The following is a 43036-nucleotide window of genomic DNA, read 5'->3' as shown; positions in this document are numbered from 1 at the left end:
AGCACGCAGACGGTCCCGGCCAGTGCCAGCGCTGCCCGCCGGCGGCGGGTGGTGACGATGCCGGCGACCAAGATCGTGATGAGGCCGTAGACACCCAAGATGTCTTGGGCGAAGAACAATGCGTGCACGGCTCCGAAGACCACCAACCCCAGACCCCGGCCGCGCAGGAGCGCCGTGGCCCGCTCCTCGGCCTGTCCGCGGTCGAGCCCGGTGGTCGACCCCGTCCGAATGGATTCGTGCGCGAGCGTGGCCAGGCCGAAGCCGAACAGGAGCGCGAAGAGGGGGTAGATCCTCGCGTCGACCAGCAAATGCAGCAGGTTCGATACGAGGTCCTCGGTCACGGCGGGGGCTTCGGGGGTTTGGCGGAACCAATAGTGGGTGTTGGCGGCGGCGATGAGCAGGAGCATCGCTCCTCGCGCCAGGTCCGGGACGAGCAGGCGTCGATCGGAGTCGGATCCCGGCTCTCGTGCCGGTGTTCGCGTCCCTCCGTTCATGTGCATGTCAGGAAATTACTAGGCACGCATGCGTCGACTGATGGCCGGGTGGCGTGACCAAGTCCGAGCGCGGCCCTGGAGTGCTGTTTCTTGGAAGGACTTGACGGAGGTGAGAGCAAGGCATGGCCATCCTCTGGTTCGCACCAGGACCGGCGGATGTCGGAGTGGCTCGCGGTCCGCCGTGGCGAGTGTCCGTTTTGTGATCCGTTGATCCAAGGAGCGCAAAGGACCAGGCGGTAGAGGATGAGGAGGCCGAGGAAACCGTGTCCACGTCGGTGTTCGGGTTCGCCGATGCTGATGATTTCACAGCAGGTCAAGGGCGAAGAGATGCGTAATTCAAAGTGCGATGGAGGGCCATGGAGGATGTCTTCGCTCCGCTCGCTCCCGCGTAGGCAGGACGGGAGCCTGAGTAGATGCCGCCCTCTGGACATTGAGGACTCATGCGAGATTCGGTTAATATGTGCTTTGGAAAAATGCTGATAGCTGAAGAAAATTCTGCATCCATATGCGGAAGCGGCCGAGAGAATAGGGGCATTTCTCAAGGCCGGTTCCGGAAGTGAATGCTTTCACCTGCGACGACACAGGGTTCGCGTAGGCGATGGAGGCCGTGACCGGCGGCCGGAAGGGCCGTCCCGCAGATGGGGATCCAAGCGCGCGCCTCGGCCCGGCTCCGGATCGAGGCGGATCAAAGGGATGAGGAAGGAACGGGTCGTGGCGAGGGCGAAGAAAAGGAACCTGGGTGCCGCCAAGCATCCGGACCCCAGTACACCGGGGTCGGATGACAGGGTCGTGAGCGCCGAGATCATCGAAACCTTGGGGGAGAAGGTACGCGATGCCGGTGCCCGTGCGGGGCAACGGATACGGCGAGCACACCGGCAGCGCGGTGAGCGCAAGAGCGCTGATCCGCGTGAACAGAGCAAACGGTATGAGCGCGAACTGAGCCGCGAGCAACGACGAATCAGGCGTGAAGCGGCGAACGGAGACCCTCTGGCCCAACTCGAACTCGATACTCAGCGCGCGCAGGAGCAGTTCATTCGCTACCTACGTGAATCGGATGTCACCGCACCAGGACAGGGGCATCAGGCTCGACGCAGGAAACTCAGCGCTCGGCACCAGGAGTACGTGTCGAGGATGGTGGCCCACTGCCTCAAGCCGCTCCGACGCGGGGTCAACTTCAAAAACGTGCTCTCCACCGTGGGCATGAGTACGGCGATGTGGTTGCTTTCACCCAACTTCCGTGCCTACGTGGGCGACCAGGTCGCACAGGTGGCCACCGGCATGGGGTGGGAGATCGACAGACGGTCCCGGCGCGAAGCCAAAATCCTCGCCCAGGGTGAGAAGTCCCGCGCGAAGGAGGCCGCACACCACGCCAGGACCGGCCAAGGACGCGAGGGCATGAGCCGCCGGCACCGCAAGCGCCTGGAACGCATCGAAAGGATGGAACGAGGCGACCGCGACCTGTTCACCGAACGCAGTGCCGCACTGGCGCACGTGGGTATCGCCCAGAACGCCTACGACCAGATGCGCGAACCCGGCGCCGACCGGGAACTGATCAAGCAGAACTACGAGAGTGCCCTGAGCGCACTCTACGGTTACGTGGACGAGGATGGGTTGGACCGTGAGGCGGTGCAGCGCGACATGCGCGTCATCGTCGGTCGACTCATCGAACGCGACCCCGCACAAGCGGCGGTCTTCTCCGAGCTGGGACACGGCAGGTTCATCAAGAGCGAACCGCAGAACGTCATCTTGCCCGGTACCGACCGCTCGGCGAAGCTCTGGTCCGGGGACTACGTCGACGCCTACGCCGGGGACGTGATCACCGGCGGAGCCTTCACGCTGCGAGAGCCGATGAGCGCGGAGGAGCATCGCACCGCAGTGGCTCGGACCGTGTACGGAGAACTCGCCGGCGCGCGTGGCCCGGCGGAGTTCGGCGAGGTCCTGGAGCAGTACGCCATCGGCTCGGCCACCCGTGAATACCCCGAATCGGTCGAGTTGACCGAGGACCCCACGGCACGTGCTCGACTCGAGCGCTCTCGTGCGATGTTCACGTCCATGCGTGAGGACGGACTCAGTGCCCAAGAACAGAAACTGGTTCACATGGGCGGGGTCCTGGAGGCCTGGCGGGAGCTGGAGCGTACGCATCCACAGATGGCGACGCAGTGGAGCCGGGCCCTGGGACCCGACTGGGAACGAGGAGTGCGTGATCTCATCGAAGAATACGGAGACTTCGATGAGGGGGCGCCCTGGGATCGGGAGCGGCCACAGGACGCGCGGGTCCGGGCCGAGCCGAAGCGGGACCATTGGCGAAGGGTCGAGCCCGGGACCTTCGCCGAGACCGGGGTAGGGGCCGTGCACGAGGAGCCGGCTCCAGGGCAGCAGAGGCCGGAGACGTCGCGAGCGTTCGCGTCGGGCAGGCCTCCGGGGCGGCACAGAGCTCCTGGTGGGACGGCCTTGAGAACGTTGGCCGCACAGGGAACACGGCCTGACGAGACGCCCCCGAAGGCGAGTGCTCCAAGAGCAAAGCCATCCGGGGATCACGAATTCGGTGACTGAGTAACAGTCCCCACAAGATGAACATCGAGCATTATCAGAAGAGGGAAAGGCGGCAGGATGGAACCCTTTGAAGAAGTTCTCAAGAGAGTTCTCGGCTTCGTGCCGGGTGAAGATGATGAGCTATGGGAGAAGATGGAAAGGGACGCAGCGGAGCGCATCGCGCGGGAGGGTGGCATCGGCTGGGACATGCAACGGGCTGCCGAGACGGACTGGCCCGCGGAACAGAAGATGCTCGATCAGGGCCAGAACGGGCGTACGCCCAGGCTCGAGATCGAGAGCGGTGAGTCTTAGTAGAGTGGTTGCTCCGCACCGGGTCCCAAGAGCCTCGAGTGAAACGTTCGACCTGTCATCCTATCTTCTCTGACCGTGGGTTCAGAACCTGCCGACGCCGAAAGAAGGCCGGGAAGGGACATCAGGAGGAGAGAACCCCCTGATGTCCCTTTCTACGGCACTAGTTCTGGTCGAAGATGAAGAGCAGCACAAGAAGGTGAGGGATGGCGATCACGGCAATGGCCAGTAGTCGTCCGCCCCAGTCGATCCCCAGTGGCTCATTGACCATCGCGATCAAATAATCGAAGCCGGGACGGGCCAATTCCAACAACGGATCTGTCAACCCGGACAGGAATAACAGCCAGAACAAACCCCACAGCATCGCTAAGGCGATACACGCGCCAAGAAAACGACGTAGGTTGAGAGTTCTGACTCGGTTGGGGGGCATGTTTTTCTCCTCATATGCAGGCTGATTCGGAAACCATCCTAAGGTTTGCTGTCAATGGAGAAGCCTGGCTGTTCGGCCGGGATCAGGATCTTTCCATCCTCGGTGAGCGATGCCGGCCAAGCCGTTCAGGAGTGTGGGGAGGCCCCGGTAGCGTGCTTGAAAGGATCCAAGGGGCGAGGTCTTCGCTCGTCCGGATTCGCCGGCGGAAGTCATCGACTCTTCGCGCCGAACCAGGAGTCGTCTGACCGGTCGCGGTTCGATGGCGACTTTTCAGCCATCCCCACGTCGACGTACGGGCACCGTGTCGGAACACATGCTGACGCCGACCGTCTCCGAGTCTGGAACAGCCCTGCTCTGGACTCGTCCGCCAAGGCTTGCGGGCGGGTGAGGGGAGCTCGATCGACCGCGCTCCCCTCACCGGCTCTTGCCGTGGCTACCCTTGCTCTCTCATGACATCGGCCATGGCCTGGTCGAACTCACCGCGGGCCAAGTCCTGCCAACCGTTCTTCTCGGCGAGGAATTCGTAGAACGCTCCGTGAACACGGAAGCCGTGCAGGTCGGCCAACTGCTCGGGATCCTCGAAGAACACCCGTTCCCCATCGCGTTCGTTGGCCTGCTGGAGTCGTCGCATCGCCTCGGACTCGTCCTGGGGGGAGATGTAGACCGTCGAGCCGTCGGCACTGCGCAGGGAGCCGTCGACGCCCGTGGAGAAGTGGTCGCCGTCCTGTTCCAGTGCCGACCGCGCCCTCTTGTACGCCTCGATGATCTGTCCGTCCAACGGACCATCCAGTGCGCCTGCGTGAGGCCGTTCAGGATCGGAGGAGAAGTGGACCAACATGTCACGACTGATCAGTCTGTCGGCGTAGCGCTTCATCCGGAACTCGTCCATCCGTGTTTGCTGGATGTCGACGAACTGTTGCAGGGCCTGGTCGTACTCCCAGTCCATGTCGTCCATGTCGATGACGCCCTGCAGGTCCTCGGGGTCGACTTCGGCGGAACCACTCAGGCCCTGCTCTTGGGCGTACTCCTCACCGCGTGCCGCGTCCACGAGTTCCATGACCTCGTTGGCGTAGGTGTCGGGGTCCAATCGTGCGATGTCGGCCTCGGAAAGGCCATGTGCCGCCTTGTGCTTTTCACGGCACTCCACGGCCAGTTCGGCCTGCTGCATGCGCTTGGCCAGCATCGCCTCGAAATCGGGCTGGTTCATGCGTACGTCGAAGTCCACCGCGCTGGACAGTGTGGGAATGGTCTGGAGCGTGTAGTCATGGCCAGGGTGCGTGATCGTGTCTTTGAACAATCGCCAACTCATCGGCAGGATCATCTCGTTGCGATTCCACACGGGCGGGTCTCCCGCTCGGAACACGATCGAGTTGCGTTCGGAGATGAATGCCAAGTCGTTGTAGCTGATGACCGGCTCTTCCCTGGTCGACATGGTGTAGGAGACCTTGCTCTCCACGTTCGTACCCTTGATCAGCCGACCCTTGTCCTGGGTCACGGTCTTGGAATCCATGTAGGTGGTGTGGCGTTTCCCCGACATCTTTTCCAACGTCTCGAGCATCGAGTCGTCAGTGCTCTTGAGAAAGACGATGTTGGAGGTGTTGCCCTGCACGATCTTGTCCACGCTCTCACCGTAGACGTCACGCAGCTGCTGCAGGGTCTGGAGGATGAGCGTGAACTGCTGGTCTTGGCCCAGGCCGATGGAGAGCATCGTCTCGAACCCGGAGATTCCATGGCCCTCGGATTGGAGGTTGCCGAGCTCATCGAGCATGAATCGGGTTTTGTAGAGCGGTTTTTGGTTCTCCTTGGTCATGTACGACTTGTCGAAGTTCAAATCGACGAGCTGCTTGATCAGGATCAGGATGAGTTTGGCGTACTTCATCAGGTGCGGCGGCGTCACCAAGAAAACCGCCTTGGGTTGCTCCGAATAGCGCACCATGGTCTGCACGATGGCGTTGGCCTGGCTCATTTCCTTTTGAGGAAGGTCCCCGGTGATGTTGGTCAGTCGCACCTGGGGGTAGGTGGTGTGGCCCGGTTCGAAGGAACCGTCATCGGTTTTCTTCAGCTCCAGCAGAATGCCGTTACGTACGATCTTTTGGTCGGTGACCGGGTCGGTGATGAAGAATCGGCCGTTGAGTGAGGTCTGGTAGTCCTTGGTGAACTTGAAGTAGAAGGTTCGGATCAGCATGCCGCTCTGCGGGTTCAACAGACGCAGCCGGATGTAGGCGACATCGCTGCTGAACTTGCCCTTGAAGTAGAAGCGGGCCCAACCTTCGCGGGAGACGATGTCCTCGTGTTCGAAGTCCGCGCCCAACGCCTCCGTGAACATGGGGTCGGAGTAGGCGTCCCACTTGGCCTGGGAGCCGATCAGGTGGTCGCGCTTGAGGTAGTTCATGGTGAACCGCACCCCCATGCGCCGAGGGAAACTCAGGCCGCCCAGGTCGGTGTTCTGACTGGGAGTGCCCGAGGTGAGCGTGGAGATGGTCGGGTCGGTGAAGAAACTCATCGCGGTGATCGCGATCCCGTACACGGACGCGAGCATCTTCTCGGCCGCCCCCATGGCTCGCAGGGCGTTGTCGGCGTTGCCGACCAAGGTGCGCATCGAGTTGTTCGGGAGCGCGTTGGTAGCATTGAAGAACAAGGTGAGCATGTCCAGCTCTTCCTTGCCCTCCCACAAGAAAACCTTGCGTTCGGCTTCCTCGAGATCGGCTTCTGCTTCGGCGTCACGGAACGTGCCATCGTCGGGGTTTCCGTAGTCGCCTCTTTGGGCCTTCTCTTCGACCAGTTGGACCGGGTTCTTCACCTTCTTGGCCGAGAGCTGCACGAACAGCTGGTAGCAGTTGTACAGCGTGACCTTGCCCCATTTCTCATCGAGTTTGGTCTCCAAGACCTTGGGGTCCATGCCCACCCGGGCGGCGTAGGCGCGTAGTTCACGCTCTTCTTCCAAGTAGTAGTCGATGAGACCGTAGGCGGCGCGCTTGAAGGCGTTGTTGGCGGCGTTGGGCCATACCGGGTCCTCGCCGCTGTCGAGGGGGAAGAAGACATCGGCGATGTTTTCGATGTACATCGCACACTTGGTGGAGTCTCCTTCGCGTGCCGCTTCCGCCGCCATCCCGAGCGGGTTGTAGATGTCGGTCTTCATGGCGTTGATGAGGTTGAACTGCACCACCTGGAAGCCGCGCATGGCGGCCCGCACATAGTGCTTGACCAGTAGCTCACCCTTGGGGTCGTTGATGACCATGTTGTTGGGCTGCTTCTCGCGCAACCACATGTCGATCATCGGCTCGATGTAGGTCTGGCCCTTGCCGGCGCGGGTGATGGCCAAGACCATCGTGTTGACCGGGGCGGTGTCGACGATGTAGGCACCGGCGGGACGCTGGACCTCATATTCGGGGAAGGTCCAGTCATCGTTGATCATTTCCGCGACGGTCTTGTACTTTCCGAGTTTTTCGCGGTCCTTGCCATCTGGGTTGTAGGGGATCTTCGTGGTGTCGAAACGTTTACGGAGGGACTTGTCCTTAGGTAGGCCCGAGGCCTCGAACAGGGCGTCGCCGAACTTCTCGTCGATGAACGGCATTTTCCTGGTGATCGCCTGATCCTCGTCATCGCGCAAGATCTCGCCCTGGAGGTATTCGATGTCGCCCTCGGAGTCGTGGACGTCTTCCTTCGCGCGTTGAGCGACCGGGATCGGTGCCAGACCCTTGTTCGTGATCATGACGTGGCTGATCATCGAGTTGGGCTGTACACCCGAGTGGGCACCGGCATCGGGGAACCAGTCGAACTTGCGCACGATCTCCTGTGGCAGGGCGATGTGCTGGTCGCCGTGGTTCTGGTTGATGTCGCTGGTGTCGTGCAGCAGGTTCTGCGAGTCCAGATTGCGCATGAGGCGTGGGTAGAGCACACCGAACAGGGCCAGGCCGGTGCCGAGACTGACGACCGGCTTGCTCCAGTCCAGATGAAGGATCCAGCCCAAGAGCGTGTCGGGTCGGCCCTCACGTTCGGCGTCGAGTTCTCTCTGCTGGGCCGTCAGGTCGTCGAGTACCCACTGAGGTGGGTCTTCCAGAGCCTCATCCTCGGTCTCGTGGCACGGCCGTTCGGTCATCACCTGCCCGGTCTCGTCCAGGACGTGGTAGCAGTACCGGGTGGGGGAGAGCCTCTCGCGTTCGATGAAGTCGGGGACCACGGGCCCACCGAAGGAGGCGGTCACGATGCTCACCGTGGCCTGACCCGCCGACCACAGGGCCCACACCAACATGGCGACGAGAATGCTCGCCGTGACGGCGAGCACGCTGCGTGAGGTACGACTTCGCTTACGTTCGATGCGGGAACGATCGAGCTGCTGAGATTCGTAGACGTCGCGGTTGGCGTTCGTCTCCTTGGTTTTGCGTGAGGAGAGCTTGTCCCAGGCGCCCGATCTAGGGCTAGAACTTCTCCTGGCCATGGTGCGCCTTTCATTGGTGCATGCGCTTGAAATCGATCAATCTGCTGACCCAACGGAAATCAAATAATTTTTCCGAGTGTGTCAAAAGGCGTTTCCTCTAGTTATGGAGTTAGGGCCTTGGATGTAACCGTTGATCTGCTTCATGGTTTTGATGGGTCTAGTTGAACCACACTGGGAGAATCATTGCGTTAGGGCTGAAGGTGTCGTACCCGAGCCACCACCCGATGATGATTCCTACACCAATGGCCACCATAGAGATCACGGCCATGAGAACGAAGAGGATCTTGTTGGTGCGACTCTGGGCCTTGTTTATGCGATTCAGTTCCTCGGCGCTGGAGCGGTTGGCGCGGTCCAGCGCAGCAAGTTGGCTTGAGTACTCCTGGTGCATGGTGTTGGTCATGCTGCGCGTCTTCTCAACCAGATCGGTGTACATTTGGTTGTTGGCTTGGGATTTGTGCTGCCAGGATTCCTCGCGTTCACGAATCCGAGCAGCGGCCTGTTCACGGTTGCGTTCCAGTTCGGATGTCAGCCTGCTCAGTTCGCCTTGTAGTCTGCGTATCTGAGCCTCGTGTTCGCTCTTGAGTTCTTCTGCTCGCTGAGCGTGCTCGGCTTTCATCTTCTCGATACTGGTGTCCAATTTCAGTTGTTCGGCCAGTGCCTCGGCGCGGGCGATATCCTGTTTTCGATTATCGTCGATGTAACGCGTGATCTTCACGTTCCAGCGATCGAACAACTCCATCTCGGCTTCGCGATGGACTGCTTCACGCTCCGACAGCAATTGGAAGGCGCGTGTGGCGCCCATCTGCATTCGCGTGTGCGCGTCCTTGCGGCGCATTTCCAACATCAGTTGGCGCTGGTGGGTGTAGCGCTCTTCGTTTCGACGCTCGATCTCCAGGGCCACATCGGCGATTCTGCGCTCGAACTCCGGACGATTCCTGTCCCAGAAGGCCTGTCGGGCTTGGGCCGCCGCGATCTCGGCTCGATCATCGGCATCCTTTTCATAATGCCGGGTGATCTCGGTGCGCCGGTTGCTGATGTCCTCGGGCGCCTTGGCCTTGAGCTCGCCGTGCTCCTTCTCGGCAGCGGCCAAGAGCATGTGGTAGATCGAACCTTCACGCTGTTCGTCCACCGCCCGCATGACCGACTCGGCGTGCAGGCTCATCGTCTCGACGAAGAGGTTGCGTAGTTCTTCGCGATGGTCGTGGTGGAGTCTTTCCAACTCGGAGTTGGCCTGGTCGGCCAGCAAGGAGACCTGTTCGCCGAGCCAGTCGGTGGCCTTGCCACCCGGTTCCAGTCGTATCGCCGGGGCCTGGGTGTTGAACGTGGCCTCGAATTCGTCGAGGGCGACCTCGAGGTCCAAGTCCTCGGATAGGAAACGCCGTGCGATGGTGGCACGAACCTGCTCTTCGGTGAACTCTCGGTCCCGATTGTGTTCCACGTACCGCGTCCGGGGGCCGGGCTCTTCCTCCCCGTGGTCGTCCTCATCGTATTCGACCGCTTCAACACCACCGAGGTCGTCGGAGACCCACTGGTCCACGCCCTCATCGGCCTCCCCGCTGAGCGGCTCCTCGGGTTCCTCGTAACCCAGCCAGTCCTCGCCGAGCGAGGGGGCCTCGTTCGGTTCGTCGTCGAGACCCTCCTCGACCTCCGGGCGCGCCGCGTCCGTCAAGGGAGAACCGTCGTCGATGGGGGTGGCCACGCGGTCGCCACCGTCTTCACCAGGGCCCGTGGCGTCGATGTGGGGAAGCGGGCCCGCCTCGGTGACGCCCGTGGCGTTCGAGGGGGTGGCGGGGTCGTCGATGGCCTGGGTCCAGGCCCACACGTGCGGCAAGTAGTCGGTCAAGTCGCGGCTGCCGTTGGCGACGGCCACCGCGTCGGCGTAACCGACCTCCTTGTCGTTGATGGGGCTGACCACCAGCTCTTGGCCATCCGAGCTCGGACTCAGCACCATCCAGTGGTACCTGGCGTTGGTGAGCAGCGAATACTCTTCCATACGTTCCAGGGTCCGGGGAGTGGGGATGATTCCCAGGATCTCCCGGTCGAGGAGGTAGCGAGTGGTGATGGCCTGGATGAGGTCGTTGTTGATCAGCTCGATGAGCGAGCCCTTGGCTTCGTCCTTCTGCTGCTTTTTGTTCAACCCGCCGATGTGCTCCACCGGCAAGGCCAAGGCGACCCAGGAGTTGCCGCCGGGGAGAACGAAGGGATCGTTCTGTCCGAGCAGGTCGATGACGGCGTTGACGGTGCTCTCTCGCACCACACTGGCCAGCATCTCCTCGGGCTTTCGTCGTTTGGCGCGTCTCTTGCCGTCGCCGCTCTGCGAGGCGCTCGATTTCGGACCGGTGGAGGACGTGTCATCGACCGCCCCCTTCTTTCGCATGCCATCGAGGAATCCCATCGGCACACCCTCTCTCATCCGTACCAGACGTATCGAACCAGCTTTTTCATCAGCCTTTGTAGAGGCACTTTCGGCCTGATGAGACCTTGCCTCCTCCGGCGATCTCCTTACCGGGCCGCGGTCACCTCGACATAGGAGTCACTCTTGCGCAGCCCCTTGTCCTCGCTACGCATCGTCCCGCGTACGTCCACCCGTAGGACTCGTTCATAAGGGTGGGCGTTGATGAAGGCGGCGAGGGAAGTGGTGACCTCTTCGGTCATCTTCGAGATCGCCGCACGAGCGCCTCCGGCGTTGGAGTCGGTGTCCCCGTGGTCGTCGATAAGGTATTGGAGTACCCGTTCAGCGATCTCGACCCGAACCCCATGTTTGACCATGATTTCGCGGCGCATCTCACGAAGCTTGTTTTTGACGATCTTTCGTTGTGTCTCGCGTGAGAGCGGCTGGAAAGGGACGATAGCGTCGATTCGTCCCAGCAGTTCGGGCGGAAACTTGTTATCACCCTGAGTGGTGGAGATCGACCTGCGGATCTCCTTCATTTTTTCTAACAATTCCTTGCCCGACCCGCTATCGTCCACGTTGTACTGGGCGATCGTTTCGTAAATCTCTGATCCCGCGTTGGTAGTGAGAACGATGTAGGTGTTGAGGAACGATACCTGGCGGCCGTTGTCATCAGAAAGCCTGCCGTCATCGAGTACTTGGAGAAGAACTCTTGTAATAGCTGAGGCAGCCTTTTCGATCTCATCGAAGAGTAGAACAGCATGTCCCATGTCCCATACGCGCTTGGTCAGTTCCGAGCGGAACAGATCCAGAGACTCTTCGCGCGCGAACTCGGACATGTCAAACCGGATAAGGTGGCGTTGGTCGTCACCGAACAGCAATTTAGCGAGCTGTTTGGTGAGCTCGGTTTTTCCTGTGCCAGTTGAGCCGGTGAGCAAAAAGGAAGACATCGGCTTCGTCTTATCGTTAAGGTCTGCAACGCATAGTTGCAACCTTTTGGCGACCACACTGGTAGCGAAATCCTGGGAGAACACCGCACTGTCGAGTTGTTGTTTGATTTTCACCGCGTCAACACTGAAGGCTACGTTGACGTTGGTTGATTCCATGAGGACGTCGGCCAGTAGGGCGCGGTCCATCGGGCGTCCGCTGTAGCGATGCCAACCCACCATCGAGTCCAGTACCAGGATCGACTTGCGGGGCTGGGTCGAAGCTGGAATGTACCGGTTGGTGTAATCGTAGATCAGTTCGAAAAGGTGGTCGTCGTAGAACTGATCTTCCACCTCGTAACGCCGGGCCATTCCCTTGAGGATTTCAATCGTGGTCCTTTGGTCAGGTGGACTCACGTTGATGCGTTGGAGACGTTCCATGAGCGGTTGGTTCGGTGCTACGTACTTATGGAACTCGTCGAACGTGGTAGCCGCGATGACCCGGATACCACGTGAACCAGAGGCCGCCAGCACCGGTTTGAGCGCCTCGACGGAGGCGGAGCTGAGTTGGACTACTTGGTGGAACTCGTCGATGAACAGCACTAGTTCCACTTGTTCTTCGACGCTGAACCGTTCAGCTTCGTCGAACAGGCCCTTGAGCAGTGCCGCCATCTCGTCGGGGGTACTCAGACCGGAGATCATTCGAGCCAGGTCCACTTCCAGATAGACCCGCTTGGAGTCCACCACCATGGCTGCCTGAACCAATGCGGTCTTGCCCGATCCGGGAGGGGCCAGCAAAAGAGCGTTGCACAGTTCAGGCCGAGACATAGCAGCCATGAGCTGGGAAATCTCATATTCGCGACCGACGATCTCACGCTCGGGGGATTTGAGAGGGTCGCTGTACTTGGCCAACTTCGGATAGAGAGCGCTGCGCTCGTCGTCGAAGGAGCCGTCAGGCCTGGTGAACAACTAACACCGCCTTCTGTGGACAAGAAGGTTACGACTGCGTTTCAATTCCACTCATATTTTGCTCATAAATCATCAAGATTTTAGCACGTCACCATGTTGTGGTGGCAGGGTAGAAGCCTTTTTGGGATGGCCATAAATGGCCATTGAGAGTGGGCCTGCCAAGCAGCTGGAATGCGACTATCCATCAAGCCTCAAAGGTAAAGAAGAAACCACTTCTTCGCGGATCGGGAAACCAAGAAAAGCTCCGGGGTCTCGCGATGGCCGCGCGAATGAGGTGTGCTTCGCCCACACCTTCCCGATGGGCTCACAAAGCCACACCTTCCCACTGTCCACAGCACGGTCACCGGCTATCCGAGCGCGGACCCGTCCGCCCCGCTTCCTTCCGTGAGACGCGTGGGCCCAGGGCCTTGGTGGGCCCATCAGGTCGGTACGTCCTGTGCGAGTCCGGATCAAACGCCAGGCCGATGGTCGCCCTCCCGTTTTTGCCGCTCGCCCCCTGCGTGCCGGGCCGCGGAACGCCCGTGCGGGTTCCTCTGAGCCAGACCCACGGTGGGCACACCCGTCTCATCGGACTCCATCCTCGTCCTCGACGTCCAAGTCGAGGAAGCCATCGAAGTCGGGATCGACCTCGACGACGTGTTCGGTGCGACGTTCCAGCCTGTCGACCAAGGCCTGCTCCACAGCGGGGGTGATCCTTTCCCGCAGGAGCCCTTCGGGGCTATCGGGGACGTAGTCCACTCCGGGTTTCTTGGCGGCCTCCTCAACGCGACGCCGAGCCTCCACCTCTTCCAGCAAGCGATCGAACGCGCCCTTGGGGAGCGGCTCCATCGCGCTCTGTCCCGATGGCACGTCACGACGCGAGAACCCCGCTCGGCCGTGAGGGGTTTCGTCGAGCTCCTCGTCGGCGAACAGATCCTGAATCTGCTCCGAGTGTGTGGGCACCGCGGTCTGGGCTTCGGCCACCATCTGCTCTGAATTCTCGATCGAATAGTCGGGGAAGTACTCGGCGAGGGCGTATCCACTGTTCTCCTCGGTGAGCACGGCACTGTTCTGCTCGCGGACGTCCACGAACACCAGCGGGGGCTGGTCGACGTCCTCCGGTGCGATCACGAGGAGGTCGGCTTCGGCGGGCAGTTCCCACATGATCCCGATCATGGAGTCGGGCACCCGGAAACGGGGACCGAAGTAGCCCTTGCGGACCAGTTCGCTCAGTTGATCGGTGTCGAACTCGTAGAAAGCGTCGATGGTCGGTTCCGACCCGGAACGAAACCGCAGTTCGGTGATGCCGTGGGGCAGGACGACGTCGGGTCGGATCCGGGTGAGCTGTCCACGTAGATGCAGGTAGGGACGGTAGTTCTGGTCGGCGTCATGGTGGAGGATCGACACCGTCTCCATACGCACGGCGATGTCACAGGACACGCCGTTCAAGGTCTGCGCGTCGGCCTCGTCGTTTCGGGCCAAGCGGTGGAACCACGGGTCGGTCATCCGCAGGGGTGCGATTATCACGCGGATCGCCTTTCTTCGATCTCGGGGGTCAGCGATCGACTTCCTCGCCCAACAGGGCACGCCGGACCTTCTCACTCAGTCGGCGCTGGGCACGCCACAACCAGCGCACCACGACCAGCACCAGGACGAAGATCAAACCTATGAGGAAAAGGCTGGGCGCCAGCCAGTGCGCCAGTTGTGTCTCCAAGGGGGAAGCCGGGCCGATGCCGGTACCGGTGGCCACCATGAGGAAGACGTTGGGGACCACGGTCACCGCGGCGAACATCGCCACGACATAGCCGGCCAAGCCGGAGACGACCATCGAACCGATGCGCGTGGCCAGCATCAACGAACGTGCTCCACCCGGCCCCAGACGCGCGCGGATACGCGCTCCCAAGGCAGGTCCCGCGACGTTCTGGTCGACCTGTTCGGCCGCGATGGCTCGCGGTGCGGCGCTCTCCTTGGCCCGTCGCTTCCTTTCGGGTTTGGTCGATGTGGTCGTGGAGGGTTTCGTCTTCTTTTTGGGGGCCGACGGAGCGGGACTCATGGATTGTTCTCCTGGCAGGGGCGTGGGTGTGTTAGGAGTGTTCGGGGATTCCGTCGGTCCAATGGGCGTCGATCCGGGTGATCGCACCTTCGTTCGCGGTCGTCCAGGACACCGACAGTGCCGCGACCGCAGGTTCTCGGTCGTCTTCTTCGTCCTCCTCCTCCGTGACGTCGTCGGTGTCGAAAACGTCGACGTAGGCGAAGTAGGAGTAGGAACCGACCTCGATGTCGACGAGTACCGGATCGAAGGTTCCCAACCTGGCCCGTGAACCCGTATCCAGCCCGGGGACGCCCTCGGAGACCAGAGCGTGGAGCGGATCGAGGATCTCGTCGTCGGTGGTGGGCGGCGGATCCCAGACGTCATCCTCTGCCGCTACGACCTCGCGCAACAGCGCGTGCATCGTCTCGCCGTCGGTCGCTACGCGTTCGACCCGTGTCGGCGAGGAGTCCTCCACCGACTTGATCCAGGCGGTGTGGAAGTCGGCTTCGGCTTCCTCCGCCTCGCTTTCGAGGTCTTCCACCAGGGTCGCCACCTCGGCCTGGTCGGCTTCATGCCCCGAGGACGCCGACCACACGGACAGCCCGCCCACGGCCAGCATCAGTACGGCCGTCCCCAGAGGAGCCCAGGAGACGATGCGCCGGATCCTCTCGCGACGACGCCGGCGCTCACGCTCGTAGGCTTCGATCTCGGCCAGGCTCATCCCTGGTCACCTTCGCCCTCGTTCTCTCGTTCCTCTTCGCCGTCGTCATCGCTGTCGATGGCGCCGAGGTTTTCTTCGGTGTCGCCGACGGCGATCGCACCGAACACCATCCGGTCGAACTTCTTGACCAGCGGATCGTAGGTCCCGTGCACCCAGGCGACCATCTGCCCGGTCTCGTCGGTCAGGGTCCAGACCAGGGGGATCGACAGATCCTGCGTGAAAAGGAGGGCTTCGTGAGCGGTCCAGGTATGGTCGGCCAAAGAGGTGTCCGATTCCAAGGTCGGTATCCGGGAGTGCCACTGGCTCACCGCGTCGAAGCCGTCCGTATCGAGCACTCGCGTGGTGAAATGCGGGATCAGCCGCCGCTCCAGACCATCGGTCGCTTCCTCACGTAGTCCCTTGGCGCAGGTGGTGAGCTCCTTGTCGGTGTACTCGCGTGTGTCGGTCGGTACCTCATCGAGGTAGGAAGAGCACTCATCGCGCTCACCCAGCCCGGGTGTTCGGGTGGGCAGATCGTCGAGGAGAAGTGGCCCGCTGTTCTCCAGGTAGGTGTTCTGTGCTTCGGCGATGTTCTCGCCCACGGTGGTGGCCTGATGTAGCCAGCGCTTGGCCTCGTTCTGAGCGGGTAGGTCCTCCAAGTCCTGCTGCGCGGCGGTGATGTCCTGCTGTGCGTCGAACCCGGCCTGTGCCTGTTCTTCCAACCGCGCTTGGTGCTGGGTACTGATCGCACCCGCTATGACCATCAGCACCAGCGCACCCAAGAGCCCCAGGCCGGTTCCCGACCAGTACGCGATCCGCAGTAGAAGGGTTCCGCATCCGCCCTGGGAACGCCGAGCCGAGGAGGGCTCGTCCTGTGGTGTGGAAAGGGCTGCGCCCGGACGTCCGGTCAGGTCGTCGGAAGACGATGGCGGGGTCGAGGGTTCGTTCGTACCATCGGCCACGTTGACCTCCTCCCTTATGCGACCATGAGGCATTTCTGACATATATAAAAATAGTTCTGTAGAACCACAATAGTGACTAATCATGTACACCTGGGACGTGAAGAAGCCCTAGTGCGAAGTCGCTTACATTCAGCGGACACCGGGGACGGGTCAGTCGGGACCGGAGGAACGCACCCGGGAGGTGGCGGCGTATCCTTCGACCTCGGATACTCCACCGGCACCATCGGTGGTCAACATGACCGTCGCCGTGTTCCGGGCACTGGCCTGACCGTCGTCGGAGGTGGTCCATACATCGACCAACACCAAATAGGCGTACTCGGTGCCCTGGACCGATATCACCTCGGTGTGGAAATCATTCACCCGTGAGTCGAGGCCCAGCAGGTCGATGAGCGGATACTCGGTGCCCTCACCGTCCACGTTCAACGGTGCCTCGGGTAGGAACGCCGTCATGAAGGTGGAGTCCTCGGGAAGGCCGTAGACGTTCGTCATGGTGGTACGCGCACTCTCGTACTCGGCATGGCTCTCCCAGGTCAACGCGGTGTTCAGCAGCTGGTGGATGAGGTTTTCGTCGGCCTCCAAACGTGCGGAGTCGGTCCCCGACACCTGGTCGTTGATCGAACGCTCTCGCTCGTCGTGTTCGGCCTCCAGTTCGGCCTTGCGTTCCTCCAGCTCGGATATGTGCTGCTCCTGCTCTTGCAGGGAGGCCTCTTGGGAACTTCGTGTGCTGAGGAAGGAGCCACCCGCCACGACGAGGATCACGGCCGCGACCAAGGGGAAGGCGTTGCGCTGGAAGAAACCCATCGAACCTACTCCTGATCCGGAACGTCCACGGGGCGGTCCCCGATCGTGGTCTGTCCGACGTAGAGGCTGTGGAACACCTCGGTGTGGATGTCGTAGGTGGCCCTTGCCCAGGCCAACAGGTCACCGGTGGAGGCTTCCTGGTTGAGCCAGGACACGTGGATGGAGTCGGGCGAATCGCTCAGGGACACCGCCACCAGTTCCCAGGAGTTCAGCGAGGCCTTGGCGTAGGTACCGCGGTTCTCATCGCTGTAGCGGATGTACCAGGGTGAGAGCACGTCGATCTCACCGGGCCCGTAGAACCTGTCCGCGCCGGGGTGGTAGGACTCCTCGTCCTTGATGATCCGAGCCGAATCATCGAAGAGGTCGACGAGTTCTTCGCGATGTTCGCCCACGGCCGCGAACGCTTCGCTCGCCTCTCCGCCCTCGGGTGGTTCCGTGCCGTTGGTGTCGACGAGGAGTTCCTGGTAGGTGTTCTGTGCCCGGGCGATGTGCTCGCCCTTCTCACGGGCCTGCTCCAAGGCCTGCTCCAGCCGCTCTTCGAGGCCCGAGGCCTCCGCCTCGTCCCACGTGTTCTCCTCCAAAGCGCGGATCTCTCCCGTGAGCAGGAGTATGGTCCGCTCGTTGTCCTCGAACCGCTCCTGAGCGGTGTCGGTGCTCGAGACCGCCAATGACCCGATGCCGACCACTCCGGCCAACAGCGCCCAGCCCAGGCTCGACCGCATCGTTCGGCCCACATCGCGGCGGGCCTTGGGCCCGTTGGCACGTTGTGCCTTGCGTTCCCTCTTGAGTCTTCGGCGCTCGGCCCGGCGCTCGCGCAACATCTCTTGCACGTCGTCGCCGGTCAACCTTCTACGGTCGGCCCTCCGCTTGGCCTGGTAGTCGTCGAGGCGTCCCATCACCTCCTCGCGACTCATCCGGTGCCAGGGTTTTTTCTCGGTCACCCTTCGTTCTCCCCGCGGTATCGCTATCCGAAGTTCTTTTCTCTTTGAGGCCCCTCTTCGTTGATCACATGAAGGGATCGGGACCCACACTCACGTGGATGTGGTCGATGTGGTTCTGTGTGTTGCTCCCACGACCGCCCGCGTCCCGGGTTATCTCATCGCCCCACTCCCCGACCGGGTCGTTACCGGCCGCCCACTTACGTTCGTCCCACAGGATTCCGCTGATATTGAGTTCTTCGGAGTTGGCGATGAGGTGGTTGATGACGATGATCGCCGAGTCGTACATCTCCTGGCTGGGAACTTCACCCAAGTCGGCCATCATGTAGTCGATGGCCTGGCCGTTGTGGTGGTTACTGCCCGGCTCGTTGCGCTGGCCCCCGGCCGAGAGGAAGAATCCACCGAACTCCTCTTGGAGGTGTTCATGCATGGCACAGGCGTGCGGGTGCATCGCCCCTAGGGAGTCACAGGGGATCTGCTCACCGGCCTGGACCACGCTTCCACTACCGATGTTGGCGGTGCGGCAATCCTGAATCACCGCGGAACGGCGGTTCTGGTTGGCTTGACCCAGAGTGGCCTCGGCTTGCTCCAGGATGGAGTCGGCCAGTTCCTCGTCCGCCTCCCAGGCGTCCATCTTCGCGAACCACCTGTTGGCGAGCTCTTGGCGTTCGGCCAGTCGTGGTGGGTTGGCGGGAACACTCAGCGACAAGCCTTCCCATTCGACCATCCAGTCTTCGGTGGACTCCGAAATCGACCCGGAGGGCTCCTCGATGAGGTCCTTCACGAAGCGAACCCGGGTAGGATCATCGTCAGAGATCATGAAACTGAGCTGGGTTTCGAGATCGGACCATTTTCCACCGGTCTTTTCGGCGTAGTCGGTGAGCATCTTGTTGCGGCCGTTGGTCCACTGCCCCAGCCCGATTCCCGCCAACTCGATGGCGGGCCATTCCTCAGCGTATGTGGCGTCGATGAGTTCGATCTTGAAGCCGTTCTCCTCCGCCGCCTTCGTTCGCGGGCCGATCTCATAAGCCTCGTCGTAGATCGTCTCAACGGTTGTCGGATCGATGTTCGATTCGGCTTCGAAGTTTCCTAGAACACCGGCGATATTCTCGTCTTGCATTCCCCATGCAGAAAGGATTGAATACAGCTTTTCGGCCATCTCGTCCATGGCCTTACTGTTGTTCGCGGACCGGGTGTTGTCGTCGATCTCGCGCACGGTCGCCTCGGTCATGGGCCGACAGTCCGGGGGAAGGGCGTCATGCTGGGCGGCACTGTTGCCCTGGGTGACGGCGTTCGCCACGACGACGGCGACGGAGACCAAGGCCATGAGTACGGCGGTGCCCGAGACCACGGCCCCGACCGCCACACTGACGGCTCCGCCCGCGAGCGCGGCGATCGCTCCACCCACGGCCAGCGCGATACCGACCAAGGGCTTCACAAAGGCGATGAGGAGATTCCACAGGGCGTTCAACCAGTTCAACAGCATGGCCGCTATTTGGGCCATCAGGCTCTTGAGCCACTTGAGGAACATCATGAAGATCATGAGCTGGCCGGCGACCCCGACGGCGGGGACGGCCACGGCCGCTCCAGCCCCCTTGGCGACGCTGCCCATGTTCCCCTCGGGGCCGTCCTTGGCGGCCTCGGAAGTGCCGCCCGCACCTAACGAGGGGGTGCCCTCATCGCTCGCGCCTTCCGAAGCACCGGCCGGGCCCTTCGCCGGATCGGGGGGCGTGGCCCGTCCTGCGCCCCCTCCTGCCTCCGACCCCTCCTCGGCACCTGTGCCCGGGCCGATCTTGGAGCCGTCACCGGTGTCGGGTCTCCCCTTCGCGACGTCCTGTCCGGCCGCCCCGGATCCACCCAAGGGATTATTTCCCGAGCCGGGGCCCAAGGGTTTGTCTCCCGCCCCAGGGCCTAAGGGGTTACCACTCGACCCTGGGATCGAGGGCCGCGTCCCCCCGGCCCCACCAGCGATTTCCGACATGGTGCCCTCTCTTCTTCCCTTTGCTTCGCTGAATTCCCCTGGATAATCCGCACCATCGATCGGGGTCAGTAGGTGATCAAGACCTCTTCATCCGTGTTGACCGACCCGGATGATTCAACGCCGCGCAACATTACTTCCAGTTCCAACAGAGCGCTGTAGGAGTCGACTTGATAGCCGGTTTTGAGGCGAGAGTAATCCTGATAGGCCGTCGTCATGTTGTTCATGATGTCTCGTAGGGGTTTTATCGACTGATCGGAATGACCGTATTCCTTGAGGTTGTTTCCATCGGTCAGAAGCCATTCGATATCGTTGGCGGAGATGAGGGAGCTTTCTTCATCCGAGGCGCGGGCTTTTTCATTCAGGAAGGTGACGTAAGAGGTTTCTTCCGCAGGCATGATGTCGTCTAGGTAACCTTCATCGACCGAGCCTTTACGCCAGTCGAAGTCGTAACCGCGCGGGTGTACCCAGTCGGTCTCCAATGCCAGTGTGGACTCGTTTTCTTCTTCGGCCTCTTGCCCTGTGATGCTGTCACCGGATATTTGTCGCGGAACTTCAGGTGGTTCGATGAACACTCCGTCCACGTTGACGCGGCTCATCTCTCCGTCATATTCGGCGATACGGTTGAGTGCCGCACGCATCTGAAGAAGTTGCTCTTCCATTTCAGCGCGTATTTCCTCCTCCTGTTCGGCTACCACCAGTTCGTAGTAGAGGGAGTTCGGATCGACACGGCCTCCTTCAAGGGAATTCGCTTCTATGGTGCCGGAGGCGCCGGGATTGAGGAATACGCGCCATTGGTCGAACTCGAGGAAGGAGCCGTCGTCCTGAAGGTCTTCACGTAGTTTTCGATTCGAATCCTCCGAGTAGACCAATTCACTGTTGGCCCGCAAGGTCAGGCTCATGATCTGTTGGGCGAATGGCGCGTCGGACTCGAGGACCACCCCCAGGTAGCCGGTGGAACCGAAGACGACGATGGATCCGGTGATGTCCGTGCTGAGCGCCTGGGTGTCGAGTCGCTCGTTGGAGCCGGTGAGAAAGGCCTGGTAGTTGGCGGCGTCCGCCGAGAACGACCCGGCACTGGAGTCCCGGAACCGCATGAGGACCAGTGCTCGGTCGTTGTCGCTGTTGGTGTAGACCCCCTCGACGTTGCCGGACAGTTCGGTCCTGGACGTGGTGAACGAGGTGGTGTAAAGCGCGGTCTCGCTCAACCGAGCCCGATTGTTGGCGGTGGCCGAAACAATGGTGCCGGTCAAGAGGACGGCGAATGTTACGGTGAAACAGGCGGTTACGACCCCGAATCGCTCGATGGCGTGGTGGGGTCCCAGTTTCATCTTCGCCGCATACGTCGTTAAGGTTTCTCTTAAACTCACGTGACGTTCTCCTGCCGCCTCACTCAAGCATGGGTCGACCCGTGGGAAGCGTAAAGGGCCGACGATTGCTTACGCCGTCGACCCTCATTGGTGCCTACTTTTGCGCTGCCACGTTTCAGGACGATGGTGCGATGGTGCCTTGCCTTAGTCGGTGAGCCCTAGGAGGATCATGCCTCCGCCCAGGTCCTCAATGGTGGTACGTCCACCTGCGGCAATGGTGGAAATAAGACTGAAACCACCGACCATGAGGGCACCGCCGATAAGGATCAGACCGATGATCTTGGCCCAACTGGTCTGATCCTGCTGGGAGGCCATGAGTTTCTTGATGAGGAGAACGCCACCCCAGACGACACCGGCGGTGCCCATCAGGGCGAGGAGGGATCCGCCTGCCACACGCACGTAGTTGGTGGCGCTCTCAAGAAATGAGAGGAGGTCCCATGACGCGGAGGGAAGGTTGCTCATGTTCATTTTCTATGGTCCTTGTTCTCTGGTCCCGGTTTGGTCCGATGAATGTACGCGTGACGTTGGAGATCTCAAGGGGATTGGTTTGAGGAGAGCAACGTCGAGGGTGTGCGCGTTCTAATTAGGACTTTCCGGGCTTATTGTAACTGTCAGGCTTTGTTGGGAGCAACTTTTTTGTCACGCTTCCAATCCGGATGAGGGTGGGTGAGACTGGCGGAATGGAGTCCTCTTCGGGTCCTCAGGGTGAAGCCGAATGGTTCCCTTGAGGTTCCCCATATCGGTGCTCACGGGTTTTGTGGTCGGTGGTTGAAATCACTTTCGCTTGGGGGGCTTGGGCTGACTGGGTGGTTTGGGTCCCTGCCTTTGGGAGCGGGCCCGCCTGGCCGCGTTGGCCGCGGACTCCGAACCCTTGCTTCCACTGGGAGATTTCTTCGGTATCGGCTGGGCCTGTGGGCCCTTCGGGGCGCTGCCACCGCCACCGGTGCCACCGGCTACGCCGGCGACCTTGGAGACGGTACTTCCCACCTCTTGGACCTGTTGGCCCTTCTGGATCTGCCGTTGATGCCGGGCGCTGGGGGCCGGATTGTCGAGTGCGGACTTTCCGGCCCGTTCCGACGCCTGGTTGGCTCGTGCGTTCCCCGCCATGGCCGACCCGCCCTTTTCAGCGGCCTTGCCCGCCGACTCGGCCGCCCCGACCCCGTCTCCGGCCACGCCGCGACCAACGGCGATCGCGGCGTGGCCGGTGGCCTTGACACCGTCCGTCGCCGCACCGAGTCTGTGCTTGTCGGACTCGGCGTAGTCCGCTGCGGACTGCCGGACGGAACCGGCCATGGTCTCCAATGGATCATCGGACAGGCCATCACTCTCGACCCGTCGCCCGAGTGCGGTCTCTCCCGCGGCGTCCCGTTCCTGGGTACTGGGTTCCAGGCCAGAGCCCGATCGATCCTCGCCGAACATCTGGCCGGGGCCCTCCAACTTGCCGTCGGTGTCCACGTCCCCGCTCACCCTGGTCTCATCGCTCTCAGCGGATGAGGAGGACGTCCCATCGAGGCCGCCACCTGCGACGGTGCCACCCGCGCTCGTGCCACGGGGGTTCTTGAGACCGGTGGCGCCGCCCATCGTTCGGTTACCCGAAGCCGACTCGACACCCTTGCCACCCCCGCCGGGCTTGCCCGGCTTCACGTTGTTACCGCCAGCGGGCGGGACCTTGGAGTCGGTGAACTTCTCGACCAGTTTGGTGGTGGTGTCCTCCACGGCCTTGACCAGGGTCTTGCGCAGCCGCATCGCCATGACCGTGAAGACGATGACCACGGTGATCGACAACAGGGTGATCACCATGTGGAGGAAACCGGACGCGGCCAGGAACGACAGGAGGGTCGACCGGCCATCGTTGTCGCCGATGGCCTCGGCGAACGGGGCGGTGATGAACCCGGGGATGCCCAGCAAGAAGCTCTGTACCAACTTGTACATGAACATCGTGATGAGGATTTCCATGAGCATCGCGACCGTGTAGACGATGACCTTGGCGATACCCGAGACCACGCCGAGCACCGCGAAGGGGACCGCGGTGATCAACTGGAAGGTGCGTCGCAGGTTGGCGATCACCAACGCGACGGCGTAACCGACGCCGATGAAGACGAAAGCGCCCAAGAGCACGACGGCGTTGAGCCAGTACACGAAGCTCATCACGCCGGTGCCCACCAGGTTCACCGAGTTGTGGATGGACCGGGTCGCTTCACTGCTGGTCTTTCCCGAGGAATAGGCGGTGTAGGAGGTCGATCCGAAGTCCGTGTTGAGGTAGTTGTACATAGCCAAAGGCGCGAGGTTGCACGCTTTGGGGCTGGCATCATCGTCGTCTTCGGAAAGTTCGAGACCGCAATCCTGGGTACCCCCCGAGGTGCTGAAGCGGATTTTGTCTTCCCCATTCGGGGTGGAAGTCAGACCTGTTCCGTTCTGCACCGCGAGCAGTGGGTTCTTTTGAGGCTCCTCTTTTTTTTGAATACTTTCTGGATCTCCGATGTACTCCTTGAACCAAGAGCGTGCTTCGCCGCTGGTGTTACTGGTCAGAGTCGCCTTGGCCTCGGACTCGAACGAAGAGGCGTTGACGTGGGACCCGTCCATGTAGCGGCGCAGGATGTCCATGACCGCGGAGTAGTGACTTTCCTCGAATCCGGAGTCACCTTCCGCCGGCATGCTCTGGTCCCATGAACCCTCACCGGTGAGTTGCACGGAACTGCTTGGCAAACCCATGGTCTGGTAATTGATCAGTAAAGCCAGATCGGTCACGCCCGACTGGGACGCCCCCGAAGGAGCGTTCTGTTCCATGTTCCACTCGATGACCGCATCATCGGATGCGGGTACACGCAGACGCTGATCCATGGCCCAGCGCTCGAAGTCGACGTAGGTGGAGAGCACCACCTGCGCGGCGGCCGAGTTCTCTTGGTCCGCGGCATCACTCATGACGTTGAGTGCTCCGCTGTACATGGAGCCCAGGAGTGGAACGCCAAGGACGATGAAGAACATGCGAAGGAGAAGCTTTTTCAGCGCAGATCCTTTATTCATGCCCTTGAACATGAGGATGCTGATGAAAAAAACGCCGACGAACACCGGGATTACATAATTCCATGAAGCCTGGATCAAGTGTGAATAAACGATATTGATCCAGTTGACCACCGTATCCAATGGTCCCGGTAAATTCGGAGCTCCCTCTCCGGCGGTCATTCCATCGGCGTAAGTGCTACCGGAGAGAGAATTGACCGCATCGTAGATCAACCTGAAAGGGTTGATCCAGATCAGGGTCTTGAGGATGATCGACCACAGAGCGTCGACGGCGGCCGCGATCGCGAACAGGACGAGGATGAGCCCGCCCGCGAGCCAACTGAAGAATCCGAGGGAGAGACCGGTACTGGTGCTGTCCAAACCCAGGCCATTGAGTGTGGCACCGTACAACGCATAGTCGCGTGCACCCTTCTCACCGGGTACCCCCGAGTCCGTGCTTCCGACCAACGAGTTGTAACCAACGCTGTTGGAGGATTGGGCGATCCTGGAGTCGAGCCATCCCATGATCGGGTTGTAGTTCTCGTCCGGGTATCCCAGCATGGACCCGGCGCTGGCCGGGCTCTGGAGCACTTCCGCCCAGCTGGTCTGTTCCCCTTCCTCCCCCTCTCCCCCGAAACTGACACCGCTACCTGGCTCCTGGGCGGTGGAGAACAGCGCCGTCATCGATGAGGAGAGCCTGTAGAACGACAGACCGTCGATTTCGGGATCTTGGCTTTGGGAGTTCTCATCGTCGGCGAGGACGGTACCGGCGCCCCCCAACAGCAGGGCCAGTGGGAAGACCAGTAGCAGTACCAACACGCCCAGACGTGCCCAGGGACCGGTTCCGTCCTTGCCAGGGAGCAGGCCTCGCAACGCGGGAAAGAGACCCCTGTTCCTCGTACGCTCTCCCTTCTTTCTCTCACCCATCTAAAGCCCCCGCCTCCTGCGGTCGTCCTCGTTCGATGGGCCCGAGGGCTGAACCCGTCTTCCCTGGTTCGAGCGTCGTTCCGGCTTTCTTTCCGACTTCATGCGCTCAGCGCGCAACCGTGCCTGGGCACCTTCCCTGGCCACGCGCTGAGCCCTTTCCTCGGCCTGTTCACCCAGGGCGGCCACCACCGCAGAGGACTGTTCGGGCCTGGCCCGATCACCCTGTTCACGCTGCACCGCCTCGAGGATTCGGGCTCGCCGTTCGGCGCGGGCCGGGTTGACGCCCAGCGGCAGGTCCATGTGGAAGACGACGTTGGTGTGGCCGCGACGCAGGTAGGCCAGGTTCTCGCCACGTGTGGTCACCAGGCGTTCCAGGTCGGGCGGGATGTCCTGGTGCATTTGGCGTTGGTACTCGGTGACGGTCGCGTCACGCATCGGCCCCAGTACGGTCCAGTCCGCTGCGTCGAAGCGGTTGAAGGTCGAGTCGGCGAGCATCTTGTCGACGTCGTTGTACAGATAGGCGACGCGGCCGCCGCGCAGGAACAGGTGGGTGAACTGTTCGGTGAGGTATTCCTTGATGCGGTCGTCGATGTTCTCGCTGCCATGGATGATCACCGTGTCACCCAGCCCGAGGTTGTCGACGGCGAACCCGATGACGTTGACGAGCTGGGCCATCGCCACCCCCTTGCCACGCTTGAGCAGCCGCGAGAAGTCGTAGAGCACTCGTCGGGCGTCGGCCACCCCGTCGACCTCATCGTTGGTGTGGGTGTTGAACAGGTCGCCGTTGTTGTCGAGCAGGTCCTTGAAGACCAGACGCAGGATGTTGTAGGCGTGCAGTGCCTCGTCGTCGCGGGCGGTGGAGTTGGCCAGTGCTCGGTACCGGGTGTCGAAGTAGGTGACGATGTCCTGGAGGCGCGGTACCTGGGTGTGCGGGATGCCCACCACGCGCAACCGGTCCCGATTGTGCTTGGCGTTGCGAACCCACATGCCCTTGTCGATGTAGAACTGGGTGAGCGTCTCCTTGAGGGAACCACGGATGATGGAACGGTCCGATTCGGTGGTCTCATAGGCCTGTTCGGCCATGAGGACGACCTTCTCCAAGTGGGCGGGGAAGATTCCGAGTTCCTCTTCGGGGTCGCCGAACATCTCGAACATGTTGATGTCGCCCGAGTTCATGTCCAGCCGGGCGGTGAGCGAGTCCAGGCGCGGGCCCAGTTCGTCCATGCGAGCACCGTCCAAGATGATGTGCACGGTGCGGGCATTGGCCAACAGGGCCGCCTGGGAGATCTTCGACCCCCACATGTCGGGCACGTGCGCCCGGTTCAGTACCGGGTTGACGCTGTTGTCGGCCACGACCACGTGATGCTCGTAACCGTTGACGTCGAAGAGCACCGCGGAGTTGTTGACGTCACCGATCATGGAACCGACGTATTCCCCCGCCGGGTCGTTGAGACCGTTGGTGACCAGGGAGTGGGAACCGGCGAACTCCACGCTGGTGAAGTGGAAACCCTTACCGCGCTTGCGCTCGTTCTTGCCGAAGAGGTTGGTCAGTTCCTGGCGCTGCTCGCCGGGATAGGCGGCGACGGTGAGGGTACCGAACCGATCGATGTAGAGCCGAGAGATTCGCTCGACGGCTTCGTCCAAGACCTTCAGGCTGGGGGCCCGGACCAACAGGCGGTTGTGCACGTGCAGGTAGCTGGCGCCGTCTTGGAGTTCGCCCGCGACGATCTCCATGTCGTCGCTGACCTTCGCGGCCTTGCGACGAGAGGTCATGGTGCCCGCTTGGGCTTGCTCGCCCTCTTCGAGACGATCCAGTTTCTCGACCGTCTTGATCTTTTCCTCGATCCACTTCTCACCCATGCGGCGGACCTGTTCGAACACCACCACGGTGACGTTCTCCGGCATCCCGGTGGGGATACGGTTGATGCCCCAGAACGCGGCGAAGTCGTCGCGTGCCCCGTCATCGTGGAAGAAACCGAGGACGCACGCGTAGCGATCATCGACCTGGAAGTAGTCGCTACGGAAGACGTAGCGTTCCTTGGGTTTGATCGCGAGCAGGTGGGGATGATCGTCGAAGGTGCCGGAGAGCCGGCGCGACTTCTCCTTTTCGGCACGTGGTTCTTCGGTGTTGTCCGCGGACGGATCGCTCTCGGTTCGTTGGTCCTGGGAAGCCGCGCCTCCAGCGGCCTTTTGCGTACGTTCCTTCAATTCGGGGAACAAAGCGTCGAACGACTCGGTGCTCACGTTCCCCTGCGGGCGGCTCCAAGGGTCAGGGGTCGTCTGATCCGTGTCCGATGAGGGGCGGCCGCTCGCCGAGAGCGCACCGGGCAGCTGCTCATGCGAGGTTCCCGCCGCACTACCTGGGAACCGTGCGCTGGAACTCATGCGTGCCCTTCACTTTCTCCGCATGTCTCATGCGATGCTCTGCCTGGCCTCAGATTCGGACTCATGTTCCGAAACCAGGCCCTGTCCTGGATGATGATTCGGGACAGGACATTCGAGGATGATGACCGTTTCACCGGTTGGCGGTGTAGATGGTCCTTAGCATGTCGTAGAGGTCATCGGAACCCAGCATGGTGGCCTGCTTGATCATGAGACTGGAATTCTCGACCTCTGCCTTCACCAGGGCGTGTGCTCGACGCAACGTTTCCAGGTCGTCGGCCTTGAGAACCAGGTACTGGTGGATGGAGGTGAACTGCCCGCCCACGTAATCCTTGAGGATCGAGTAGCGTTCATCGAGCAATTCGAACAATTCGGGGTCGCGAACCTCGAGGCCCTGGTTGAGTAGTTCCAGGTTGCCGAGTTGGCGATAGACCCGTTGGGGTTCCTTGGTGGTGATCCAGATGTAGTCGACGCCGGTATCGATCTTGCGCCAAAAAGCGTCGACACGGTTGAGGATGGCTTTCTTGTCCTCGTCGAAAACCAGTACCGAGGCGGAACCGACCACGAGGTATACCTGGCCGACGGTGCCGTCCGACCATTCGATGTATCCGGTCTCGTCCACGTTCTTGATGCCCGTCACCGAGGAGAAAGGGGTGGGATCGGAGTCGCGTCGAGTGATGACGTGGCGAGACTGCTTGGGCGTGTACTCCACGAGGGCGGGAAGGGACGTGAACCGCATCTCCTTGGTCTTGGAGTACTGGCCGAAGAAGGCGGTGGCCGCCAGCCACCAGACGACCACCAGGAAGATGAGCCACCAGTCGGCGCTGGACACGAAGGTGGAGGTGCAGACCCAGAACAAGGCCATCAGGGAAACGAGCCAGAACAGGATCACCTTGGTCGGCACCGGGCGCATCTGCCACCCACCGCCGGCCAGAGCGATGTCGTGGTCCAAGAAGGACCGGTCCAAGCTGGTGGGGATCTTGAAGATGCTCTTGGCCACGCCGTTCACTCCGTTTCCGCTCGTAGACGAGCATCACCTTGCAACTACGGGAATCGGCCCCTGCGATTCCTCCACGGGGCCGCCCACGTGAGTTCTCCCTGCTCCGAAACTTCCTGGAGGGTCAGGGATGAACCGCCATCGATCGTCCTCAGGGCCTCTGGCCAGGGCCGATGCGCTGCCTACCGGACACCGGTTCCGCCACCCATGGCCGGTCCCACGGGGCCGGGAAAGACGTTCGCACTCCGTTCCGGAGTGGAAAATGACCAGGAACGCCTCAAGGGTGGAAAGGGAATCCTCGACCGGGGGGAGTGGGCGGCCCGGTGGGGTACGGGGCCGGGGAAAGACCGTGTGCGCATAAGTGCTGAACTGCTCGGCGATCGCGAGGATCAGCCTGCCAGGGGAGGGAGCGGGTCCCCTGACCCTTCGCCCTTGCGAACACGAGCGTGTTCGGGGGTGACTCCCGCTCCTTTTGTGGGGTGAACTCGAACTTCACGGGTCTGCTTCTCCGCTCTCGTGCCACACGGCCTGATGGCCTCGTGCGGTGTGAGTCGCGCTGCGCGTAGCCGTGGTTCTCATTCTGCCAGGATTTGTTTCCTTTTGTGGTGCTCTGTGGCGTCCTGGGGAAGGGAAGTGATGGGGTGGTTCTCGGTGTTGTGCGAGGTCACGTGCGTGCTGGGGGTGCGCGGGGTGGCGGAAAGCGAGAGGTGGCCGGTATCGGCCATGTGATGAGATTCATGGTTTCCGCTGTGTAATGGACTTCGAGGTCTCAGGAGTTCGCCTTGTTTCCCCCTGAACGCTGTTCCCCGAGGCCAGGCCATGGGCCTGGGGATCGGCCTTGATGGCTTCGCCTCTCTCGGGCTTCGGGGGGTGAACGTGACTTCTTCGTGATGAAAGCCGGATTTCGGTCGCCCGGATCGGTACGCTGCAGGAATCCCTGGATGGTCGCACTCGTAGGGGGTGCTCAACGACACCGGTGCCTTACGGCCAGAGTGCTCGCGCTCTGCTCCAAGGCCGCACGTCCTGTGGACTCCGGCCTCGCGCTCGCAAGGAGGAACACCTGGTCAAGGAGCAGTCGGGCATGTAGTGGAACACCCCGTGTCGACCTGTCGTCCACAAGGCTCTGGAGGTACGTGAGGCTGAGGCATCCTTTCGATTTCTTGTGTGGAGGAAGGGTTTATCAGGATCTTTGCAGTTCAAGGGGTGTCTTTGTGGCTTCTCCTGTGGTCGGGTAGTCGACCGTTGAATTTCAGATGCTGGTTGGCCCCGCGTGGAAAACCGGTTTGTGTAGGCTTTCCAGCGCTTGCCACGTCGAGAGTGGCGGCGGAGTACTACCCCCAGCCGAAGACCGAAAGCGCGGAATCCGAATGAAGATGACTGAGATCATCAGGACACCCGGCCTCGTGGCCGTGGGCATGACGGTTTTGCTCACCCTGACAGCGTGTTCCGGTGGAGCGGAGGGTTATGACTTCACCGAGCCCTTGGCGGAGGGTGTTCCCAGCATCGAGTTCACGATCCCCCGGGAGCTAGCGGAGCTGAACGAGGAGTACGTCGAGAACCGTGTCCTTGACTCTGTCACCGTCAGCGCGGCTGATTCCGAAGACCCCTCGGAGTGCGCGGTGGAGTATCGCTTCGACTACGCCGATGGGGGTCTGGAGCGCCTCCTCGAGCAAGCCGAGAGTTCGGACATGGTTTTGGAAGGCACCAGCACCGTGGAAGACCGCGTGGCTAGATACCTGGTCGACCTGGGGGTGGAGTACCTCGAGTTGGCCGAGGACTACGGTTCAGCGGTGGTGCCGACTACCTGTGTGTCCTCCCCGGAAGAAGACCACACTGCTATCGGCAGGAAGGTGCTCTTCCCATGGGTAAAGGAGGGGGATCGTGAGAACCTGGCCACCGCCCTGGTGACCACTATGCGGTCCGGTGACCTGTACGTTCACGAACCTGAGGTGCAGGGCTGGCAGGTCGACTCCGACGGTAACTGGATCAAGAAGTAGCGACGACTCGTGACCGTCCCCGGCTCCCTGCGCCCAAAGCCAGGTGCCGCACCTCGGGGCTCCTCCGTCTCACGCTGGTGGCCGTCGACGTCTGCTTTCGGTCGGACCGGCACAGTGACCGGAAAGGGCTGGGGAGCCTTGTCCGTTCCTCCCACACGGTGCCCCTGGGGCTGACACATTGAGCGGATGAGTGACGACTGGGCGATCGGTGAGGCCCCCACGCGGCCCTTCGGGAGGCCGTACGGGTCACCACCGGACGCCAGGGCTATGACGAGATCATCGATCCGCTCACCGAGGAGATCGAGGAGAACCGAGGCCCGCCCCAAGGGGAGGCACCTGGCCCACACCTGTTGCGCGAGTACACCGACCCTGCCTTCGCCCGGCACCTGCGTGCCCAACGGCGCTGGCCCGTGCGCACCGAGGCCGACCGCCTCGAACGCGCCGGCCAGGCCCTGGACGCGCTCGGGATCTGCTATTTCGAGGCCCTGGAATGCTGTGATGGTTGTCTGGCCGAGGCGGGTGGCCAAGCCCACCGATGTCGGCCGGTGGTGGAACAGGACCCCCATTGGCTGGGACTGAAGGGGGCCAGGCATGGGAGGGCCGACGTACACATCGGTCCGGGCCGGCGCCGTACCCTCCTTCGCGTTGGCGATCCCGAAGTCGGTCAGGACCGGCCGGTGGTCGGTGAACATGATGTGTTGGGTTCGCCGTCGCATTGCGTCACCCCCACCGTGTGAGCGGCCCGTAGACCGCCCAACAGGGGCCGGAGCGAGGGGTGGCCGAGTCGTTTCGGCCGGTCGGCAATGAGGACTGTGGGTCCCACGGAAGCCGAGAATGGTACTTGGTCCCAGTCTGATTGATTGCTGTATGTCCAATTTCCGCCGCGAAGGGTACTGTGACGCCGGTCATAGTCCGACTCGGATAGCAAATTGTGGCCTCGCGGTTTTTGGGGGTTCTGGATGTCCAGCCAAGGTCTTTACCTGCACGAACGTCCGCGAAACAGTGATTCGTCCCCCAGGTGCCGGTCTGCTCCGGGAAGGAAACAGGAAAACAGAGGCGTTGCACCTGCCCCCTGACCCGGTGATGACGCACCATGGAGGATGGGGTAAAGACATGCGGGGGCCTTGTGGCCGCGGCGATCGCGTGCCGGACGGCGCGTAGGCGTGTGCGCGGCGCGAGGCCTCCTGGTCTGCCAACGTCCCCGGACGCACACACGACGCAGGAGCTCAGCAGATGACGCATCAGCACGTCCACCGGCGGGGATGGCGACGCCTCCTGATGACGTTCTTGATGCTGAGCGGGTTCATCCTGCTGCCGCTGACGAGTGCGACGGCGAATCCATTGTGCCCGGGACAACCGGCGCCACTTCCAGAATCCGCCGGAAGTGGATCCGATGGACTGCTGGTCCCACCGCAATCCCAGTCCGCGATCGAGGGGTCACCGGACGGACTTCCTCCCGACGCGAGTATGTACGGCCAGTATGGAACGGCCGGACAACAGTGGCACATGATCACCGAATCCTGTGTCGATGGAATGGCCAATGGCGCTCAAGCGACCTTGGCGAACTCCGCCTGGGACCTGTCGAAGACCATCAACCAGTCGACGATCACCGTTTACCAGGCAGCGACCTCTGACGGACTCCTCGCGAGTTTCACCGAGACGGTCGAGAACGTCGTCGTTGCGCTGCGGGAAGGGGTCTGGCGGCCCCTGATCCCGACCATCGTCATCCTCGGCGCGATCTGGCTGGGTTGGTACGGGCTGATCCGTAAGCGGATGACCCTCACGATCGAGTCCACGGTCTGGATGGTGGCGGCCACGGCACTGGGAATGTGGATCCTGATCAACCCGGCCCAAGTGATGGGCCTGGGCAGCAGCCTGGTGAACTCGGGCACGCAGCTGGTGACGAGCGCTGTCGGGCAGGTTCCTTACGGGGGCGGTTCCGGAACATGTCCAGCCGGCGCCACGCCACCGGAGCGTGCCGATTGGGAATCCGAGGCGGACTTCCAGGTTCGACGCAACGCGGACATGATGTGGTCCAGCCTGGTGTGCCAACCGTGGGTGGCCGGGCAGTTCGGTAGCGGGGATATCGCTGAATCTGCATCCTTCGCTCATGCAGCTGACCTAGTCAATGCTCAGGCTGTCAGCCGAATCGAGCAGAAACAAATTGTGGACGGAGAGTTGGATGCAAACACGCTGATTTCTGAGAAACAGGAATCTTACGAGGCTATCGCTGCTGATGTCGAACAGCAGTATCCGAGTATCTATCCGCTCTTCTCAGGCGAAGATCAAGGAAGTCGAATCGGGGTCGCAACTCTGGCACTCTTCGCTTCGATCTTTGCTGGTGGCTTGATTCTCGCGGGATCAGTTGCGCTGATCGTTTTGAAGATCGGGTTCATGTTGCTCTTCATGCTCTCCCCGATCTTCCTACTCATCGGTATCCACCCAGGCTACGGACGCATGGTGTTGCTTCGTTGGGTGGAGTTGATGGTGGGCTTCCTGCTCAAACAGATCTTTGTCGTGTTGCTGATCGCCTTGTTGGTCATGAGCTACGGCCTCGTCATGTCGACACCGCTCGGGTGGGGCTTGCAGATGATTCTGCTCGCTCTGTTCACACTCGCGCTCTTCATCTACCGGAAGACCTTCGCTTACCTCTTCGCCTCGGTGAACGCGAACACCTTCACCTCGCGGATCGTCAGCGACGCGGCTCAAAGTCAGGCACTGGGCAACAGCGCGGCCGCGCTGCCTCCGGTCGCCTACCTCAAGGCCCAGAACTGGGGTCGCCGCCGTGCGGGCTTGATCGCTGGTGCCGCCGCAGGCGTTCCGGCCAACGGCGCGACCACTCCCGGGGCCACGACCGATACCCGAGCACCTGAGGAGACCCCAGGAGAGGTGGGCGAGCCGACTCGGGTGCGAGGCACGAGCGGCTACGGCAGGGTTCGTGAGAACGAGAGCGCGCCGCCGCTGAACGTCAACCGTCGCGACGCCGCCACCGCTACACGCTCCGGTGAGGCTCGACGCGCCACAGAACAGGCTCCGAGTCTTTCCGGCGGCACTTCGGGTGGTGGGAAGATCCCGCCCCGCCCGGCGGGAGGCTACACCGGCACGGGGGATACCGGTTGGGCTTCGGTCTTCGGTAGCAGTGGCCGGAGCGATAGGCCGTCCGCTGGTGGAAGTGGGAGCTCCAGTGATCGTGTCACCGGGAACTCTCGTGCGGCTGGCTCCGAACGTCCCGAACCCAGCAGTGGCCGTGGCATCTTCAGCGGCCGAGAGAACACACCGGCACAGGGCAACCTCGGGAGTCGGGGTTCTCGTTGGGGGACCCCCAGACAAAGGCGTGAACGTCCCGCGCCCCAGAGGCAGGCACGGCCGGCGTCGCCACCCCCGAGCAGTGGTCGGGGTGATCGCGAAGGTGGTTGGCTGAGTGGCTCCGAGAAACGTCGGGACAACGCACCGATCACTCCGTTCTGGGGTGAGGGTGGAAACACCACTCGCGACCGTAAGCGCGATGTGCCCTTCTGGCTGAACGATGACTAGGCCACTGAGCAGACGACAAGGCAACTGAGCACCATGCCCAACCCTCTCCCCGAACGTACTCAGCGACTGGTCGTGATCGGTCTGATCGTTGCCCTGTCGGGTTTCGGGATCTATTTCAGCCTCGGTGGATTCGGTGTGGACGAAGAAGGGGTCGCAGGACCACCTCGGGAGACCGCTCCTTCGCAGGGGGAGATCGAAACGCCCAGTGATCCCGGGGGGCTCGCCACGGTCCCGCCGAGTCCGATCCCGACCACCGGTACCGAGGACATGGATGTGCTCGGATGGTTTCCCTTCACGGAAGAGGAGTTCCAGGCGGCCGGGGCGACAGCGAAGGCGTTCGCGGAGGCATACGGGACCATCGACTACTCCGAATCCCCAGAGGCCTACTACTCGGCGATGGAAACCCTCGCCACCGATGAGTACGCCGAGGTCCTATCCGACCAGAATCGTGCCGGAGCCTTCTGGGCGGAGATGAGTGAGGCGGAAGCGGTGGCGGAGGGCCGGGCCGAGGTCGAGTCGGTTCGGACCTTCGGAAGCGACTCCATCACCTTCGTGGTCACGGCCCAATCCATTACGGAGACCGGAGACTCCGAGTTCGATGAGGACCTGGGCGAGTTCGCCATCACCGTGACACAGGATGGCGGTTCTTGGGCCGTCTTCGACTTCCAGCCTGCCGATGCGGGGCAGTTCGGGGAGGAATAGCACGTTGATCTGGCAGCGCACACCCCCGGTCTCTGAAGCAGGTGGCTCATGCCTGACTCGAATCGGCATGGTCGCGGTGATAGGTGTGGTGGGCCTGGTCTTCCTGACCCTGATGATGATTCCGATGATCACCAACAATTCCAATGTTGGTTCGTGGTTCGCCTCAGGAGTGATCTGTGGACCCAACGCCGACGCGGAACAACCCGGGACCAGTGAGTACGCCATGGACTCCATTCCTGAGAACTACCTGGAGCTCTACCAGGAGGTTGGGGAGGATCGGGGGGTTCCATGGAACATCCTGGCGGGGGTCGGTCAGGTCGAGTCGCACCATGGACGCTGGGACGGGCCCGGTATCACGGAGGGGCACAACGACTGGGGCGCCGCAGGCCCGATGCAGTTCGGTTCATTGGATGGATCCGCGGCCGGCAACAGCTGGGGAGGTGAACCGATCATGCCGGTGGAGGAGCGCCCTGAGCAGGGTTACGGGGTGGACGGCAACGGTGATGGGATCGTCAACGTCTACGATCCGGCCGACGCCATTCCCGCTGCGGCTGATTATCTCCTGGCCCACGGTATCGAGGACGACGTTCGTCAAGCGATCTACGGCTACAACCACGCGTGGTGGTACGTGGATGACGTACTGGAGTGGGCCGATCGGTACGCGGAAGGTGACTTCAACACCACTGATTCCATTCGAGCCGCAGTGATCTGTCAGGTCGATGAAGAAGGTGTAGCGATCGGGCGAGCACCTGATGACTTGACTCAGGCCGTGGTCGATTGGGCCTTGGCCCAGCGAGGTAAGCCGTATATCTGGGGTGGCACCGGCCCGCATGGTTTCGACTGTTCGGGGCTGACGATGAAGGCCTACGAGAGCATCGGCGTGACGGTTCCTCGGGTTTCCCAGGATCAATGGAACTTTGGTCCGAAGGTACCCATGGGGGAGGAGCAGCCCGGCGACCTGGTCTTCTTTGATGTGACTCGATCCAGAGAGCCCCCGGGCCCGGGACATATGGCGATGGTGATCGGCGATGGCCTGATGGTTGAAGCGTGGTGCACCAACTGTGGACCGATCGCGGTGCGCGAGTACGATGACCCCAATCGTGCGGACATCGTGGGTTTCACCCGTCCGCTTGAGCACCCTGAAGTGAAGGCTCAGCTGGAAGCGCAGGCTTAACCTTGTCGGACACGACCGCTGAAGAAAAATCGAAGCCCAGGGAGCCGGCAAAGAAGGGACTACACGGCTGGAAGGCCGCACTGGCGGTCTTCGGCTGCGGCACCCTCGCTGCTTTTGGGGTCTTCGGTGTCGTTCTGGCGCTTTTGGGGACACTGGTGTCAAGCATATCTCAGGGGGTAGCCCCTGAAAAAGAAAATTCTGTCCCCCCAGTTGTGGATTCAGTAGAACCTAGGGAAGAATTTCTTGAAGACAAGTTCGATTTGTGTGCGATCATTGATTCAATCAGTGCGGCAGGTCTGAACTTGGAGCCTGGATATCCGGAGCCCCTGGATAAGGGGTTTGAGGGAGGCTCTCCGTCCCAGGGGGACTTGGTCCGTTCCGGTGAGTGCTCGGGAAAGGTGTTGCTGGGATCTGCGCAGTATGACCCACTGGATTTCTATTTCTCCTATAGGTCAATCGTATTTCATCCAATGGATGGAAAAGATGATGTATCAAGGGAGGATTTGGAGCTGTGGAAGTCTGAATTCGAGCAAACTGAAATTAATATATCCCAGTCTGGCCCTTCTGGGTTTATGGACGAGGCCTATTATTTCTATGGCATTCCCGGGGGTGGGTCGGGTAGCTTTTACCACCTTGTGTCGAGAAAGCGCAGTAGTGTCATCAGTATGCACCTGAGTTCTCCTCAGGAAGTTCCTATTTCTGCCTACCAGGGTGCTGTCAATAAATTTGAAAGGCGACTCGATGAAGATCTCAATGGTTATATCCCCGAGTGATCATCAGGGTTGTCCGAAGTCCGGCTAAGCCACACCGGCCATGAAGTGGTGACGGCACAGGGTGGTGTAGGACTCGTTTCCGCCGATGTGGACCTGCTCACCCACGTACACCATCACGCCATCCACGACCCGTGCGTTGTGCGTGGCGCGATTGCCGCACCAGCAGCGCGCATAGACCGGCAGGACCTCTATCTTGTCCGCCAGCTCCACCAGGCGCTTCGACCCTGGGAACAGCTGTCCCTGAAAGTCGGTCAGGATCCCATAGCAGTAGACATCGATCCCCATCCCGTCGACGACACCCGCCAGCTGGCCCACCTGCTTGTAGGACAAGAACTGGGCTTCGTCGAGGATGACGTATGGGGCCTTCCTGTCGGCGACGTCGTCGTACAGGTCCAGGGTGTCTCCGACCTCGATGGCGGGGGACGTCAGGCCCAACCTCGACGAGATGATCCCGGAGCCGGCCCGGTCCTGCTTGGTGTACAGCACGCCCTCTCCGCCACGGGAATGGTGCTCTTGGAGAGCCATCGTGCTCTTGCCCGAGTTCATCGAACCGGTGAAGTACTTCAGCTCCGCCATGTCTCTTCCTCGGTCGCGGGCGCTGGGCAGGGGCGCCCCGGAGCTCACCGAGGCCAGAGGTGAACATACCAGCGGTGGGGTTCGCCGTGGCACTCGCTCCACCCTGTCGCCAGACCAAGCGTCGCCACTTCACGCCTGTCAGGGGGTGTGGACGCATTGCGGGCTCGTAGGACCTCACGGTGCTTCCGGCCCGCCTGCCGTGCTCACAACTTTCTTCCTGGTCACGCCGTCGTACCCTCTGGAAAGCGCGGTCTCGCGGAGGCGACGAGGGAGGCGTTCGAGCACAAGTGAGAGGCGCTTCAAGAATTGACATAGCTCTTCGATATATTTGGGCGCACCTGTCCTGATTCAAGGTGGCGGCGCGGAGGTAAATGGTGACATTACGGCATGGTCAGGTCACGAAAACAGTAGAGAGCCGTTGGTTCTCCAACACGATGTTCATGGTGATTCTGGCCAATGCCGTGATATTGGGTTGGGCCACTTATGGGGATTCTGCACTTCCGTATCTAATGATCGCCGAGCGGGTCACCATCGGTGTGTTCGTCATCGAGATGGCCTTGAAGCTCTACGCCTGGCGAGGCGGGTTCTGGAAAGACGCCTGGAACTGGTTCGACTTCGGGGTGGTGGTGATCTCGCTGGTGCCGGCGGCCGGACCGTTCGCCGTGTTGCGGATCCTCCGGGTGCTGCGGATCCTGCGGCTCATCACCGCGGTCCCGCAGATGCGGCAGATCATCGGAGCGCTCTTCAAGGCGGTACCCGGCATGGGTACGGTGATCGGGCTGCTGTTGATCGTCATCTACGCGTCGGCGATCCTGGGGCAGCAACTGTTCGGGGAGACCGTTCCAGAGTTCTTCGGCGACCTGGGCACCACGCTGTACACGATGTTCCTGCTGATGACTACGGAGAACTGGCCCGACGTCTCGGACGCGGTGATGGAACACCACCCCTATGGGTGGATCTTCTTCGTGCTCTACATCGTGCTCACCGCGTTCATCATGCTGAACCTGGTGATCGGTGTGATCGTCACGTCGATGGAGCAGGAGTTCAGCGCGGGCCGCTGGGAAGAGGACCAAGAACTGGAGCTGGTGCAGCACAAGGCGGTGATGGACCGCTTGGCCGAACTCGGAGCCCAGGTCGAACGCCTGGAGGGGATGTTGGGGTCTCAGGGCAGGGATTCTCACGCTGGTCCCCCCGCGTCCACCGCCCCCTTCGCGGATCGCCGCGAGGCCCCCTCCATTTCAGCGGAGGACCCCGGCCCTGAGACCGCTTCCCGAGGCGACGCTTGAGTCCCCACATAAGTGCGCACCTCTGGGAATTGGAAAGGTAGGAGGTCCGCCGAGGTCGAGTAGAAAAACCCGGCGGACCTTTCCCGCCCTCGGTGATGATTATGTAGCAGTCGAAGGGGCTCTGGCGACTGTTCCCAGAGGTCTGGTGGAGGGTTTCTTCATCGGGGCGTCCCTTATGGGGGCGAAATAGACAAATTCCCGAGGGAGATCTCGGATTCGTGCTTCCTGGAACCTCGGGAGAGGTTGTCCGTTGCCTCTGGGGGCATCCGAATCCCTTTGGCCTTGGGTAGGAATCAGTCCTTAGGTAGGACGAATACACCTTTGCCCGGAACGATCCTTACGTGGCCCTTCTCTTCTAGGAAGGCTGTCGTCTTCTGGACTGTGCCTCTGGCGAGCCCGAACTCCTGGACCAGTCCCGCGATGCTCGGAATCGGTCGGTTCTCGGGATAGTCACCCCGCTCAATGCGTGCCAGGAGGACTGCGGCCAGTTGCAACCAGACCGGGTCCGGCCCTTCGTGGTCGAGCTCGCTGTCGGCGCTGTAACCAGTAGGAATGCTCGCTTCACCCATGTATCCGACGGTGGCATGGGGTGACCGGCATCATTAATCTCAGTCAGGCTATGGCAGTGCATGGCATGGTCAAGGTATGGTTACGGTGTAGTGATGAAGAAACCCCGGCGGCGTGCTGGAACACGCCCCGGGGCCATGGCCGACCTGACAGGACAGGACGACAGTTGAATATCCTACTGGCCCTATTCGCCATGCTCGTGCGCCTCTCCCGTCCCTCGCGGGGGCTGCACACCTCTCCCTATGGCTACACCCACCAACTCGCCTCGGAGGTCCGCCGCCGCGCTCGTCGAGTGCGGCGCTACGCCAGGGACCTCCCCGACGCGAACGTGAGGGTGTGCTGCGCGTGAACCTCCACGTTCCCGAACACTCTTGGGCCACCGAGGCCGATCGTTCCGACGCCCTGGTCGCTGAGATCAGCCGCCTCCTCGCAGATCCAGGCCGTTCGTCCCATGCCACTCGCACGCTCGCCCGAGTGGATCGCCTCTTCTTTGAACTCGACCGGCGCATCCGCACCGGCCTGCCCCTGCCCACCAGGTGGCTGGCCTCACGTGTTCGCCCCTCCGCTCCGCCAGGCGCGCGAGGGATCGCCTACGACTACGCCAACCATTGCTATGACTCATTGAGTGAGACGCTTCGGGAGGGCGGGGGAGTGGTGGTCGCGTGGCGGGCCCTGGCCGAAGCCTCACGGCATTGGACGCGACTGAACAACGCCCTCGTCGAACGTTCTCCGCTTCCCGAGCCCTGGTTGCGGGAGTAGCTCCGTCCCAGGGGGGAGCCCGCCCTGCCTGCGGAGTGAGCGTGGCCGTCCACGTCGAGGTGGTCTCGTGCGCCGTGGTGCCGTGGCCGTCGCCCTTGACTCGCACAGTACAGGTGGGGGCCGATGGCTTCCGCCACGGGGAAGAAGGAGACCTCACCCCACCCGGTCGAGGGAGAGCGATGGGCTCCTTCCTCCTTATCCATCGATGCGGGGACGAGGCCGGACGCCTCGTCCCCGTCGCTGCCCACAGGCGGCCGCATTCGCTGTCCGAACCTTCCAGGACACCGAAGACCACGGTCCTCACCCGGACCGGTGGTCTTATCGTCTTGGAGTATTCCGATCAGAGTTCGGGTTCTACGTCACGTGGTCGTTGTTTCCGTGGACGGGTGCGGATCTGGTCCGGGAGCAGTGATGCGGCTCTCGTCGATCCCTGCCTTTTGGGTCCTTTTTTCGCTTTCCGGAACTCCCCCAGGAACTCTGATTTTCTGGCCTCGGTGGCGTTGAAGAATTTATTTGGGGAAAGCGGAAGCTTTGAATTGTCCGCACCATTTTTTCCTGCAAGGAAGACGATCTTCTGTAGGGCCTGGTGGCTTTGGTGTACTTTTAGTGCTTCTTTGTCGCCAGGGTGGGCTTGTTGAAAAATTATGTCGGCGGAATCGTGTAGCTTCAGGAATGTGGGGGCCGTTACCGGGTTGAGCTCATTGCGTCGAATCATCTCGCTCGCATGGCTCCAGTAGTCATTGATCCACTCTCTCGCCTCTTCTTGTGAGAAGGGGAGGTTCCGGTGGCGTTCTAGAAACTTTGCCGCCTTGGGAGGGCGAGTCCAATCTCCGTTGGAGTCACGCTCGTTCACATATTGAGCTGGAATCTGTTGGTTCCTGTGGTGTTACAGGTACATGAGCGATGACGATGACCTGCGTGTGGACATGCGCAAGCTCGCACCCGCCCAGCAGGAAGCCCTGCGGATGCGGGTGATGGGCGCGATCAACGACGGTATGAGCCCAGCCCAAGCCGTGCGCGTCTTCGGCGTCAGCCCCGACTCGATCCATAACTGGCGCCGCCGCCAAGAAGCAGACGGCACTCAAGGCCTACGCTCGGGCAGGCCGGGCCGAAAACCCGGTGAGCGCACCAAGCTCACCCCCGCCCAGGAACAGGCCCTGGCCCAGGCGCTCTTGGACTACGAACCCCAACAGTTGGGGGTGGGCGGCACCCTGTGGACCGCCGTCAAGGTCGCCGCCGTGGTCCAGGACTTGTTCGGCACCACCTTCACCGACCGGGGCATACGCAAGATCCTGCGCCGCCTGGGGTTGACCTTCCAACGTCCGGACCGGCGCGCGTTCCAAGCCGACCCCCAGGCCCAACAGGAGTGGACCGATCACACCTACCCGGCCCTGCGCGAGCGGGCCCGGGGAGAGCGGGTGATGTTCGCCGACCAGGTCGGGGTGCGCTCGGACCACCTGGCGGGTCGCACCTGGGGGTTGAGCGGGCACACGCCGACCACCACCAGGAGCGGCAACCGGTTCGGTGTCAACGCCATGAGCGCGATCAGCCCTACCGGCAAGCTGTACTTCACCGTGTTCGAGGGGTCCTTCACCGCCCGGGTGTTCATCGGCTTCCTGGACCGGCTGATCAAGCACTTCAACACCAAGGTGCATCTGGTGGTGGACCAGCACGCGGTCCACCGGTCCAAGGCCGTGCGAGCCTGGGTCCACGATCATGCCGAGCGGATCGAGCTGCACTTCCTACCGCCGTATTCACCGCACCTGAACCCTGACGAGCTGGTCAACGCCGACCTGAAGCGGTACCTGGCCGATGAGGTCATCACCGACCGTCAACGTATGCAGGCCCAGGTGCGTTCGTTCTTTCGTAGCGTTCAGCGGCTCGCGGGCCATGTCCGGGGTTACTTCCAGGCCCCGTACACCAGCTACATCACCAGAACCATCTAGTTCCGGCTCAATAAAGATCTTTTCCTGATCTATCCGTGACAACGGCACGAGATATCGATAGCGATTTTTCCAGAGCTTTTAATGTTTCCGGAACACCTTCGTAAGCTTCATCGTGGGCCGCAACGCTGGTCCAGCGCCCCTCGCCCGAGTAGAGGTATCGGCCGACCGAATCGAGGAGGCTTCGGTCGGCGTTGACCGCGAGCGCGGAAACTTCGACCGTGTATCCTCCCCATTTTCTATTCGCAAACTCATCGGCATTGCCGACCACCATTTCGGTGTTACGAAAGGTTCCTTCGAGGAGAAGGTTGTAACCCTTCTCCCTGGCATGCTCTACGCTCATGCCGATCCACTTGCCCGAGGCCTGTGCAGTGACCTCGGGCATGATTTCAGGGTTCTCCCTCATGGCCCTGGTATAGTCCGGATGGTACTGTCTCAGCTCGTCTCCGATGAGCACGACCATGTCCGGATGGCGCGCGGCCAGAGCGTTGGCGGCCTTGGTTTTTCCGGCTGCGGGCTGAGCCCCCACCAGAGCGAGAACGGGTTTCCCCTGAGACGGCTTGTGGCCTGAGAATACGTGCCTCTTCACGTATTTTTTGAATCGATTCTTTAGCTCTTTATCCCCGAGGGTGTAGCGATATCCTTTTTCGTTCACCGATTTTCCAGTTCTTCGAATTCGGTCTTGAGCTCGCGGATCATCGCGACCATGGCCTCTCGGTCATCGTGGTCGATGTTCTTCTTCCTGGCCCGGACGTCAAAGGCTTTCTCCACGAAGCGCTCTTCTTCTTCGGGGGAGGAGGAAGTTTCCGCCAGGTGGATGTATTCACCGCCCAGCCGTGTCGCCACATCGCTCAACACATCGGCAACAACGGTCAGAGGGGTAGAGGTGTCCAACATCCGATCGGAATAATCGGCCATGTGAAACTCCTTTCTCGGTGAGCCGAAGTGTAACGTAAATCGGCTCATGTCTCTGAGGTGATTTGAGTGGCTTGCTGCCGGTCAGGTCCTTGACCTGTAATGATGGGACCATGCTCTTCTCGATCAGGGCACGCCCTCTGACGAGGAAATCGCAGCACTGGTCGCCAGGGGTCCGTCACCATCCGTTCCCTGGGCCGGCAGTGGCAGGGCGATTTCAAAGTTGATCGCCTGCCCAAGACCCCAAGTGACGC

Annotated in this window: 32 protein-coding genes and 2 pseudogenes; 12 read left to right on the top strand and 22 right to left on the bottom strand. The window is 61.6% G+C overall.

Features of this window, described 5'->3' with window-relative positions:
- Window positions 1-500 (bottom strand): annotated as a pseudogene (locus D472_RS0116745) (DUF418 domain-containing protein); the annotation flags it as partial.
- A gap of 783 nt (window positions 501-1283) precedes the next feature.
- Between D472_RS0116745 and D472_RS0116740 the strand changes: the two are divergent.
- Together D472_RS0116740 and D472_RS0116735 are read left to right on the top strand one after the other, a co-directional pair.
- Entirely contained in the window at window positions 1284-3047 is a 1764-nt protein-coding gene (locus tag D472_RS0116740; protein WP_152447990.1) for a hypothetical protein, read from the top strand.
- A gap of 57 nt (window positions 3048-3104) precedes the next feature.
- On the top strand, window positions 3105-3338 hold the full coding sequence (locus tag D472_RS0116735) for a hypothetical protein (protein WP_017605626.1): 234 nt from the start codon (window positions 3105-3107) through the stop codon (window positions 3336-3338).
- Window positions 3339-3498: 160 nt separating this feature from the next.
- On the opposite strand, the gene D472_RS0116730 is transcribed toward D472_RS0116735, so the two are convergent.
- The 16 genes from D472_RS0116730 to D472_RS0116655 form a co-directional block, all read right to left on the bottom strand.
- On the bottom strand, window positions 3499-3765 hold the full coding sequence (locus D472_RS0116730; RefSeq protein ID WP_017605625.1) for a hypothetical protein: 267 nt from the start codon (window positions 3763-3765) through the stop codon (window positions 3499-3501).
- Window positions 3766-4198: 433 nt separating this feature from the next.
- Complete coding sequence (locus D472_RS0116725; protein WP_026117778.1) at window positions 4199-8203, bottom strand: type IV secretory system conjugative DNA transfer family protein; 4005 nt, start codon at window positions 8201-8203, stop codon at window positions 4199-4201.
- Between the two features lie 157 nt (window positions 8204-8360).
- Window positions 8361-10598 carry a hypothetical protein gene (locus tag D472_RS0116720; RefSeq protein ID WP_026117777.1) on the bottom strand — a complete coding sequence of 746 codons (2238 nt, stop codon included), beginning with the start codon at window positions 10596-10598 and terminating at the stop codon, window positions 8361-8363.
- Between the two features lie 107 nt (window positions 10599-10705).
- On the bottom strand, window positions 10706-12490 hold the full coding sequence (locus tag D472_RS0116715) for an AAA family ATPase (RefSeq protein WP_017605623.1): 1785 nt from the start codon (window positions 12488-12490) through the stop codon (window positions 10706-10708).
- 564 nt (window positions 12491-13054) lie between these two features.
- Entirely contained in the window at window positions 13055-13996 is a 942-nt protein-coding gene (locus D472_RS0116710; RefSeq protein WP_152447989.1) for an AAA family ATPase, read from the bottom strand.
- 28 nt (window positions 13997-14024) lie between these two features.
- Window positions 14025-14522 (bottom strand): hypothetical protein, encoded by a 498-nt coding sequence (locus tag D472_RS0116705; protein WP_017605621.1) that lies wholly within the window; start codon window positions 14520-14522, stop codon window positions 14025-14027.
- Window positions 14523-14553: 31 nt separating this feature from the next.
- Window positions 14554-15222, bottom strand: a complete 669-nt coding sequence (locus D472_RS0116700; RefSeq protein WP_017605620.1) for a hypothetical protein — start codon at window positions 15220-15222, stop codon at window positions 14554-14556.
- Window positions 15219-16163 carry a hypothetical protein gene (locus tag D472_RS0116695; protein WP_017605619.1) on the bottom strand — a complete coding sequence of 315 codons (945 nt, stop codon included), beginning with the start codon at window positions 16161-16163 and terminating at the stop codon, window positions 15219-15221. Before D472_RS0116695 ends, D472_RS0116700 begins: the two co-directional genes overlap by 4 nt.
- Window positions 16164-16313: 150 nt before the next feature.
- Window positions 16314-16964, bottom strand: a complete 651-nt coding sequence (locus D472_RS0116690; protein ID WP_017605618.1) for a hypothetical protein — start codon at window positions 16962-16964, stop codon at window positions 16314-16316.
- 5 nt (window positions 16965-16969) lie between these two features.
- Window positions 16970-17905, bottom strand: a complete 936-nt coding sequence (locus D472_RS27180; protein WP_239642993.1) for a hypothetical protein — start codon at window positions 17903-17905, stop codon at window positions 16970-16972.
- Window positions 17906-17969: 64 nt separating this feature from the next.
- Window positions 17970-19514, bottom strand: coding sequence for a phage tail tip lysozyme (locus D472_RS0116680; protein ID WP_152447988.1), 1545 nt, complete (start codon window positions 19512-19514; stop codon window positions 17970-17972).
- A 434-nt stretch (window positions 19515-19948) separates the two neighbouring features.
- Window positions 19949-21250: a hypothetical protein gene (locus D472_RS0116675; protein WP_239642992.1), complete on the bottom strand. Its 1302-nt coding sequence runs from the start codon at window positions 21248-21250 to the stop codon at window positions 19949-19951.
- Window positions 21251-21394: 144 nt separating this feature from the next.
- Window positions 21395-21712, bottom strand: a complete 318-nt coding sequence (locus tag D472_RS0116670; protein WP_152447987.1) for a hypothetical protein — start codon at window positions 21710-21712, stop codon at window positions 21395-21397.
- Between the two features lie 312 nt (window positions 21713-22024).
- On the bottom strand, window positions 22025-25123 hold the full coding sequence (locus D472_RS0116665; protein WP_152447986.1) for a phosphate-starvation-inducible PsiE family protein: 3099 nt from the start codon (window positions 25121-25123) through the stop codon (window positions 22025-22027).
- A gap of 54 nt (window positions 25124-25177) precedes the next feature.
- Window positions 25178-27562: a hypothetical protein gene (locus D472_RS0116660; protein WP_026117775.1), complete on the bottom strand. Its 2385-nt coding sequence runs from the start codon at window positions 27560-27562 to the stop codon at window positions 25178-25180.
- 130 nt (window positions 27563-27692) lie between these two features.
- Window positions 27693-28559 (bottom strand): hypothetical protein, encoded by an 867-nt coding sequence (locus D472_RS0116655; RefSeq protein ID WP_026117774.1) that lies wholly within the window; start codon window positions 28557-28559, stop codon window positions 27693-27695.
- A gap of 1370 nt (window positions 28560-29929) precedes the next feature.
- Between D472_RS0116655 and D472_RS0116645 the strand changes: the two genes are divergently transcribed.
- The 6 genes and pseudogenes from D472_RS0116645 to D472_RS28230 all read left to right on the top strand — a co-directional run bounded on the left by D472_RS0116645 (window position 29930) and on the right by D472_RS28230 (window position 36736).
- Window positions 29930-30553, top strand: coding sequence for a hypothetical protein (locus D472_RS0116645; protein ID WP_152447985.1), 624 nt, complete (start codon window positions 29930-29932; stop codon window positions 30551-30553).
- Window positions 30554-30804: 251 nt separating this feature from the next.
- A pseudogene (locus D472_RS0116640) lies at window positions 30805-31290 on the top strand (DUF6891 domain-containing protein); the annotation flags it as partial.
- A 496-nt stretch (window positions 31291-31786) separates the two neighbouring features.
- Complete coding sequence (locus tag D472_RS25775) at window positions 31787-34087, top strand: conjugal transfer protein TrbL (RefSeq protein ID WP_026117773.1); 2301 nt, start codon at window positions 31787-31789, stop codon at window positions 34085-34087.
- A gap of 33 nt (window positions 34088-34120) precedes the next feature.
- A complete protein-coding gene (locus D472_RS0116630) occupies window positions 34121-34789 on the top strand; it encodes a hypothetical protein (protein ID WP_017605606.1) in 669 nt (222 codons plus the stop codon).
- 67 nt (window positions 34790-34856) lie between these two features.
- A complete protein-coding gene (locus D472_RS0116625) occupies window positions 34857-35963 on the top strand; it encodes a C40 family peptidase (protein WP_017605605.1) in 1107 nt (368 codons plus the stop codon).
- A 2-nt stretch (window positions 35964-35965) separates the two neighbouring features.
- Window positions 35966-36736 carry a hypothetical protein gene (locus D472_RS28230; protein WP_152447984.1) on the top strand — a complete coding sequence of 257 codons (771 nt, stop codon included), beginning with the start codon at window positions 35966-35968 and terminating at the stop codon, window positions 36734-36736.
- Between the two features lie 24 nt (window positions 36737-36760).
- Here D472_RS28230 and D472_RS0116620 read toward each other — a convergent pair whose 3' ends face one another.
- Window positions 36761-37312, bottom strand: a complete 552-nt coding sequence (locus tag D472_RS0116620) for a thymidine kinase (RefSeq protein ID WP_017605604.1) — start codon at window positions 37310-37312, stop codon at window positions 36761-36763.
- A 371-nt stretch (window positions 37313-37683) separates the two neighbouring features.
- On the opposite strand from D472_RS0116620, the gene D472_RS0116615 reads away from it, so the two are divergent.
- The gene (locus tag D472_RS0116615) at window positions 37684-38598 is read left to right on the top strand and encodes an ion transporter (protein WP_083903504.1); all 915 of its coding nucleotides are present in this window, start codon (window positions 37684-37686) and stop codon (window positions 38596-38598) included.
- Between the two features lie 293 nt (window positions 38599-38891).
- Here D472_RS0116615 and D472_RS0116610 read toward each other — a convergent pair whose 3' ends face one another.
- Window positions 38892-39167 carry a GntR family transcriptional regulator gene (locus tag D472_RS0116610; RefSeq protein ID WP_017605602.1) on the bottom strand — a complete coding sequence of 92 codons (276 nt, stop codon included), beginning with the start codon at window positions 39165-39167 and terminating at the stop codon, window positions 38892-38894.
- Between the two features lie 164 nt (window positions 39168-39331).
- Between D472_RS0116610 and D472_RS27705 the strand changes: the two genes are divergently transcribed.
- Both D472_RS27705 and D472_RS0116605 read left to right on the top strand, forming a co-directional pair.
- Complete coding sequence (locus tag D472_RS27705; protein WP_083903503.1) at window positions 39332-39514, top strand: hypothetical protein; 183 nt, start codon at window positions 39332-39334, stop codon at window positions 39512-39514.
- A complete protein-coding gene (locus tag D472_RS0116605) occupies window positions 39502-39924 on the top strand; it encodes a hypothetical protein (RefSeq protein WP_017605601.1) in 423 nt (140 codons plus the stop codon). Before D472_RS27705 ends, D472_RS0116605 begins: the two co-directional genes overlap by 13 nt.
- Window positions 39925-40264: 340 nt before the next feature.
- On the opposite strand, the gene D472_RS28225 is transcribed toward D472_RS0116605, so the two are convergent.
- On the bottom strand, window positions 40265-40777 hold the full coding sequence (locus D472_RS28225; protein ID WP_152447983.1) for a hypothetical protein: 513 nt from the start codon (window positions 40775-40777) through the stop codon (window positions 40265-40267).
- A gap of 43 nt (window positions 40778-40820) precedes the next feature.
- Between D472_RS28225 and D472_RS25770 the strand changes: the two genes are divergently transcribed.
- A complete protein-coding gene (locus D472_RS25770; protein WP_017605600.1) occupies window positions 40821-41870 on the top strand; it encodes an IS630 family transposase in 1050 nt (349 codons plus the stop codon).
- Window positions 41871-41877: 7 nt separating this feature from the next.
- On the opposite strand, the gene D472_RS0116595 is transcribed toward D472_RS25770, so the two are convergent.
- Together D472_RS0116595 and D472_RS0116590 are read right to left on the bottom strand one after the other, a co-directional pair.
- Window positions 41878-42522: a zeta toxin family protein gene (locus D472_RS0116595; RefSeq protein WP_017605599.1), complete on the bottom strand. Its 645-nt coding sequence runs from the start codon at window positions 42520-42522 to the stop codon at window positions 41878-41880.
- On the bottom strand, window positions 42519-42785 hold the full coding sequence (locus D472_RS0116590; RefSeq protein WP_017605598.1) for a hypothetical protein: 267 nt from the start codon (window positions 42783-42785) through the stop codon (window positions 42519-42521). The genes D472_RS0116595 and D472_RS0116590 overlap by 4 nt, the downstream gene beginning before the upstream one ends.
- Window positions 42786-43036: the final 251 nt, after the last annotated feature.

The sequence above is a fragment of the Nocardiopsis alkaliphila YIM 80379 genome (assembly GCF_000341005.1).
GTDB classification, from domain to species: domain Bacteria; phylum Actinomycetota; class Actinomycetes; order Streptosporangiales; family Streptosporangiaceae; genus Nocardiopsis; species Nocardiopsis alkaliphila.
This window is presented reverse-complemented; position numbering and strand designations above follow the sequence as displayed.

Coding starts and splice junctions, on each gene's coding strand:
- D472_RS0116680 (WP_152447988.1), bottom strand. CDS start 19,514: ATGGGCAGCGTCGCCAAGGGGGCTGGAGCGGCCGTGGCCGTCCCCGCC.
- D472_RS0116690 (WP_017605618.1), bottom strand. CDS start 16,964: ATGGGTTTCTTCCAGCGCAACGCCTTCCCCTTGGTCGCGGCCGTGATC.
- D472_RS0116670 (WP_152447987.1), bottom strand. CDS start 21,712: ATGAGCAACCTTCCCTCCGCGTCATGGGACCTCCTCTCATTTCTTGAG.
- D472_RS25775 (WP_026117773.1), top strand. CDS start 31,787: ATGACGCATCAGCACGTCCACCGGCGGGGATGGCGACGCCTCCTGATG.
- D472_RS0116735 (WP_017605626.1), top strand. CDS start 3,105: ATGGAACCCTTTGAAGAAGTTCTCAAGAGAGTTCTCGGCTTCGTGCCG.
- D472_RS0116625 (WP_017605605.1), top strand. CDS start 34,857: ATGGTCGCGGTGATAGGTGTGGTGGGCCTGGTCTTCCTGACCCTGATG.
- D472_RS0116660 (WP_026117775.1), bottom strand. CDS start 27,562: ATGAGTTCCAGCGCACGGTTCCCAGGTAGTGCGGCGGGAACCTCGCAT.
- D472_RS0116725 (WP_026117778.1), bottom strand. CDS start 8,203: ATGGCCAGGAGAAGTTCTAGCCCTAGATCGGGCGCCTGGGACAAGCTC.
- D472_RS0116590 (WP_017605598.1), bottom strand. CDS start 42,785: ATGGCCGATTATTCCGATCGGATGTTGGACACCTCTACCCCTCTGACC.
- D472_RS0116615 (WP_083903504.1), top strand. CDS start 37,684: ATGGTGACATTACGGCATGGTCAGGTCACGAAAACAGTAGAGAGCCGT.
- D472_RS0116700 (WP_017605620.1), bottom strand. CDS start 15,222: ATGAGCCTGGCCGAGATCGAAGCCTACGAGCGTGAGCGCCGGCGTCGT.
- D472_RS0116720 (WP_026117777.1), bottom strand. CDS start 10,598: ATGGGATTCCTCGATGGCATGCGAAAGAAGGGGGCGGTCGATGACACG.
- D472_RS0116630 (WP_017605606.1), top strand. CDS start 34,121: ATGCCCAACCCTCTCCCCGAACGTACTCAGCGACTGGTCGTGATCGGT.
- D472_RS25770 (WP_017605600.1), top strand. CDS start 40,821: ATGAGCGATGACGATGACCTGCGTGTGGACATGCGCAAGCTCGCACCC.
- D472_RS0116705 (WP_017605621.1), bottom strand. CDS start 14,522: ATGAGTCCCGCTCCGTCGGCCCCCAAAAAGAAGACGAAACCCTCCACG.
- D472_RS0116620 (WP_017605604.1), bottom strand. CDS start 37,312: ATGGCGGAGCTGAAGTACTTCACCGGTTCGATGAACTCGGGCAAGAGC.
- D472_RS0116730 (WP_017605625.1), bottom strand. CDS start 3,765: ATGCCCCCCAACCGAGTCAGAACTCTCAACCTACGTCGTTTTCTTGGC.
- D472_RS0116610 (WP_017605602.1), bottom strand. CDS start 39,167: ATGGGTGAAGCGAGCATTCCTACTGGTTACAGCGCCGACAGCGAGCTC.
- D472_RS0116645 (WP_152447985.1), top strand. CDS start 29,930: ATGACTGAGATCATCAGGACACCCGGCCTCGTGGCCGTGGGCATGACG.